General features: G+C 62.6%; 60 protein-coding genes and 1 pseudogene (2 of these 61 running past the window's edge). 35 read left to right on the plus strand and 26 right to left on the minus strand.

Annotation, left to right across the window (positions count from 1 at the left end; all coding sequences use genetic code 11):
• The 7 genes from PO860_RS02995 to PO860_RS03025 all read left to right on the plus strand — a co-directional run.
• A protein-coding gene (locus tag PO860_RS02995; protein ID WP_143540721.1) for a hypothetical protein crosses the window boundary here: on the plus strand, positions 1-73 show its 3' portion. Its footprint begins 233 nt before the window's first position; the window shows 73 of its 306 coding nt (coding positions 234-306); its start codon lies beyond the left edge, outside the window; it ends in the stop codon at positions 71-73.
• On the plus strand, positions 73-957 hold the full coding sequence (coxB, locus tag PO860_RS03000) for a cytochrome c oxidase subunit II (protein WP_032983170.1): 885 nt from the start codon (positions 73-75) through the stop codon (positions 955-957). Before PO860_RS02995 ends, coxB begins: the two co-directional genes overlap by 1 nt.
• An 18-nt stretch (positions 958-975) precedes the next feature.
• A complete protein-coding gene (gene ctaD / locus PO860_RS03005; protein ID WP_183605936.1) occupies positions 976-2,682 on the plus strand; it encodes a cytochrome c oxidase subunit I in 1,707 nt (568 codons plus the stop codon).
• Positions 2,683-2,749: 67 nt separating this feature from the next.
• Complete coding sequence (locus tag PO860_RS03010) at positions 2,750-3,700, plus strand: heme o synthase (RefSeq protein WP_097619438.1); 951 nt, start codon at positions 2,750-2,752, stop codon at positions 3,698-3,700.
• Positions 3,700-3,840, plus strand: coding sequence for a hypothetical protein (locus PO860_RS03015; protein WP_028755765.1), 141 nt, complete (start codon positions 3,700-3,702; stop codon positions 3,838-3,840). Before PO860_RS03010 ends, PO860_RS03015 begins: the two co-directional genes overlap by 1 nt.
• The gene (locus PO860_RS03020) at positions 3,837-4,445 is read left to right on the plus strand and encodes a cytochrome c oxidase assembly protein (protein ID WP_097619367.1); all 609 of its coding nucleotides are present in this window, start codon (positions 3,837-3,839) and stop codon (positions 4,443-4,445) included. The genes PO860_RS03015 and PO860_RS03020 overlap by 4 nt, the downstream gene beginning before the upstream one ends.
• Before the next feature lie 60 nt (positions 4,446-4,505).
• Positions 4,506-5,384: a cytochrome c oxidase subunit 3 gene (locus PO860_RS03025; RefSeq protein ID WP_183605938.1), complete on the plus strand. Its 879-nt coding sequence runs from the start codon at positions 4,506-4,508 to the stop codon at positions 5,382-5,384.
• Positions 5,385-5,596: 212 nt separating this feature from the next.
• Here the strand turns inward: PO860_RS03025 and PO860_RS03030 are convergent, their stop codons facing one another.
• Positions 5,597-6,238 (minus strand): chloramphenicol phosphotransferase CPT family protein, encoded by a 642-nt coding sequence (locus PO860_RS03030; protein ID WP_275038114.1) that lies wholly within the window; start codon positions 6,236-6,238, stop codon positions 5,597-5,599.
• Between the two features lie 236 nt (positions 6,239-6,474).
• Here PO860_RS03030 and PO860_RS03035 point away from each other — a divergent pair, with 236 nt between their 5' ends.
• The 5 genes from PO860_RS03035 (at position 6,475) to rnhA (ending at position 10,143) form a co-directional block, all read left to right on the plus strand.
• The gene (locus PO860_RS03035) at positions 6,475-6,855 is read left to right on the plus strand and encodes a DUF983 domain-containing protein (RefSeq protein WP_183605940.1); all 381 of its coding nucleotides are present in this window, start codon (positions 6,475-6,477) and stop codon (positions 6,853-6,855) included.
• On the plus strand, positions 6,848-7,603 hold the full coding sequence (locus PO860_RS03040) for an SURF1 family protein (protein ID WP_272783072.1): 756 nt from the start codon (positions 6,848-6,850) through the stop codon (positions 7,601-7,603). The genes PO860_RS03035 and PO860_RS03040 overlap by 8 nt, the downstream gene beginning before the upstream one ends.
• A gap of 63 nt (positions 7,604-7,666) precedes the next feature.
• A complete protein-coding gene (gene ispH, locus PO860_RS03045) occupies positions 7,667-8,668 on the plus strand; it encodes a 4-hydroxy-3-methylbut-2-enyl diphosphate reductase (protein ID WP_183605942.1) in 1,002 nt (333 codons plus the stop codon).
• A gap of 57 nt (positions 8,669-8,725) precedes the next feature.
• Positions 8,726-9,691, plus strand: a complete 966-nt coding sequence (locus PO860_RS03050) for a homoserine kinase (protein ID WP_272783073.1) — start codon at positions 8,726-8,728, stop codon at positions 9,689-9,691.
• Positions 9,688-10,143, plus strand: coding sequence for a ribonuclease HI (rnhA, locus tag PO860_RS03055; RefSeq protein ID WP_003584727.1), 456 nt, complete (start codon positions 9,688-9,690; stop codon positions 10,141-10,143). The genes PO860_RS03050 and rnhA overlap by 4 nt, the downstream gene beginning before the upstream one ends.
• Positions 10,144-10,446: 303 nt before the next feature.
• On the opposite strand, the gene PO860_RS03060 is transcribed toward rnhA, so the two are convergent.
• From PO860_RS03060 to PO860_RS03070, 3 genes are all read right to left on the minus strand, one after another.
• Positions 10,447-11,520, minus strand: a complete 1,074-nt coding sequence (locus PO860_RS03060) for a zinc-binding metallopeptidase family protein (protein WP_183605944.1) — start codon at positions 11,518-11,520, stop codon at positions 10,447-10,449.
• A 91-nt stretch (positions 11,521-11,611) separates the two neighbouring features.
• Entirely contained in the window at positions 11,612-11,803 is a 192-nt protein-coding gene (locus PO860_RS03065; protein WP_003546001.1) for a CsbD family protein, read from the minus strand.
• A 135-nt stretch (positions 11,804-11,938) separates the two neighbouring features.
• Positions 11,939-12,544 carry a YqgE/AlgH family protein gene (locus PO860_RS03070; protein ID WP_183605945.1) on the minus strand — a complete coding sequence of 202 codons (606 nt, stop codon included), beginning with the start codon at positions 12,542-12,544 and terminating at the stop codon, positions 11,939-11,941.
• A gap of 140 nt (positions 12,545-12,684) precedes the next feature.
• Here PO860_RS03070 and PO860_RS03075 point away from each other — a divergent pair, with 140 nt between their 5' ends.
• The 6 genes from PO860_RS03075 to PO860_RS03100 all read left to right on the plus strand — a co-directional run bounded on the left by PO860_RS03075 (position 12,685) and on the right by PO860_RS03100 (position 17,152).
• Positions 12,685-13,536, plus strand: coding sequence for a protein-disulfide reductase DsbD domain-containing protein (locus PO860_RS03075; protein ID WP_275038115.1), 852 nt, complete (start codon positions 12,685-12,687; stop codon positions 13,534-13,536).
• Between the two features lie 92 nt (positions 13,537-13,628).
• A complete protein-coding gene (locus tag PO860_RS03080; protein ID WP_275038116.1) occupies positions 13,629-14,114 on the plus strand; it encodes a peroxiredoxin in 486 nt (161 codons plus the stop codon).
• Between the two features lie 378 nt (positions 14,115-14,492).
• The gene (locus tag PO860_RS03085) at positions 14,493-14,621 is read left to right on the plus strand and encodes a hypothetical protein (RefSeq protein ID WP_273880373.1); all 129 of its coding nucleotides are present in this window, start codon (positions 14,493-14,495) and stop codon (positions 14,619-14,621) included.
• Positions 14,618-15,367, plus strand: a complete 750-nt coding sequence (locus PO860_RS03090) for a metal ABC transporter ATP-binding protein (RefSeq protein ID WP_273883408.1) — start codon at positions 14,618-14,620, stop codon at positions 15,365-15,367. Before PO860_RS03085 ends, PO860_RS03090 begins: the two co-directional genes overlap by 4 nt.
• The gene (locus PO860_RS03095) at positions 15,364-16,236 is read left to right on the plus strand and encodes a metal ABC transporter permease (RefSeq protein WP_275038117.1); all 873 of its coding nucleotides are present in this window, start codon (positions 15,364-15,366) and stop codon (positions 16,234-16,236) included. The genes PO860_RS03090 and PO860_RS03095 overlap by 4 nt, the downstream gene beginning before the upstream one ends.
• A 16-nt stretch (positions 16,237-16,252) precedes the next feature.
• Positions 16,253-17,152 (plus strand): metal ABC transporter solute-binding protein, Zn/Mn family, encoded by a 900-nt coding sequence (locus PO860_RS03100; protein WP_275038118.1) that lies wholly within the window; start codon positions 16,253-16,255, stop codon positions 17,150-17,152.
• A gap of 38 nt (positions 17,153-17,190) precedes the next feature.
• Here PO860_RS03100 and PO860_RS03105 read toward each other — a convergent pair whose 3' ends face one another.
• From PO860_RS03105 to PO860_RS03130, 6 genes and pseudogenes are all read right to left on the minus strand, one after another.
• Positions 17,191-17,895: a substrate-binding domain-containing protein gene (locus PO860_RS03105; protein ID WP_275038354.1), complete on the minus strand. Its 705-nt coding sequence runs from the start codon at positions 17,893-17,895 to the stop codon at positions 17,191-17,193.
• A gap of 381 nt (positions 17,896-18,276) precedes the next feature.
• Positions 18,277-18,585 carry a Dabb family protein gene (locus PO860_RS03110; protein WP_183605951.1) on the minus strand — a complete coding sequence of 103 codons (309 nt, stop codon included), beginning with the start codon at positions 18,583-18,585 and terminating at the stop codon, positions 18,277-18,279.
• A 123-nt stretch (positions 18,586-18,708) separates the two neighbouring features.
• Positions 18,709-19,134: a hypothetical protein gene (locus tag PO860_RS03115; protein ID WP_273883405.1), complete on the minus strand. Its 426-nt coding sequence runs from the start codon at positions 19,132-19,134 to the stop codon at positions 18,709-18,711.
• A 119-nt stretch (positions 19,135-19,253) separates the two neighbouring features.
• Entirely contained in the window at positions 19,254-20,414 is a 1,161-nt protein-coding gene (locus PO860_RS03120; protein WP_275038119.1) for a M20 aminoacylase family protein, read from the minus strand.
• Positions 20,411-20,593, minus strand: a pseudogene (locus tag PO860_RS03125) (M20/M25/M40 family metallo-hydrolase); the annotation flags it as partial. The gene PO860_RS03120 and the pseudogene PO860_RS03125, both read right to left, overlap by 4 nt.
• Positions 20,594-20,685: 92 nt before the next feature.
• Positions 20,686-21,897 carry a diaminopropionate ammonia-lyase gene (locus PO860_RS03130; protein WP_273880378.1) on the minus strand — a complete coding sequence of 404 codons (1,212 nt, stop codon included), beginning with the start codon at positions 21,895-21,897 and terminating at the stop codon, positions 20,686-20,688.
• 105 nt (positions 21,898-22,002) lie between these two features.
• Between PO860_RS03130 and PO860_RS03135 the strand changes: the two genes are divergently transcribed.
• Positions 22,003-22,488: an Lrp/AsnC family transcriptional regulator gene (locus PO860_RS03135; protein WP_097619337.1), complete on the plus strand. Its 486-nt coding sequence runs from the start codon at positions 22,003-22,005 to the stop codon at positions 22,486-22,488.
• Positions 22,489-22,502: 14 nt separating this feature from the next.
• On the opposite strand, the gene PO860_RS03140 is transcribed toward PO860_RS03135, so the two are convergent.
• From PO860_RS03140 to thrC, 4 genes are read right to left on the minus strand one after another with little or no spacing between them, the layout of a single operon-like run.
• Positions 22,503-25,415 (minus strand): sensor domain-containing phosphodiesterase, encoded by a 2,913-nt coding sequence (locus PO860_RS03140; protein ID WP_183605955.1) that lies wholly within the window; start codon positions 25,413-25,415, stop codon positions 22,503-22,505.
• On the minus strand, positions 25,412-26,026 hold the full coding sequence (locus tag PO860_RS03145) for a GNAT family N-acetyltransferase (protein ID WP_273880380.1): 615 nt from the start codon (positions 26,024-26,026) through the stop codon (positions 25,412-25,414). The genes PO860_RS03140 and PO860_RS03145 overlap by 4 nt, the downstream gene beginning before the upstream one ends.
• A 30-nt stretch (positions 26,027-26,056) precedes the next feature.
• Positions 26,057-27,355, minus strand: a complete 1,299-nt coding sequence (locus PO860_RS03150) for a M16 family metallopeptidase (protein WP_275038120.1) — start codon at positions 27,353-27,355, stop codon at positions 26,057-26,059.
• A gap of 3 nt (positions 27,356-27,358) precedes the next feature.
• Positions 27,359-28,783 carry a threonine synthase gene (thrC, locus tag PO860_RS03155; RefSeq protein WP_183605958.1) on the minus strand — a complete coding sequence of 475 codons (1,425 nt, stop codon included), beginning with the start codon at positions 28,781-28,783 and terminating at the stop codon, positions 27,359-27,361.
• A gap of 263 nt (positions 28,784-29,046) precedes the next feature.
• Between thrC and PO860_RS03160 the strand changes: the two genes are divergently transcribed.
• On the plus strand, positions 29,047-29,694 hold the full coding sequence (locus PO860_RS03160; RefSeq protein ID WP_272783085.1) for a hypothetical protein: 648 nt from the start codon (positions 29,047-29,049) through the stop codon (positions 29,692-29,694).
• 182 nt (positions 29,695-29,876) lie between these two features.
• On the opposite strand, the gene PO860_RS03165 is transcribed toward PO860_RS03160, so the two are convergent.
• On the minus strand, positions 29,877-30,053 hold the full coding sequence (locus PO860_RS03165) for a hypothetical protein (protein ID WP_183605960.1): 177 nt from the start codon (positions 30,051-30,053) through the stop codon (positions 29,877-29,879).
• Positions 30,054-30,131: 78 nt separating this feature from the next.
• Here PO860_RS03165 and PO860_RS03170 point away from each other — a divergent pair, with 78 nt between their 5' ends.
• Both PO860_RS03170 and PO860_RS03175 read left to right on the plus strand, forming a co-directional pair.
• Positions 30,132-30,968: an enoyl-CoA hydratase/isomerase family protein gene (locus PO860_RS03170; RefSeq protein WP_275038121.1), complete on the plus strand. Its 837-nt coding sequence runs from the start codon at positions 30,132-30,134 to the stop codon at positions 30,966-30,968.
• Positions 30,969-31,084: 116 nt separating this feature from the next.
• Positions 31,085-31,654, plus strand: coding sequence for a TetR/AcrR family transcriptional regulator (locus tag PO860_RS03175; protein ID WP_275038122.1), 570 nt, complete (start codon positions 31,085-31,087; stop codon positions 31,652-31,654).
• 50 nt (positions 31,655-31,704) lie between these two features.
• Here PO860_RS03175 and PO860_RS03180 read toward each other — a convergent pair whose 3' ends face one another.
• Together PO860_RS03180 and PO860_RS03185 are read right to left on the minus strand one after the other, a co-directional pair.
• Positions 31,705-32,394 (minus strand): HAD family hydrolase, encoded by a 690-nt coding sequence (locus PO860_RS03180; RefSeq protein WP_272783088.1) that lies wholly within the window; start codon positions 32,392-32,394, stop codon positions 31,705-31,707.
• A gap of 169 nt (positions 32,395-32,563) precedes the next feature.
• Positions 32,564-33,952 carry an MFS transporter gene (locus PO860_RS03185; RefSeq protein WP_273883400.1) on the minus strand — a complete coding sequence of 463 codons (1,389 nt, stop codon included), beginning with the start codon at positions 33,950-33,952 and terminating at the stop codon, positions 32,564-32,566.
• A 119-nt stretch (positions 33,953-34,071) separates the two neighbouring features.
• Between PO860_RS03185 and PO860_RS03190 the strand changes: the two genes are divergently transcribed.
• Positions 34,072-34,971 carry a LysR family transcriptional regulator gene (locus tag PO860_RS03190; protein WP_272783090.1) on the plus strand — a complete coding sequence of 300 codons (900 nt, stop codon included), beginning with the start codon at positions 34,072-34,074 and terminating at the stop codon, positions 34,969-34,971.
• Between the two features lie 92 nt (positions 34,972-35,063).
• On the opposite strand, the gene PO860_RS03195 is transcribed toward PO860_RS03190, so the two are convergent.
• Together PO860_RS03195 and PO860_RS03200 are read right to left on the minus strand one after the other, a co-directional pair.
• Complete coding sequence (locus PO860_RS03195; protein ID WP_272783091.1) at positions 35,064-36,896, minus strand: HAMP domain-containing methyl-accepting chemotaxis protein; 1,833 nt, start codon at positions 36,894-36,896, stop codon at positions 35,064-35,066.
• A 268-nt stretch (positions 36,897-37,164) separates the two neighbouring features.
• Complete coding sequence (locus PO860_RS03200) at positions 37,165-37,851, minus strand: ArsR/SmtB family transcription factor (protein WP_275038123.1); 687 nt, start codon at positions 37,849-37,851, stop codon at positions 37,165-37,167.
• Between the two features lie 72 nt (positions 37,852-37,923).
• On the opposite strand from PO860_RS03200, the gene PO860_RS03205 reads away from it, so the two are divergent.
• From PO860_RS03205 to PO860_RS03215, 3 genes are all read left to right on the plus strand, one after another.
• Positions 37,924-38,253, plus strand: coding sequence for an NIPSNAP family protein (locus PO860_RS03205; protein WP_017993201.1), 330 nt, complete (start codon positions 37,924-37,926; stop codon positions 38,251-38,253).
• Positions 38,250-38,600 (plus strand): antibiotic biosynthesis monooxygenase family protein, encoded by a 351-nt coding sequence (locus PO860_RS03210; RefSeq protein ID WP_273883396.1) that lies wholly within the window; start codon positions 38,250-38,252, stop codon positions 38,598-38,600. Before PO860_RS03205 ends, PO860_RS03210 begins: the two co-directional genes overlap by 4 nt.
• Before the next feature lie 122 nt (positions 38,601-38,722).
• A complete protein-coding gene (locus PO860_RS03215) occupies positions 38,723-39,877 on the plus strand; it encodes a site-specific DNA-methyltransferase (RefSeq protein ID WP_273880386.1) in 1,155 nt (384 codons plus the stop codon).
• Between the two features lie 111 nt (positions 39,878-39,988).
• Here the strand turns inward: PO860_RS03215 and PO860_RS03220 are convergent, their stop codons facing one another.
• Genes PO860_RS03220 through mutY form a run of 3 tightly spaced genes read right to left on the minus strand, consistent with a single transcriptional unit; the run spans position 39,989 to position 42,065 of the window.
• Positions 39,989-40,354 (minus strand): nuclear transport factor 2 family protein, encoded by a 366-nt coding sequence (locus PO860_RS03220; RefSeq protein ID WP_275038124.1) that lies wholly within the window; start codon positions 40,352-40,354, stop codon positions 39,989-39,991.
• 5 nt (positions 40,355-40,359) lie between these two features.
• Positions 40,360-40,974 carry an HAD family hydrolase gene (locus PO860_RS03225; RefSeq protein WP_275038125.1) on the minus strand — a complete coding sequence of 205 codons (615 nt, stop codon included), beginning with the start codon at positions 40,972-40,974 and terminating at the stop codon, positions 40,360-40,362.
• Between the two features lie 2 nt (positions 40,975-40,976).
• A complete protein-coding gene (gene mutY / locus PO860_RS03230) occupies positions 40,977-42,065 on the minus strand; it encodes an A/G-specific adenine glycosylase (RefSeq protein WP_273880389.1) in 1,089 nt (362 codons plus the stop codon).
• 107 nt (positions 42,066-42,172) lie between these two features.
• On the opposite strand from mutY, the gene PO860_RS03235 reads away from it, so the two are divergent.
• Positions 42,173-42,670 carry a DUF721 domain-containing protein gene (locus tag PO860_RS03235; RefSeq protein WP_275038126.1) on the plus strand — a complete coding sequence of 166 codons (498 nt, stop codon included), beginning with the start codon at positions 42,173-42,175 and terminating at the stop codon, positions 42,668-42,670.
• A 65-nt stretch (positions 42,671-42,735) separates the two neighbouring features.
• Here PO860_RS03235 and PO860_RS03240 read toward each other — a convergent pair whose 3' ends face one another.
• Positions 42,736-43,101 carry a hypothetical protein gene (locus PO860_RS03240; RefSeq protein ID WP_275038127.1) on the minus strand — a complete coding sequence of 122 codons (366 nt, stop codon included), beginning with the start codon at positions 43,099-43,101 and terminating at the stop codon, positions 42,736-42,738.
• Positions 43,102-43,160: 59 nt separating this feature from the next.
• Here PO860_RS03240 and relB point away from each other — a divergent pair, with 59 nt between their 5' ends.
• From relB to ppdK, 6 genes are all read left to right on the plus strand, one after another.
• The gene (gene relB, locus PO860_RS03245) at positions 43,161-43,385 is read left to right on the plus strand and encodes a type II toxin-antitoxin system RelB family antitoxin (protein WP_183605976.1); all 225 of its coding nucleotides are present in this window, start codon (positions 43,161-43,163) and stop codon (positions 43,383-43,385) included.
• A gap of 110 nt (positions 43,386-43,495) precedes the next feature.
• Entirely contained in the window at positions 43,496-43,771 is a 276-nt protein-coding gene (locus tag PO860_RS03250; protein ID WP_183605977.1) for a type II toxin-antitoxin system ParD family antitoxin, read from the plus strand.
• Positions 43,758-44,063, plus strand: a complete 306-nt coding sequence (locus tag PO860_RS03255) for a type II toxin-antitoxin system RelE/ParE family toxin (protein ID WP_272783100.1) — start codon at positions 43,758-43,760, stop codon at positions 44,061-44,063. The genes PO860_RS03250 and PO860_RS03255 overlap by 14 nt, the downstream gene beginning before the upstream one ends.
• A gap of 155 nt (positions 44,064-44,218) precedes the next feature.
• Entirely contained in the window at positions 44,219-44,989 is a 771-nt protein-coding gene (locus PO860_RS03260; protein ID WP_430523297.1) for a DsbA family protein, read from the plus strand.
• Positions 44,990-45,085: 96 nt separating this feature from the next.
• Positions 45,086-48,547 (plus strand): chromosome segregation SMC family protein, encoded by a 3,462-nt coding sequence (locus PO860_RS03265; protein ID WP_275038128.1) that lies wholly within the window; start codon positions 45,086-45,088, stop codon positions 48,545-48,547.
• An 826-nt stretch (positions 48,548-49,373) separates the two neighbouring features.
• Positions 49,374-52,058, plus strand: a complete 2,685-nt coding sequence (ppdK, locus tag PO860_RS03270) for a pyruvate, phosphate dikinase (protein WP_275038129.1) — start codon at positions 49,374-49,376, stop codon at positions 52,056-52,058.
• Positions 52,059-52,077: 19 nt separating this feature from the next.
• Here ppdK and PO860_RS03275 read toward each other — a convergent pair whose 3' ends face one another.
• Entirely contained in the window at positions 52,078-52,353 is a 276-nt protein-coding gene (locus PO860_RS03275; protein WP_272783104.1) for a hypothetical protein, read from the minus strand.
• A 165-nt stretch (positions 52,354-52,518) separates the two neighbouring features.
• Entirely contained in the window at positions 52,519-52,716 is a 198-nt protein-coding gene (locus PO860_RS03280) for a hypothetical protein (RefSeq protein ID WP_272783105.1), read from the minus strand.
• Positions 52,717-52,838: 122 nt separating this feature from the next.
• Between PO860_RS03280 and PO860_RS03285 the strand changes: the two genes are divergently transcribed.
• Positions 52,839-53,084: a hypothetical protein gene (locus tag PO860_RS03285; protein ID WP_183605984.1), complete on the plus strand. Its 246-nt coding sequence runs from the start codon at positions 52,839-52,841 to the stop codon at positions 53,082-53,084.
• A gap of 15 nt (positions 53,085-53,099) precedes the next feature.
• On the opposite strand, the gene PO860_RS03290 is transcribed toward PO860_RS03285, so the two are convergent.
• Positions 53,100-53,489: a hypothetical protein gene (locus tag PO860_RS03290; RefSeq protein ID WP_183605985.1), complete on the minus strand. Its 390-nt coding sequence runs from the start codon at positions 53,487-53,489 to the stop codon at positions 53,100-53,102.
• Positions 53,490-53,765: 276 nt separating this feature from the next.
• Here PO860_RS03290 and PO860_RS03295 point away from each other — a divergent pair, with 276 nt between their 5' ends.
• Positions 53,766-54,022 carry the 5' portion of a DUF1499 domain-containing protein gene (locus tag PO860_RS03295; RefSeq protein WP_275038130.1) on the plus strand. 652 nt of this gene lie beyond the right edge of the window, so only the first 257 of its 909 coding nucleotides appear in the window; it begins with the start codon at positions 53,766-53,768; its stop codon lies off the right edge, out of view.

Genomic DNA, 54,022 nt, shown 5'->3' on the forward strand with positions numbered 1-54,022 from the left:
TGAAGCGCTGAAGATGGCAAGGATTCTGCGTTCTATTTTGCAGGTCAAGCGCTCGAGGGAGATAATAAGGTGATGAAGAAGGCTTATGCAGCCCTGACCACGCTGGTCTGTCTGCTTTTTGCTTCCGGCACATATGCCGACCAGCCCATGCCGTGGCAGGCGACGCTGCAGCCGGCGGCAACGCCGATCATGCGGGAAATTCATTGGTTCGAACAATATACCCTGTGGTTTATCGTTCCGATCACGCTTTTCGTTCTGGTCCTGCTCATCGTCGTCTGTTTCAAGTTCCGCGCCAGCGCGAACCCGGTTCCCTCGAAGACGAGCCATAACACGCTGATCGAGATTGCCTGGACCGTGGGGCCGGTCCTCGTGCTGCTCCTTCTCGCGATTCCCTCGTTCAACCTGCTGACGGCGCAGCTGACGCTGCCCGAAAACCCCGACGTCACGATCAAGGCGACCGCCACCCAGTGGCAGTGGAACTACGAATATGAAGGTTCGGGCGAGAGCCCGCTGGCTTTCGATTCCTACTTGCTGAAGGATCAGGATCGCGCCGCTGCCGGCAAGGAGGACAAGTCGATCTATCCGAGGCTTCTCGCCGTCGACAACGAGCTGGTCCTGCCTGTCAACAAGACGGTCCGCGTTCTCGTGACCTCGGCGCCGACCGACGTCATCCACGCTTTCGCCATGCCGTCTTTCGGCGTCAAGATCGATGCCGTGCCGGGCCGTCTCAACGAGACCTGGTTCAGGGCCGAGCGCGAGGGCCTGTTCTATGGCCAGTGTTCCGAGCTCTGCGGCAAGGACCATGCGTTCATGCCGATCGCCATCCGCGTCGTCTCCGAGGACAAGTACAAGCAGTGGCTGACCGCAGCCGCCAGCGACCTGCCCGGCGCCTACAAGACACTCATGGCCGCAACCGATGGTCCCGCAAAGACCCTCGACGTTGCCGAAGCACAGTAATTAAAGGGGATCGGGACAATGGCTGGACCTTCCGCTCACGACGATCATTCTCATGATCACGCCCACCACGACCACGCGCATGACGATCACGATCACCACGATCACGGGCACAAGCCGAGCTTTGTCAATCGCTGGCTGTTCTCGACGAACCATAAGGACATCGGCACGCTCTATCTGATCTTCGCGATCATTGCCGGCATCATCGGCGGCGCGCTGTCGGTTGCCATGCGCATGGAGCTGCAGGAGCCGGGTATTCAGATCTTCCACGGCCTGGCCTCGATGGTCTACGGCTATGAAGGCGATGCCGCGATCGACGGCGCCAAGCAGATGTTCAACATGTTCACCACGGCGCACGCGCTGATCATGATCTTCTTCATGGTCATGCCGGCGATGATCGGCGGTTTTGCCAACTGGATGGTGCCGATCATGATCGGTGCGCCCGACATGGCTTTCCCGCGCCTGAACAACATCTCTTTCTGGCTGATCGTTCCCGCCTTCGCGCTGCTGCTGCTGTCGATGTTCGTCGAAGGCCCGGCAGGCGCCTATGGCACGGGCGGCGGCTGGACGATGTATCCGCCGCTGGCAACGAGCGGCACGCCGGGCCCGGCGGTCGACCTTGCGATCTTTGCGCTCCACATTGCCGGCGCCTCGTCGATCCTCGGTGCGATCAACTTCATCACCACCATCCTCAACATGCGCGCGCCGGGCATGACGCTGCACAAGATGCCGCTGTTTGCCTGGTCGGTGCTGATCACCGCCTTCCTGCTCTTGCTGTCGCTGCCGGTTCTGGCAGGCGGCATCACCATGCTGCTGACCGACCGCAACTTCGGCACCTCCTTCTTCTCTCCGGAAGGCGGCGGCGACCCGATCCTCTACCAGCACCTGTTCTGGTTCTTCGGTCACCCGGAAGTCTACATCCTCATCCTGCCGGGCTTCGGCATGATCAGCCACATCATCTCGACCTTCTCGAAGAAGCCGATCTTCGGCTACCTCGGCATGGCCTACGCCATGGTCGCGATCGGCGCCGTCGGCTTCGTCGTCTGGGCCCACCACATGTACACGGTCGGCCTGTCGCTCGACGCGCAGCGCTACTTCGTCTTCGCGACGATGGTCATCGCCGTTCCGACAGGTGTGAAGATCTTCTCCTGGATCGCGACGATGTGGGGCGGCTCGATCTCGTTCCGCACGCCGATGCTCTGGGCGATCGGCTTCATCTTCCTGTTCACGGTCGGCGGCGTCACCGGCGTCCAGCTCGCCAATGCCGGTCTCGACCGCTCGCTGCATGACACCTATTACGTCGTGGCCCACTTCCACTACGTTCTGTCGCTCGGCGCCGTCTTCGCGATCTTCGCCGGCTGGTACTACTGGTTCCCGAAGATGACCGGCTACATGTACAACGAGCTGGTCGGCAAGCTGCATTTCTGGATCATGTTCATCGGCGTCAACCTGGTGTTCTTCCCGCAGCACTTCCTCGGTCTGGCCGGCATGCCGCGCCGCTACATCGATTATCCGGATGCCTTTGCCGGCTGGAACTATGTGTCCTCCATCGGCTCCTACATCTCGGCCTTCGGTGTGCTGATCTTCCTCTACGGCGTCTTCGAAGCCTTCGCCAAGAAGCGCGTTGCCGGCGACAATCCGTGGGGTGAGGGTGCAACGACGCTCGAATGGCAGCTGCCTTCGCCGCCGCCCTACCACCAGTGGGAACAGCTTCCGCGCATCAAGTAATTGCGCGGATCATCAGGACGCCGCATTCGATACGGCGTCCTGATAGTTTGACATTCAGGACGGAATGATGACGGTCATCGACAATCACGAGGTGCTTGCAAAGGACGGCGAATTGTCGGAAGCGAGTGCGCGCGATTATTTCGAATTGCTGAAACCACGGGTGATGTCGCTCGTGGTCTTCACTGCCTTTGCCGGTCTCGTGCTGGCGCCGGGTCACATCCATCCCGTCCTCGGGCTGATCGCCATCCTCTGTATCGCCGTCGGCGCCGGCGCCTCCGGCGCGTTGAACATGTGGTATGACGCCGATATCGACGCGATCATGAGCCGCACCGCCAACCGTCCGATCCCGGCCGGCCGCATCGCGCCGTCGGAGGCGCTCGCCTTCGGCCTGGTGCTGTCAGGCTTCTCGGTCGTCATCCTCGGCCTGGCCGTCAACTGGCTCTCGGCCGGCATCCTCGCCTTCACCATCTTCTTCTACGCCGTTGTCTACACCATGTGGCTGAAGCGCTCGACGCCGCAGAACATCGTCATCGGCGGTGCCGCCGGCGCCTTCCCGCCGATGATCGGCTGGGCTTGCGTCACCAACAGCGTGACGATCGAGAGCACCGTTCTCTTCCTCATCATCTTCCTGTGGACGCCGGCGCATTTCTGGGCGCTGGCCCTCTTCAAGATGCGCGATTACGAGGCCGTCGGCGTGCCGATGCTGCCGAATGTCGCCGGCGAGCGGGTGACCAAACATCAGATCGTCGCCTATGCGGTGCTGACCGCCATCTGCGCGGTCTTGCCGTCCTTCCTCGGTTTCGCGAGCCTGGGTTATGGCCTCGTCACTGCGGCCCTCGGCGCGATCTTCATATACTGTTCCATCGCCGTCTGGCGCATGCCCGACGGCGATCTGAAGATGATCCCGGCCAAGAAGCTCTTCGCCTTTTCGATCTTCTATCTCTTCGCCGTGTTCTCCGCCTTGATGATCGACCGGCTGGCCTCGCTGCTGGTCTCGCATGCGGGAGGTTGGTTCTGATGGAAATGGTCAAGCTCACCGAAGCGCAGCGCAAGTCGCGCCGCAACCGCAACGTCGCTCTCGGGCTGGTGCTCGCCGGCCTCGTCATTCTCTTCTACGCGATCACCATCGTGAAGATCGGCGGGGGGATGGCCGGATGAGCGACAACGCCGCCGCACCGAAGAAACAGGGCCGCAACAACGGCGCCGTCGTCATGATGTGCCTGAGCTTCGTCTTCGGCATGGGCGCGATGAGCTATGCCGCCGTGCCGCTCTACCGCATCTTCTGCCAGGTGACCGGTTATAACGGCACGACCCAGCGCGTCGACCAGGTGTCGAGCGTGGTGCTCGACCGCACCATGCGCGTCACCTTCGACGCCAATGTCGCGCCGGGCCTGCAGTGGGATTTCAAGCCGGTCGAGCGCGAGGTCAATCCGAAGATCGGCGAAACGATCCAGGTGAATTTCACTGCCGAGAATCGCTCGAACGAGACCCAGCGCGGCCAGGCGGTGTTCAACGTCACGCCGGGCGAAGCGGGCGTCTATTTCAACAAGGTGCAATGTTTCTGCTTTACGGAAACGGACCTGAAGCCGGGCGAGAAGCTCGACATGCCGGTGGTGTTCTACATCGATCCTGACATCGTCAAGGCGGTGGAATCGAAGAACATCCACACGGTGACGCTGTCATATACGTTCTACCCGAAAGAGGGTCCGAAGCCTCTGGCTTCGAATGAGGGTGGAGCGGAGAAGATTGAAAAGAAACTTTGATCAAGGCTCGTTTCCGGCTATGCCGGGAGCGGAGTGAAGGAAGACACCGGGGATAGCTACATGGCCGATGCTCATCAGAAGAATCACGACTATCACATCATCGATCCGAGCCCGTGGCCGATTCTCGCCTCGCTCGGCGCCTTCATCATGGCGATCGGCGGCGTCTGCTATATGCGCTACCTGAACGGCGGTTCGTTCAAGGTCGCCGGCGCCGAGCTCGCCAATCCCTGGCTCTTCTATATCGGCTTCGCCCTGGTTCTCTACGTCATGTACGGCTGGTGGGCCGATACGGTGAAGGAAGCCCATGAGGGCGCCCACACCCGCGTCGTCTCGCTGCATCTGCGCTACGGCATGATCATGTTCATCGCTTCCGAAGTGATGTTCTTCGTCGCCTGGTTCTGGGCCTATTTCGACGCCAGCCTCTATCCGAACGAAGCGATCCAGGCCTCGCGCCTGCTCTACACCGGCGGCACCTGGCCGCCGAAGGGCATCGAGGTTCTCGATCCCTGGCATCTGCCGATCTACAACACCGTCATCCTGCTGCTGTCGGGCACGACGGTCACCTGGGCGCACCATGCGCTGCTGCACAACGACCGCAAGGGCCTGATCCAGGGCCTGACGCTGACGGTGCTGCTCGGCATCCTGTTCTCCTCCGTGCAGGCTTACGAATATGCCCACGCGCCCTTCGCCTTCAAGAATTCGATCTACGGCGCGACCTTCTTCATGGCGACCGGCTTCCACGGTTTCCACGTCCTGGTCGGCACGATCTTCCTGCTGGTCTGCCTGCTGCGCGCGCTGCGCGGCGACTTCACCCCGAAGCAGCATTTCGGCTTCGAGGCGGCCGCCTGGTACTGGCATTTCGTCGACGTCGTCTGGCTGTTCCTGTTCTTCTGCATCTACGTCTGGGGCGGCTGGGGCGCTCCGCTGGCCGCAGGCTGATCGGAGCCATAGTCAAGCAAAAGGCGGGCCTCGTGCCCGCCTTTTTTGTTCACAAATCTCGCTCTCTACTCGGCGTCATCCTCGGCCTTGTGCCGAGGATCTGCTACATATCAACCGGGCGCAGATGCCCGGGACAAGCCCGAGCATGACGAAAGAGGAGTTGGCCGACTTCGTCCTCAGTCTAAGGCTGGCCCGTGCCCGCTTTTTTCAGCTCAGCGCGCCCCGGCGATCCGTTCGAAGGCCGAAGGCTGGGGAATACCGAGATCCAGCTGATGGCGGATCGCTTCGGCGCATTCGAGCGGTGTCAGCACTGATGTATCGACCTCCATATCGTAGATGCCGGGCCGATGCACCTCGTCCTGCCAGCGTTGCACCGGTTCTGGAACGGGCACGTCCTGCGTGGCACTGAGATAAAGCGTCTCGCGCCCTTCTTGGGCAATCTCGCGCCGCTGCATGATCGTCTCGATCGGACAGCGCACGCCGACGAACAGCACGGGGAAGTCTTCCAGGCGCCGGGCGCAATCGGCAAGAATGCCAAGCGGCTGCGAATAGCCATCGTGATGGCCGAGATCGGCGACGACGTTGAGGCCGAACCCGGCATGGATAGCCATCGATTCGTAGAGTGCTGCATAAAAGAACGGCACCAGTTCCTCCAGATCCGGCCGTTCGCCGCCCGGCCGCAGTCCGATGCCCGGCAGGTAGCGCTCCGGCGTCATGGCATTGTAGCTGTCGACGCCGAGGTTGAGCCACGGCCCTTCGAAATGTTCCTGTACTGCGCGGGCGATGCTTGATTTGCCGCTCCGCGGCGCGCCGTTCAGGATAATGATCTGCACGGAATGGCTGTCGTTGGTCATCAGTTTTCTTCTTCTGTTTGGCGCGAATCAGACCAGCGCCGTGTGTCTTTTGGTGACGAGCAAAGGACGCCGTAACCCTTTGATTTTCCGCATAATCCCTTCAATGCATTCGGATTCGGGGAATTCTGCAGTGACGAAATCGCGCAGGCATTTCCCTTCGTCCTGCGAATAATTTATGGGAGAGTTAAGGCGGCATCGAATAAGCCGCGGCCGCCAAGGTTACGCAAAGGAATGGCATGAACGAGGACCGCGCCCATTTTCCCCCCGTCGATCCGGTCAAGACAGGCATCAAGGGCTGCTGCCCGCGCTGCGGCGAGGGTAAGTTGTTCGATGGCCTGCTCGGCGTAAAACCGCGCTGCGCCGCCTGCGGCCTCGATTATTCCTTCGCCGATTCCGGCGACGGCCCGGCCGTCTTCGTCATCCTCATCGTCGGTTTCATCGTCATCGGCATGGTGCTGTGGCTGCAGGTGAATTACGGACCGCCGATCTGGGTGCATATCCTGCTCTTTGCTCCATTGACGATCATCCTGTCGCTCACGACGCTGCGCTGGTTCAAGGGCATCCTGATCGCCATGCAATACCGCCACAATGCCCGCGAAGGACGCCTGAGTGACTGAAATAGAGCACGTAACGCCGCGCCGCCGGCTGCCTGTTGCAACCGGCATCCTGGTGCTGATCGCGCTCGCCATCCTGATTTCGCTTGGCACCTGGCAGGTGGAGCGCCTCCACTGGAAGGAAGGCCTGCTTGCCGATATCGCCGCGCGCCAGGCAGCAAGCCCGGTACCGCTCGCCGAGATCGAGGCGATGGCGGCCGCAGGCGGCGATATCGAATATCGCAAGGTCACCGCCACCGGCCGCTATATCAACAACAAGGAGCGGCACTTCTTCGCCACCTGGCGCGGCCAGACCGGCTATTACATCTATACCCCGCTGGAACTTGCCGACGGGCGGGCGCTCTTCGTCAATCGCGGCTTCGTTCCCTTTGACAATAAGGAGCCGGAGATGCGTATGCAGGGCCAGCTGACGGATCAGCAGACCGTCACCGGTCTCGCGCGCAGCAAACTGACCGGCAAGCCCTCCTGGGTGGTGCCCGACAACGACGTCGCCAAGAACATCTTCTACTGGAAGGACCTCGACGTCATGGCCTCCAGCGTCGGGCTGGAGAAAGCGCGCGTCATTCCCTTTTTCGTCGATGCCGATTCCACCCCCAATCCGGCCGGCCTGCCGATCGGCGGGGTGACCCAGGTGGATCTGCCGAACGACCATCTGCAATATGCCTTTACCTGGTACGGGCTTGCCGCCGTGCTCGTCGTCGTGGTGGTGATCTCCTGGTTCCGCAAGGGGACCAAGGCAGCCCCGCAATAGTATCGCTTCAATTCTTGGCCATATTGGGCTAGAGGTCCCTAAATCTCTCAACCCGGAACAGACATGAATATTGCGGCGAAACCTCCCTTGACGATCAGGCTCTGCGGTCCGCGCGGCTTCTGCGCCGGCGTCGACCGCGCCATCCAGATCGTCGTGCTGGCGCTGAAATCCTATGGCGCGCCGGTCTATGTGCGCCACGAGATCGTCCACAATCGTTATGTCGTCGAGGGGCTGGAGGCCAAGGGCGCCGTCTTCGTCGAGGAACTGGACGAGATCCCGGCCGAACATCGCGCCCAGCCGGTGGTCTTCTCCGCCCATGGCGTGCCGAAATCCGTGCCGGAGGATGCCGCGAGCCGCAACCTCTTCTATCTCGACGCCACCTGCCCGCTGGTCTCAAAGGTCCACAAGCAGGCGATGCGCCACAATCGCCTCGGGCGCCATGTCGTCCTCATCGGCCATGCCGGCCATCCGGAGGTGATCGGCACGATGGGGCAATTGCCGGAGGGCTCGGTTTCGCTGATCGAGACGATCGAGGATGCCGATGCCTATCTCCCTGCCGATCCCGACAATCTCGGCTATGTCACCCAGACGACGCTGTCGGTCGACGATACGGCCGGCGTCATCGCCCGCCTGCACGAGCGCTTCCCGAACCTGACGGCGCCGGCGGCGGACTCGATCTGTTATGCGACGACCAACCGCCAGGAAGTGGTGAAGCAGGCCGCCCCCGGCTGCGATCTCTTCATCATCGTCGGCGCGCCGAATTCGTCCAATTCCAAGCGCCTGGTCGAAGTGGCGCTCAGGGCAGGGGCGAAGAAATCGATCCTCGTGCAGCGCGCCGCCGAACTCGACTGGGACGAGATCGGGGCGATATCGACGCTCGGCCTTTCCGCCGGCGCCTCCGCCCCCGAGGTCATCGTCAACGAGATCATCGAGGCTTTCCGTGCCCGCTTCGACGCCCGCGTCGAGCTGGCCGAAACGGTGCAGGAGACCGAAAATTTCCTCGTCAACCGCGAACTGCGCAACATCGAGCTGACGGCGGCCGACATGGCTTTCGTCAACGGCTAGATCGGCCTTTCCTCCGGCAAATCCAATATCAACAGGGCATGAAGGGCGAGACCTCACTTGGCAGTCTATACCGATATCGCCGAAGACGATCTGAAATGGTTCCTGACGGAATATGACGCCGGCACGCTGCTCTCCTATAAGGGCATCGCCGAAGGCGTCGAAAACTCCAATTTTCTGCTGCACACCTCCAAGGACCCGCTGATCCTGACGCTCTATGAGAAGCGGGTGGAAAAGAGCGACCTGCCGTTCTTTCTCGGCCTGATGCAGCATCTCTCCGCCCGCGGCCTGTCCTGCCCGCTGCCGCTGCCGCGACGCGACGGCGCGCTGCTCGGCTCGCTCTCCGGCCGCCCGGCCGCGCTGATCTCCTTCCTCGAGGGCATGTGGCTGCGAAAGCCGGAGGCCAGGCATTGCCGCGAGGTCGGCCGGGCACTGGCCGAGATGCATGTGGCCGGCGACGGTTTCGAACTCAAGCGTCCCAACGCGCTGTCGATCGATGGCTGGCGAGGGCTCTGGGAGAAATCGGCAGAGCGCGCCGGCGAGGTCGAGCCCGGCCTGCAGACCGAGATCCGCGGCGAACTCGATTTCCTCGCCGCCGCCTGGCCGAAGAGCCTGCCTGCCGGCGTCATCCATGCCGACCTCTTCCCCGACAACGTCTTCTTCCTGGGCGACGAACTCTCCGGCCTGATCGATTTCTATTTCGCCTGCAACGACCTGCTCGCCTATGACGTGTCGATCTGCCTGAACGCCTGGTGCTTCGAAAAGGACGGCGCCTACAACATCACCAAGGGCACAGCGATGCTGGCGGGCTACCAGAGCGTCAGGCCCCTGAGCGGCGAAGAGATCGCCGCTTTGCCGGTGCTGTCGCGTGGCTCGGCGCTGCGCTTCTTCCTGACCCGGCTCTATGACTGGCTGATGACGCCGGAGGGCGCCATGGTCACCAAGAAGGACCCGCTCGAATATCTGCGCAAACTGCGCTTCCACCGCCAGATCGGCTCGGCCGCCGAATACGGATTGAGCCTATGAAACACGTCGATATCTTCACCGACGGCGCATGCTCCGGCAATCCCGGCCCCGGCGGCTGGGGCGCCGTGCTGCGTTATGGCGACGTCGAAAAGGAGCTTTGCGGCGGCGAGGCGGATACGACCAACAACCGCATGGAGCTGCTGGCGGCGATCTCGGCGCTGCAGGCCTTGAAGAGCCCTTGCGAGGTCGATCTCTATACCGACAGCGCCTATGTCAAGGACGGCATCTCCAAGTGGATTTTCGGCTGGAAGAAAAACGGCTGGAAGACAGCAGACAAGAAGCCGGTGAAGAATGCCGAGCTCTGGCAGGCGCTGGAGGAAGCCCGCAACCGCCACAAGGTGACGCTGCACTGGGTCAAGGGCCACGCCGGCCACCCGGAAAACGAACGCGCCGACGAACTCGCCCGCCGCGGCATGGAGCCGTTCAAGAAGGGCAAGGCGGTTTCGTTTTAGGAAGCTGCCTCACGCATTCGCCAGAAAGCTCTCCGCCAACCCCACCCTCCGTCATCCTCGGGCTTACCCCGGGGATCCACGCCGGTGTCCATCAGCACGAGACATGGATCCCAGGCTCAAGGCCTGGGATGACGGAGATTGGGGTGGCGTTCGCGCCAAACTCTCCGCTGGCTTACCACTCGCCACCAACCGACCGGGCTTCGGAGAGAGTCGATGATGGGCAGGATTGCCTCTCATCTTGCTCCCTCCTGTGACATCCCTCGGGCAAAGCCCGAGGAAGGGAATGAGGATCTCTCTCGTCGCCTATTGCTGCCGCGCCGCGGCAGCCTGGATCAGCCGGTGCAGATATTCGAGTTTTGCCACAACAGGTGAGGAGAGCACGAAAGGGTAGGAGTCCGGCTGGCCCATGCTGCGCTGGATGGCGTTGATGGCGATGCTGAGCGGCACCCAGGCGCTGACTAGCTGTTCGGCGCTTCTGGCCCGGTAAGGGAGGAAATCGACCTCGCCCGATATTTCCTCATGGCCGCGTGGATCGATCGCGATGCCGAAGGCGCGGGCTGTTTCCAGCGTGTCGACGATATGGAGGTAATGGGCGAAACATTCGGCGAAATCTTCCCAGGGGTGCGATGCCGCATAGGCGCTGATGAAATTGTCCTGCCATCCCAGGGGCGCGCCGCCGGCATAATGGCTCTGCAGGGCTGCGGCATAATCCTGCCGTTCGTCGCCGAAGACGGCGCGGAAATCCGTGAGGCGATTCTGGTCGCGCACCAGCTTGTTCCAGATGAAATGGCCGGTCTCGTGGCGGAAATGGCCAAGCAGCGTGCGATAGGGTTCGTTCATCGAACTGCGCGCCTGTTCGCGCGTCGCATCGTCGGCCTCGGCGGCGCGGATGGTGATCAGGCCTTCCTCGTGGCCGGTCATGGCGGGCACGACATAGCCGTTGCTTTGCAGGGAATCCTCGAGGAAATCGAAGACCAGGCCGCCCTGCGGGTCTTGCGCCCGATCGGGATGCGGCAGCCTCCAGCGCAAGAGCGAATAGAAGAGATGACGCTGCGCCTGGCTGATGCGCCGCCAGCGGTCGATGCCGTTCTGGGTGTCGGTGTTCGGAACCAGCCGGTTATGGCGGCAGGCGACGCAGAATTCGCTCCCGCTTTCGCCGTCCACCAGCCAATTGCAGATATCGAGGCCGGCATTGGCGCAGAAGCGTACCTCGCGGTCGGGATCGGAAACGAGTTGCCAGAGCGCGTCGTCGCGCGGCTCCAGCGCATGCATGGCGAGATCGCCGGGCAGGAAGCCGAGGCGATGGTTGCAGCGTACACAATGCCGGTTGTCGAAGTGGACGACCTGATCGCAATTGTCGCAGGCGAAAAGCTTCATCGTTATCTCTGCAAAGCGTTGGGAGCGGATTAAAAATGCCTGCCGCGCGAGAGGCGCAGCAGGCATGGTGCATGACGGATGAGCTTGTGGCTCAGAGCCGGTCGACGGCGCCCTTGAGCTTGTCCTTGACCTTGCCGGTCGCGACCTGTCCCTTGCCTTTGGCTTCCTGAACGGCGCCCTTGGCCTGCATTTCGCGATCATCCGTGGCCTTGCCGACGGCCTGCTTGGTCTTGCCGGCAATCTCGTTGGCCTTACCGGAAATCTTGTCGCTGGTGCTACCCATATGTGATGTCTCCTTGGTCAGCATGGGCCTCTTGCCCATGCTTGCCGAAATGAAACGTCACTTGCGGCTATTCGTTCCCGCTGGCTCGAGCCAGCTGTTTCTCGGGACAAAATTGCTGCTCGGGCCAACTGCGTCTCAAGCATGCCCGGCTTCGGCCGAAAGCATGGCGGCGGTCACGCCCATGCCGGCGAGCGCCCGCTCGTATTTGTCGTCGAGGCTGCGGTCGAAGATCAGTTCCTCATTGGCCGGGCAGGTGAGCCAGCCATTGTTGACGACCTCGTTTTCCAGCTGGCCGGCTGCCCAGGAGGAATAGCCGAGCAGCATCGTCGCCCGCGTCGGGCCATTGCCCTTGGAGATGGCGCGCACAATGTCGAGTGTTGCCGTCAGGCAGATGTCGTCGCTGACGGGGATCGAGGAGTCGCTGGAATAATCGTCCGAATGCAGCACGAAGCCGCGGCCGCTTTCCACCGGGCCGCCGGTCTGGATCGGGAAGTCGCGCGCCCTTTGCGGCAGCACGATCGAATCTTCCTGCTTGATCATATCGAGATGCAGCAGCACATCGGTGAAGGTCAGGCTCTGCGGCCGGTTGATGACGAAGCCCATGGCGCCGGCATCCGAATGCGCGCAGATATAGATCACCGTGCGGGCAAAGTTGCGGTCTTCGATGCCGGGCATGGCGATCAGGAACTGGCCATCGAAGAAGCCACGTTCCCGTCTGTTCTTCAGCGTCGATAAGGACATCGTTCCTCCTGCTGCCAACCGCACCGAGGCATTGACAAGAGAAGCATGGGCCAATGTCACACATCAATCAACTGAAAATGAAGATTTAAATCGCCGCGGCTGCTGGCGGCCAAAGACCAGTTTCGGTAAACCGTTGTTCCATGATGATTATTTCCTCGGTCCCGCATCGGCTTTTCCTTGCGGTCATTTCGGTGGCCGCCGCCCTTGTCCCCCTTTGTTCCGCCCATGCGGAAATGAGCGGCTGGGCGGACAATGAGGGCGGCCGCATGCGCCTGGTGGCGCTCGCCCCCGATGCCGGGGGCAAAATCCGCGCCGCGCTGCAGATCGAGCCGAAACCCGGCTGGATCACCTATTGGAAGGAGCCCGGCGGCAATGGCATTCCGCCGCAGGTGACCATCGCGGCGGGCAGCGGTGTTTCGCTCGATGCCATCGCCTATCCCGTTCCCAAGCATTTTTTCAACGGCGCGATCGAGGATATCGCCTATGATGCGCCGGTGACGCTGCCGCTTTCGTTGACGGCGGCGGGCAAGGGTCCGGTCGAGATCGACGCTGCCGCCTTCATCGGCATCTGCAGGGATATCTGCATACCCTTCCAGGCGAATTTTCGGCTGAAGCTTGGCCCCGCCATCCAGTCGCACCCGCAGGAGGAGGCGATCCTCAAGGACGCCGATGCGACCCTGCCGAAGCCGCCATCGACCGATTTCGACGTGACGGCGCATGCGATGTCGCCTGATGGGAAGACGCTGTCGCTGACGCTGGTTTTGCCGGATGAGAGCCCAGGTCAAGGCAAGAGCGCGCCTGATATCATCGTCACCGGGCCGAGCGGCTATGCTTTCACCAAGCAGATCGGCGGCAAACGCGACGGCGCCACTTTCAAGGTCGATATCGCTATCGGCAAGCTGCCGGAGAATTACGACATATCAGGCAAACGCTGGGGTGTGCTTGTCATCGACGGCGCGCGGGCGATGGAGACGACGCTTGCCTTTGAATGACCGGATCTTATAGTCGCTGCAGATCCCCTGCGGCGCCCGCCGCCAGGCTGGAACCCGCAGAACCCCCAAAGCCCGAACCCAAGGAGAAGACCATGACCATCGCGATCGGCGACAAGCTTCCTGCCGCCACCTTCAAGGAAAAGACGGCTGACGGCCCTGTTGAAATTACCACCGAGCAGCTGTTTTCCGGCAAGCGCGTCGTGCTCTTTGCCGTGCCGGGCGCCTTTACGCCCACCTGCTCGCTGAACCATCTGCCGGGTTATCTCGAAAACCGCGACACCATCCTCGGCAAGGGCGTCGACGACATCGCCGTCGTCGCTGTCAACGACTGGCATGTGATGGGCGCCTGGGCACAGTCCTCAGGCGGCCTCGGCAAGATCCACTTCCTCGCCGATTGGGATGCCGGCTTCACCAAGGCCGTCGGCCTCGACGCCGACCTCTCCGCCGGCGGCCTCGGCCTCCGCTCCAAGCGTTACTCGATGCTGGTGGAAGACGGCGTCGTCAAGGCCCTCAACATCGAGGAAAGCCCCGGCCAGGCAACCGTCTCGGGCGCTGCCGCAATGCTGGAACAGCTCTAAGCGTTCGAACAGATCTGCCCTTTCCCACAAGGGGGAGGGGCTTTACGTGCAGCGCTCGTCACGCGTGCCATTGAACGACTGTGCGTTGGCCTCTTTGTTTGCGAGGCGGGTGCCATAGCTAGGCCTCCCCCTTGTGGGGAGGAGTTGTCCCAAGGTGGACGGGAACCCCGCAAGCGGGGAGAAGGTGCCGGAAGGTGGAGAGGGGCTGGCCGAGGGTTCCAGCCTCACATCGTCCAAAACCTCATAACAGACATCGCGACACCTGAAAGGCGGCCGTTCGGTCGCCTCTTTCAATTGTGTGGGAGCTTCAATCCTCGCCTCAATCTTGCCGCAATCGTTATAACATAACCGTAATGTTATTACATTGTAGGATCAGCCATGCTACCAAGCCACGACCGCCCCTCCGTCAGCCTGCTGGGACAGTCGGCTTTATCTAGGGTGATCGGCATCGCGCTGGTCATTGCGCTCCTGTGGCTGGCGATCTACTGGGCGGTTCTCTTGCCATGACGCCGCTGATCCGTCTTGAGAATTTGACCGTCGCCTATCACAGGCACCCCGCCGTCCATCATGTCTCCGGCGCCTTTGCCTCCGGTAGCCTGACGGCCATTGCCGGGCCGAACGGGGCGGGCAAGTCGACGCTGCTGAAGGCGATCATGGGTGAGCTTCGCCCGGCCGAAGGCAGGGTCGAGCATCGGTTGGGGCGGGCGGAATTCGGTTATCTCCCGCAGGCGGCCGAGATCGATCGGCGCTTTCCGATCTCGGTGATCGACACCGTCATGCTCGGCGCCTGGAAGAAGACGGGCGCTTTCGGCCGCATCGCGCCCGGTGAGGTGAAAAGGGCAGGCGAGGCGCTTGCCGCCGTCGGGCTCGAAGGCTTCGGCAAGCGCCATGTCGGGTCGCTCTCGGCCGGCCAGTTCCAGCGTGTGCTCTTTGCCAGGCTGCTGCTGCAGGATGCCGGCATCATCCTGCTCGACGAGCCGTTTACCGCGATCGATGCCCGCACCACCAAGGATCTCATCGATATCGTCGCCCGCTGGCATGGCGAGGGCCGCACTGTTATCACAGTGCTGCATGATTTCGACCTCGTCCGCACGCATTTCCCCGAGACCCTGCTGCTTGCCCGCGAGCTTGTGGGATGGGGCCCGACCGCAGAGGTCATGTCATCGGCCAATCTGATGAAGGCGCGCGCCATGGCCGAGCGCTGGGATGAGGATGCCGAGGCCTGCGAACCTGAACAGGCGCCGGCGGCATGACGGCCTATGATCTCTTCTTGGCACCCTTTGCCGATTTCGGTTTCATGCGCCGCGCGCTTGTCGCCTGCCTTTGCCTCGGGCTCGGCTCCGGACCGATCGGCGTTTTCCTGATGCTGCGGCGCATGAGCCTGATGGGCGACGCCATGAGCCATGCCGTACTGCCGGGGGCGGCGATCGGTTACCTGGTCGCCGGATCGCTGTCGCTGACGGCGATGGGCCTCGGCGGTCTGATCGCCGGCCTGTCGGTGGCGCTGCTATCCGGCGCCGTCAGCCGGATGACCGTGCTGCAGGAGGATGCGAGCTTTGCCAGCTTCTACCTCGCATCGCTGGCGCTCGGCGTGTTGATCGTCTCGCTGCGCGGCTCGAATATCGATCTCCTCCATGTACTCTTCGGCACCATCCTGGCGATCGATGCATCGGCGCTTTATCTGATCGGCGCGATCACCTCGCTGACCCTTGTCACCCTCGCCTTCATCTACCGCCCGCTGGTGGCGGAATGTTTCGATCCGGGCTTCCTGCGCGCCGTCGGCGGGCGCGGCCCTGTCTATCACGTGCTCTTCCTGCTGCTGGTGGTGCTGAACCTCGTCGCCTGCTTCCAGGCGCTCGGCACGCTGATGGCGGTCGGACTGATGATGCTGCCGGCCGCCATCGCCCAGCTCTGGTCGCGCAGCCTGGCGGTGATGATGGCGATTGCGGCTGCCAGTGCCGCCGCCTCCGGCTATCTCGGCCTGATCGCCTCCTACCATCTCGAACTCGCCTCCGGCCCGACGATCATCATGACGGCGGCGATCCTCTACGGCTTTTCTATTCTTTTCGCGCCCTCCGGCTTAGCCCGGCGCTTCTTTCCCCGCCCGCATTTGAAGGGCTGATCCCAAGGAGACTTCGATGAACCCGCACAGACTGCTTCTCTCCGCAGCCATCCCCGCCTTGATGGCGCTGTCGGCCATGCCCGCCTCGGCCGAAACGCTGAAGGTTGTTGCGTCCTTCACCGTGCTTGCCGATGTCGTCAAACAGGTCGGCGGCGAGCATGTGAAGGTGACGAGCCTCGTCGGGCCGAACGGCGATCCCCATGAATTCGAGCCGTCGCCGGCTGATGCGAAGAATTTGAACGCGGCGCAGCTTACCTTCGTCAGCGGCGAGGGGCTGGAAGGCTGGATGGACCGGCTGATCACCGCCTCGGGCTATAAGGGCAAGCCGGTCACCGTTTCCGAAGGCATCAACACCCGCACCATGGAAGAGGACGGCGAAAAAATCACCGATCCGCATGTCTGGAACAGCCCCGTCAACGTCAAGGTCTGGGTCGCCAATATCGAAAAGGCGCTGTCATCGGCCGATCCCGCGGACGCTGCCGCCTTCAGGGCCAATGCCGAGAACTACACGAAGACGCTGGACGCGCTGAACGCCTACGCCCATGCGAAATTCGACAAGGTGGCCGACGATCGTCGCAAGGTGCTGACCAGCCACGATGCCTTCGGTTATTTCGGCCGCGAATATAATGTCAGCTTCCTCGCCCCACTCGGTCTGTCCACGGAAAGCGAGGCATCGGCCGCCGACGTCGCCAAGCTGATCGAACAGATCAAGAGCGAGCATGTGAAGGCCTATTTCTTCGAGAATTCCAACGATCCGCGCCTGGTCAAGCAGGTCGCCAAGGCAACCGGTGCCGAGCCCGGCGGCGAGCTTTATGTCGAGTCCCTGTCCGACGCCAAGGGGCCGGCGCCGACCTACGAGAAGATGTTCAAATACAATGTCGACCAGCTCGCCGCCGCCATGGCGAAATCGAGCTGACAATCGAGGACTGTGGGTCGTGCGCCGATCGTCGCTTATCAAGCACTCTCTCGACGGCGCTCGACACCCTTGACCTTCAGGATATCGTCAACGGCAGGGGAAGCCAAAAACTCCGACAGCCGTTTCGCAGCTTCCGCGACCGTTGAATCGACGCTGATGCCCATGGCGAAGTCGATATAACTTTGGAGTTCTGCCGGAAACTGACCGACAAGCACGACCTCGGGAGCCGCGGCGAGAATCGAAGTCACGGGAACGACTGCCAACTCGGCTTCCCCACGGCCTACCGCCAGCGCCGTCTGCCCTCCCGCTATGGCCACGAGCTTGGGCTTCACCTCATCGGCTATTCCCAGGCGATCCAGCAAGCCCAAGAAGTAGCCACCGCTGGTTCCGTCACTGGCGTAGGCAATTGATGCCGCGCTCTTCAAGGCATCTGCGAATGCTTCTACCGACCCGATGTCGAGCGGTCGACTGCCCGCCTTGGCCGCCACGCCCATCCCTATTCTGCCGAACGCGACCTCACTCCCGCCCATGACCTTTCCCAAGGCGGTCAGATCCCGAACCATGGGCGGATTGATGATGACGAGGTCAAACGCTTCCCCGGCCTCAATCTGCTTCTTTACTGTCGGATTGACCTCCCACTTGACCGCAACCGTCAATCCCGTGGCGGTTTCGAACCGGGGAAGGAGGGCAAGGACGGCGGGTCGAACCGCGATCGCGCCAAAAAGCCGGATTTCCTGAGTCATGGCCCAACCCGAGGTCGGTGAAACGATGTCCGCTACGATACGGCTCCAGCCTGCATTCGGCAACTGCCGGCCATTCTCAGAGGTTGAGGTCGAAGACCAGCATGCCGGCAAGGCCGCATCCGTCGACGAGGCGATGCGCTCGCCCATGATCACATGCTCGGGATGGATGAGTCTGCTCAAGGCAGGATAAAGCCGAAGACCGCAATTGAAACGGCGCGTGAAGGTTCTGGCAATCTCTAACTTTTTGTTTTAACGCAACTCCGGACGGAAAACCGTTTCGCACTTTTCCTGGAATTGCTCTAATTTCGCCGCCCAAACGAAAGGGCAGGCCTTCAAACAAAAGCTTGGGAACGGTACTGCGCTTCCAGGAACTGGACTGCTCTAAAGATTGAGGTCGAAGACCAGGATGCCGGCGAGGCCTCCATCCGTCGACGAGGCGATGCGCTCGCCGACGATCACATGTTCGGGATGGATGAGATAGGCATCGCGTGCCGCGGCGCTTTCGAAGGTCACGGCAAAACCGTCGACGAAGCCGCCATCCAGGCCCTCGGGCGAAACATTCGGTCCGTATTTGATATCCAATATGCCGGGAATGACCTGTTTCAGGGCGACGATCGCCGCAAACAGCGACTCCTTGTCCTCGGTCGTCACCGCGGTCTTCAGCCGCAGGAATACGCAGTGCAGGATCATCCGTGGTCCTCCCGATTTTCTGTGGCCCGATTTTCTTTGGGTGGAGAATAGCGGCGAAAGCCGGGAGGGCAATGAGATTTATTTTCACGCAAGCGTTGCGCCGCAAGCCGAGGCCCGGGCAGATTACATCTGGTCGGTCTTGACCAGGGGCCGCTTGTAGATCTTCTGGACGAGATCGCTTGCCAGCGCGCGGGCTTCGTCCTTCTCGGCCGCTGTCATCGGTCTGCAGGTGTTCCTGGTGTTGGAACTGTCGAGCACGGTCGTCGAACCGGAATTGGCGATGACCAGATGCCAGCTGCAGGAGGCGACCTTGTCGATGGCGACAGCACCATGGCAACCGGTGGACAGGCAGAAGGCAACGGTCACCTGCGCCCCGTGGTCGCCTTTATAGGCCAGCTCGACGGCTTTCTTGATATCCGTGACCCATCGCTCGCATTGCGCCTGTTTTGCCCCCGGCTGGCAGCTCTTGGTAACGGGAGTGATATCGCCGGCCTGAAGCGGTGAGACGCAAAAAACACCCAACGAGAGGGTGAGCAGAAACTTGAGCATGGGATTTTCCTTGTGCAAGCAATGAGAGGCGCACATCGCAAGCCGTTGGTCAATGGCCATCCATGAAAGGGCAGGGCGCGCGCCGGACAGACGCTGGCGTACCGGTGAAAAATGCGATCTCAGCTTGCGTTCAGGCGTCTACGGACGATGCTTGCGTGGAATTTGGCGCCATGGAGGAGTCCGTCGTCGTTGAAATCGTAGTTCGGATTGTGAAGCGGCGCTGAGTCTTCGCCATTGCCCAGGAAGACGAAGCAGCCGGGGACATGTTCGAGGAAGCGCGCGAAGTCTTCCGATCCGGTCATCGGCTCGCGCCGGACCTTGATGTTCTCGGACGCAAAGACGCTTCGGGCTGCGGCAAATGCTTCCTCGACCAGGGCGGCATCATTGAGAAGGGGAACGAATTCTCTCGTATAGTTCACCTCGGCCGAGACATTATGGGCGAGTGCGGTGCCCTCCGCGATGCGGCGCATCTGCTTCTCGATCTCCGCGCTGACCTCGGGGCGGAAGCTGCGGGCATCGCCCAGAATGCGCGCCAGTCCGGGCAGAGCGTTGCGGGTGCCGTCGGTCAGCAGTTCCGTCACGGAGACGACGCCGATATCCGTCGGATCGAGCCTTCGGGAAACGATCGTCTGGAGGTTCGTCACCACTATGCAGGCGGCGACCAGGACTTCGTTGCCCCAGTGCGGACGCGCGGCGTGTCCGCCGACGCCCTTGAGCACTATCTCGAAATTGTCTTCCGCCGACATGATCGCGCCGACGCGGGTCTGGAAAACGCCGACCGGAAGACCTGGCATGTTGTGCAGGCCGTAGATTTCGTCGAATGGAAAGCGCGTCATCAGACCATCGGCGAGCATCGCCAACGCACCTTTGCCCCACTCCTCGGCAGGCTGAAAAATGAACCGGACAGTGCCGTCGAAATCGCCGTCTTCCGACAGGATCCTGGCGGCGCCAAGCAGCATCGCCGTATGGCCGTCATGGCCGCAGGCATGCATCACACCGGCGCTCTGCGACCGATAGGACTTCTCTCCCTGTTCGGTGATCCGAAGGGCATCCATGTCGGCGCGCAGCGCGATGGAGCGGTTGCCGCCGCCGCGCCTCAGGGTTCCGACAACCCCTGTGCCTCCAACACCTTCGACAACCTCGTCGAGCCCGAACTCCCGCAGCTTTTGCGCGACGAAAGCCGCCGTCCGCTGCTCCTCGAAGCCGAACTCGGGATGGCTGTGAAGGTCCCGCCTCCAGGTGGTCATTTCCTGTTCCAGCATCTGGTAGTCCACGCTCATTTCGGCAGTTCCCCTGTTGCAAGTCCGCAAACGACGTCGAGGAGGATATTCGCCCCCGCGACAAGCTCCGTGTCGGCCGTGAACTCCTTCGGATTGTGACTGATGCCGCCGCGGCTGGGCACGAAGATGATCGCGCTCGGCGCGATACCGGCGATCATCTGGGCGTCATGACCGTCCCCCAACCGGACGAGCCTGCCGTCCGCATCGCAGCCGATCTCGCCGAGTTCTGCGATCCGTCCGAGCAGCCGGGAAGAATCGCTCGAACGATGGCTCATTCTGAAGCTCCGGTCTTGTGTTTCGCGGCGACCGCGGCTGGTGACAGCCCGACGATCTCTTCATATTTGCCGGGGTCGGTCGCGCCTTCGGTGTTCACCAGGAAGATGCGGGAATGCCCGTCGAGAGACAGTGCTTGCCGGATCGCCGGATCGCCGATGGCGCCGATCAGCCCGGCAAGACCCACTCCGCCGCTTTCGCCGGCGACGATCGCGGGGTCGTTTCCAGCGGGATCGGCAAGCCGCTTCATCACTGCGATCGCGTCGTCTTCATCCACCGTCATGAATGCGTCGGCGACCCGGGAGAGAATACGCCAGGCGACGAGGGAAGGTTCGTAGCATTCGAGCATCGCCATGATAGTCGGCTCGCCGTGGGCAACGGTCACCAAATGTCCCGCCCGAGCCGTTTCGAACAGGCAGGCGGCGCGGGCGGGATCGACGACGATGAAGGTCGGGCGTTTGTCGCCGAAGGCGATGGCCATGTGGCCTGCGACAGCTGCGGCGATCCCGCCGACACCTGCCTGAATGAAGACATGGGTCGGCGGCTGCGGCATTGCCCTCAGGGCTTCCCGGACAAGGGCGGTGTAACCCTGCATCACCAGCCCGGGAATGCGCTCATAGCCGGGCCATGAGGTGTCCGACACGATCGTCCAGCCTTTTTCTTCGGCAATGCGCGCGGCCTCCCGAACGGAATCATCATAGGTCCCGTCGACACGGATCATATCCGCGCCGAAGCGAGCGATGGCGGCGACACGTTCGTCGCTGACACCGGAATGCACTGAGATCACCGCCCGTGCTCCCACCAGCTGCGCACCCTGCGCCACCGAGCGGCCGTGATTGCCGTCGGTGGCGCAGGCCACCGTCATCGTCTCGGCGATTTTGCGGACAGTCGAAGAATGCAATTCCGAGATATCGATTGCGCGGCCGAGCCTGTGCGCCGCTTCATCGAGGACGAGCCGGATCACGGCATAGGCGCCGCCAAGCGCCTTGAAGCTCCCGAGGCCGAGGCGGTGGCCTTCGTCCTTCATGTGGATCGAGGCGACACCGATTTCGGCGGCCAGCGCCGGCAGAGCGACGAGCGGCGTTTCCGCATGGTTTTCCCGGAAGGTCAGGTGGCGCTCGACGGCGTTTGCGGCATCCAGGCCGAGGATTTCGGCGTCGCGTGGGTCAAGCGGCTGACGATAGTCGGAAGAGCTGTTCAGCAGAAACATGGGCGCCTCACTTGCGTTGTCCTTTGAAACATATTGCAGCCGACGTGAAAAAGGCGCTGTATTTCGCGGGTATTTTTGCAAGTTTGTTTCGTTGGAGCCTTCATTTTGAGCCGACCGGGAAAATTTCCGCAGCTGGATGCTTTTGACCGCAAAATCCTGGCGATCCTGCAAAGGGACAATAGCACGCCGCAGCGGACCATCGGCGAAGCAGTCGGCCTGTCTGCGCCGGCCGTCCAACGCCGGATCAAACGGATGGCAGAGGAGGGGGTCATCCAGGCGAACGTCGCGGTTCTCGACCCCGCAGCGCTTGGGCAATCGATCACCATCTTCGTGGAGGTGGAGGTTATCAGCGAAACGTCAAAACAGATCGAAGAGGCCAAAAGCCAGTTCGCGGCCGCGCCTGAAATCCAGCAATGCTACTACGTCACCGGCGAGGCGGATTTCGTTTTGGTCATCGTCGTCCCGGCAATGGCCGACTACGAGGCTCTGACGCGGCGGCTGTTTTTCGGCAATAACAACGTCAAGCGCTTTCGGACATTCGTCGCGATGGATCGGGTGAAGGTCGGCTTGAGCGTTCCCGTCGAGCGCTGAGGCCGATCGCCCGGTCAGGCGCGCTTCGTCAGCGGAAAGCGCTCCCGAAGCAGCCGCAGCACCGATTCCGAAGGGATTGGCGGCCCGAAGAGATAGCTCTGTCCGTAGCTGCAGCCCATCTTGGCGAGTTCGATCGCATCTTCGTTGGATTCGATCCCCTCCGCCACCACCGTCATCTCAAGCTCGCGCGCCATCGATATCACCGAACGGAGCACGGTCGCCTTCTTGTCGCTGCCGTCGCGCACAAGCGCCTTGTCGAGCTTGATCATGTCGAAGGGGAAGCGGGTGAGATAGGCGAGCGACGAATAGCCGGTGCCGAAATCGTCGAGCGCCAGGCCGATGCCGGCTTCCTTCAGCTTCTGTAAGACGAGGCGGGCCTGTTCCGGATTTTCCATCACCATGGATTCCGTCAGTTCGAGCTTGAGGCGCGATGGCTGGCAATGCGTCTTGGCGAGAACCGAACGCACATCGTCATAGAGTTCGTTGTTGAGCAGTTGCACGCTCGACAGATTGATCGAGACGAAGATCGGCAGTTCGCCCGTCTGGTTCTGCCAGCTCATCAGATCGTTGGTCGCCTGTTCCAGCGCAAACATGCCGAGCGGACCAATGAGATCGGAGGCTTCGGCGATCGGAATGAATTCGGATGGCTGGATATTGCCGCGTTTGGGATGTTCCCAGCGCATCAACGCCTCGAAACCGGCGACCTCGACATCTTCAAGCCTTGCGATCGGCTGGTAGACCATCGACAATTCCTTGCGCTCGATGGCGCGGCGCAGATCGGTTTCCAGCTGCAGCCGGTCGGTGCCGAAGTCGCGGAAGGCCGGCTGGAACGGCTCGACGCGGTTGCCGCCGGCCCGTTTGGCCCGGTACATGGCAAGCTCGGCGTCGCTGAGCAGGCCGGTGGCGCTTTCCTGCCGGTCGACCCAGGAGGCAAGCCCGACCGAGGCCGTCAGGATGATCTCGCGATTGGCGAAGTTGATCGGCACCATGATCGCTTTGCTGATCGCATCGGCAAAATCGGCAACCTTGGCCGGATTGTGCTCGGACACCAGGATCAGGCCGAACTGGTCGCCCGCAAGCCGCGCCAGCGTGTCCTGCGGCTTCAACAGCCGGCGGAGCCGCCGCGTCAGCGCGATGAGAATATTGTCGCCGGCAGCGACCCCGAGCGCATCATTGACCAGCTTGTAGCGGTCAATGTCGATCACCATCACCGTCGGCCTGAGCGTGTCGCCGCCCGGCGCCAGCGCCAGCACCGACTGCAGCCGGTCGAGGAAGACCTGGCGGTTCGGCAGGCCGGTCAGATTGTCATGCAGCGCATCGTGCAGCAGCCGCTCGACGGAATTCTTCTGCTCGGTCACGTCGACGATCGTGCCGACGCAGCGGATGATCTCGCCGTTCGAGCCGAGCACCGGCCGGGCACGGATCAGCAGCCAATGGAAATGGCCGTCCTCGGCACGGATGCGGAACTCGTGGTTCAGCCGCCCGCGGCGATGTTCGAGCAGCACGTCGAGGGTGGCGCGGAAGCGGTCGCGATCATCAGGGTGCAGCCGCGGCAGCCAGTTGCGGGCCGCGCCGTGCATGGCGCCTGGCGATAGGCCGAGCTTGACAGAGACGTCGGGAATTGTGACGACGCGGTCGCGCGCCACATCCCAGTCCCACACCATGTCGCCGGATCCGGTCAGCGCTAGGGATTGCCGTTCGAGATCGGAAAACAGCCCCTGCTGGAAAGCGCCGCCGGCAAAGGCGTGCTGCATGACGGTGAAGCCGATCAGGAGCACGATCAGCACCAGGCCGCCGCCGAGGGCCGGCTGGATGATGTCGTTGTCGAGCCGGCCGGTGACCGTCAGCCACGCCCCGAACAGCCAGACCAGCGTCAGCGCCCAGGCCGGCACCAGCAGGATGGCGCGGTCATAGCGGTTGAAGCCGAGATAGATGATCAAAAGCAGGCCGGTCGCCGCCGTCAGCGCGAAGGACAGCCTGGCGATGCCGGCGGCAATCGACGGATCGTAGATCGCCACACCGAACAGCAGGGCAAGGCCGAGCACCCAGGCAAGCGTGGCGTAACCGAGATGCGCATGCCAGCGGTTGAGGTTGAGATAGGTGAAGAGAAAGATGACGAAACTGGAGGCCAGCGCCACTTCGGCGCAGGCGCGCCATATTCGCTGGTCGGCCGAGGCGACGCTGATCAGCTTGCCGAGGAAACCGAAATCGACGCAGATATAACCGAGTACCGCCCAGGCAAGGGCTGCGGTTGCCGGCAGCATCGACGTGCCCTTGACGACGAAGAGGATGGTCAGGAACACCGCCAGCAGGCCGGCAATGCCGAGCACGATGCCGCGATAGAGCGTGAAGGCGTTGATCGTGTCCTTGTAGGCGTTCGGTTCCCAGAGATAGATCTGCGGCAACTCCGGCGTCGACAGCTCGGCGACGAAGGTGATGACGGCGCCGGGGTTCAGCGTGATGCGGAAGACGTCGGCCTCGTCGCTCGGCTGCCGGTCGAGCGCGAAACCTTCGCTGGGCGTGATGGCGCTGATGCGCTGCGAGCCGAGATCCGGCCAGAACAGCTTGGAATTGACCAGACGGAAATGCGGCGCGACGATGACGCGCTCGAGCTGTTCCTCCGAAACATTGGCGAGCGCAAACACCGCCCAGTCGCCCTGGTGGTTCTCCGAGCTTGCCCTGACCTCGATGCGGCGGCGGATGCCGTCGGCGCCCGCGGCCGTCGAAACCTGGAAGGCCTCGCCCTGGTTGACGTAGATTTCGGTGGTCGCCGTCAGATCGAGCGCGGTATCGTCGCGGGAAATCTTCACCGGTTCGGCCGCCTGGGCAGCGCCCGCCATCAAGGCGAAGGCTGCCAGGAAAAGGGCTGCGATCACCGCGATCACTCGTCCGGACGGTGACTTGGGCAGCATGCGGTCTCTGGTCATCGGCTGTCGGTTTTCCTGCCTTTATCCGTATCGGTGGCGAGACGTGAAAACATCACATGGTCATGCCACTGACCGTTGATCTTCAAGTATCCGCGCAGATAGCCCTCCTGCTGAAACCCGGCCTTTTCAAGCAGACGGATGCTGCGCGCGTTATCTGGAATACAGGCTGCTTCGATACGGTGCAACTCAAGCCCGGTGAAGATGTAAGGAATAACCATTTGCAGAGCGGCGAACATATGCCCCTGGCCGGCATGGCGTTCGCCCATCCAGTAGCCGATCATGCAGCTTTGTGCCGCACCCCGCCTGATATAACCGATGGTGATGCCGCCGACGAGCGTCATATCGTCTTTGAGGAAAATGAACAGCGGGATCGCCTGGCCCGAAGCATATTCCTGCTTGCCGCGGATGACGCGGGCGCGGTAGGCGCCCTCCGTCAGCTCGTCGCGCCGCCAGGTCGGCTCCCAGGGTTCGAGGAACTTGCGGCTTTCGGCGCGCAGCCGGTGCCACTGGTTGAAATCCTGGTAGCGCGGCAGGCGCAAGAGATATCTGTCGTTCTCCAGCTCCACCGCTTCCGGCTGCCGCGACAGAAACCGAAACACCGATTTTGGCATCGATCACTCCCGGCAAGGACGAACGCCGGCTCAGCGGCCGGCCTGCATCGTCTTCGGTGCCGGGACCGAAAGCGAAGCGGTGATGTCTTCCATCGGTGCGAGCTGTTCCAGCGGCCCGATCGCCGAAAGCGTCGGCACCGTATCGTAGAACAGCCGGCCGGCCAGATCGGTCAGCCGCTCGATGGTGATGCCTTCCAGCCGTTCCATCATCTCCGGATTGGAGATCGGCCGGCCGTAAAGCATCATCTGCCTGGCGATCTGGCCGGCGCGCGACGCCGGGCTTTCCTGGCCCATCAGCAGCTGGGCGCGGATCTGGGCGCGGGCGCGCTCGATTTCCTTCTGGTGGATCTGATCGGCTGATTTGTGCAGCTCGTCGATGATGACGGGCACCAGTTCCGGCAGGTTTTCGCCGCCGGTCGCGGCATGAATGCCGAAGATGCCGGTGTCGGAAAAGCCCCAGTGGAAGGCATAGACGGAATAGCAGAGACCGCGGAACTCGCGCACCTCCTGGAACAGCCTGGAGGACATGCCGCCGCCGAGGATATTGGCGAGGATCTGCGAACAGTAGAAATCGCGGGCGTGGTAAGGTTTGCCCTCGAAGCCGAGCAGGATCTGCGCGTCCATCAGGTCGCGCGGTTCACGCACGCTGCCGCCGATATAACGCGCCGCTTCCATGACCGGCGGGGCGGAAGGCGACGTCGGCAGACTGGCGAAACGCTCCTCGACCATGCGGACGAATTCTTCGTGCTCGACGGCGCCGGTGGCGACCACGAACATGCGGTCGGTCGTGTAGTTGCGGCCGAGATAGCCGCGGATCTGCCGCGGCGTGAAGGAGACGACGGTCTCCGGCGTGCCGAGGATTGCCCGGCCGAGCGTCTGGTCGCGATAGGCGACCTCGGAGAACCGGTCGAACACCACGTCGTCGGGCGTGTCGTTGGCAGCGTTGATTTCCTGCAGGATCACCTGCTTCTCACGCTCCAGCTCCTCCTCCTCGAAGGCCGATTCCGTCAGGATGTCGGCGAGGATGTCGACGGCAAGCGGTACGTGGTCCTTGAGGACGCGGGCGTAATAGGAGGTCGTCTCGGTCGAGGTGGCGGCGTTGACTTCGCCGCCGACATCCTCGATTTCCTCGGCGATCTGGCGGGCCGAGCGGCGCGCCGTGCCCTTGAAGGCCATGTGCTCGAGCAGGTGGGCGACGCCGTGCTCGTCTTCCGTCTCGTTACGCGATCCCGATTTGATCCAGACTCCGAGCGCAACGCTTTCAAGGTGCGGCATGGTCTCTGTAACTACTGTCAGCCCGGATTTCAGCCGGGTGCACTCAACTGTCATTGGCTATCTTTCTGCGCCTGCCGTCGTCTCGCCGCGGGCATGTTTGCCGATAAAGGTTTCCACGGCTTTCAGCTCCGGTTCGATGATCTGGAAGCGCTCCTCCCTGTGCATCAGTTCAGCAAGCCACGTCGGAAGCGCCGGGTCAATACCGCTGGCCGATTTTACGGCAACCGGGAATTTCGCCGGATGCGCGGTCGAAAGCGTCACCATCGGCGTATTCGGCTTTTCTTTCTTGTTGGCGACGAAGACGCCGATCGCCGAATGCGGATCAAGCAGATAACCGGTCTCGGCATGGGTCTTGCGGATCGTCTCGGCCACCTGGCTCTCGCTGGCGCGGCCGGCGCGGAAATCGCGGCGGATCGCCTTCAGCGCTTGCGCGCCGATCTCGAAACCGTTGGATTGCTTGAGGCTTTCCATCGCGGCGCGCACCTTGGAGGCGTCGCGCCCATAGGCTTCGAACAGCAGCCGTTCGAAGTTCGACGAGATCTGGATGTCCATAGACGGCGAAGTCGTCGCCTTGACGGCCTTCATGTCGTAGCGGCCGGTCTTCAGCGTCCGCGCCAGAATGTCGTTTTCGTTGGTGGCGATGACAAGCCGGTCGATCGGCAGGCCCATGCGCTTGGCGCAGTAGCCGGCAAAGATATCGCCGAAATTGCCTGTCGGCACCGTGAACGAGATCTTCCGGTCCGGCCCGCCGAGCGCCACCGCTGCCGTGAAATAATAGACGATCTGGGCCATGATGCGCGCCCAGTTGATCGAGTTGACCCCCGACAGACGAACCTTGTCGCGGAAGGCCACGTCGTTGAACATCGCCTTCACCAGGTTCTGGCAATCGTCGAAATTGCCCTCGACCGCAAGCGCATGCACATTTGATGACGGCGAGGTCGTCATCTGCCGCTGCTGCACCGGCGAGACCTTGCCATGCGGGAACAGGATGAAGATGTCGGTGCGCTCGCGGCCGGCGAAGGCGTCGATCGCAGCCCCGCCGGTATCGCCCGAGGTGGCGCCGACGATCGTTGCCCGCTCGCCGCGCTTCTCCAGCGCATAATCCATCAGCCGGGCGAGCAGCTGCATCGCCACGTCCTTGAAGGCGAGCGTCGTGCCGTGGAACAGCTCCATGACGAAGCTGTTCGGACCGGTCTGGACGAGCGGCGCGATCGCCGGATGGCGGAAGGTGCCGTAGGCCTCGTCGATCATCGCCCGGAAGGTGTGGTCGGGGATCTCGCCATTGGTGAAGGGCGACAGGATGGTGAAGGCGACCTCCTGATAGCTCTTGCCGCGCAGCGCCCGGATTTGCTTCTTGGAAAAGCTCGGCCATTCCCGGGGAACGTAGAGCCCGCCATCGCGCGCCAGCCCGGTCAGCAGGGCGTCGCAAAAGCCGAGGGCAGGGGCCTCGCCGCGGGTCGAGATATAGTCCACGTTCGTCATCCTTGATCTATCGCTGGAAGAAACCCGGCCGGGCGCAGCCGTGGCTCGCTCTGCCGAAAGTTGGAGAGTGGCTGCCCTGCAGGCACGCCATCGCGGGTATCCTGTTGAAGTTGCCCGCATCCGGCGGCGAAAAGTGCATCAAAACGGTGCTTACCCAATCGATTTTTGTTTGCGCCGCTGATATAGACCATCGCAAACCGTCATGAAAGGCCTCGTGAAAAAGACATAGGGCCTCCAAGAAACGCTTGTACAAGGGATGGAATATGGTGCTCGGCAAGGTCTCGCGTCTCATCGTCTCCGCATCTGTTCTTGCCCTGCTCGCTAGTTGTAACTCGCTCGGCATAGGCGGCGACAGCAAGTCGTCTGCATCGCCGGCCCAGCCGAACGGCACCGCCCAGATCATGCCGCTGGCACCCGCCAACCCCTCCTCGAACAATCCGTCGATCGGCACCGCCACGACGGCGCAAGGCACCGTCGCCCCCGTCGTCCAGGGCGCCTGCCCGCAGATCTTCATGCGTGATCAGGATGCGATCTTCCGTACCTATGCCAAGGGCAAGAAGGACGATCCGCAGCAGATCGTCTTCCAGGCCTCCTTCGGCGATTACACCCGCCAGTGCACGCTGAACGACACGAACCTGACGATGACGGTCGTCGCCCAGCTGCGCCTGATCACCGGCCCGGCCGGTGCGCCAGGCCCGGTGACGCTGCCGATCCGCGTCACCATCCTCGACGGCGAAACCGTGCTCTATTCCGAGGTCACCAAATTCGCGACCGCGATCCCGGCAGGCGCGCCGGGCACGCAGGTGATCTTCCGCAAGGACGGCATCAAGATGCCGGCCGGCGCCGGCGCCCTGGTGCGCGTCAATGTCGGCTTCGACACCCAGCCGGCGAAGACCAAGAAGAGCAGCTAGGGCTGTCCCGGAAACTGCATCCGATAGCGGCCCCTTATCCGGCTGCCGCCACCTTCTCCCCGTAAACGGGGCGAAGGGACATGCCGCGCCCTCTCCGTTCCCCTCTCGCTCTCACAGGGCACGCCCCCTCTCCCCGTTTGCGGGGAGAGGGCTAGTCGGGATCGACATTCAGCGTAACCAGATCATGGCGGCGGCGATGTCCCCGCCGACGATTCGATCGACGCCATCGAGACGCCGATTTTTCTGAGCGGCTCCGCTTCCCCAGCCGCCTGTAGCGGTTGCCCGATGGTCTCGGCGGTCGCGTCGTTGACAATGAGGATGATGACTGTCATCTTGACGTTGAGGATGATGATTGTCATCCTCTTTGTTGTCAATCAGTTGGTCTGCGCACCCGACACTTCCGGTGCTCAGCGCCCTAGAACGAAGGAATTTTTCGGATGAGTGGTCCACTGACCCAGTTCACGATCAACGAGGCAGCGCCGGGATACTGGCGGGTGACCTTCAACAATCCGCCGCTGAACTTTTGCGATCCGGAGACCCTTATCCAGCTGCAGCAGATCGCCGGTCTCATCGAGTCCAATGACACGTTGCGGGTGGTCGTGTTCGATAGTGCTGACCCGGACTTCTTCGTCAATCACTACGACGTCTCCCGGGTTGCCGATTTTCCCCTGACGCCGGGGCCGACTGGTCTGCCGACGTTCATCGATGCCACGACACGGTTGACCACCTCCCCGGTCGTAACCATCGCGTCGATTCGGGGTCGTACGCGCGGCGGCGGTTCTGAAATTGCTCTGGCATGTGACATGCGTTTTGCCAGCCTGGAGCGAGCAATCTTCGCTCAGATCGAAGTCGGGGCAGGCGTGTTCCCAGGCGGTGGCGCGACCGAGCGCCTGCCACTCCTCGTCGGACGGGCCAGGGCGCTCGAAATCGTCCTCGGCAGCGACGATTTCGACGCAGCAACGGCAGCGCACTACGGGTGGGTGAACCGCGCACTCCCCGATGATGAACTCGACGCCCACGTCGACAACCTCGCCCGGCGCATCGCGTCGTTCGACAAGCCTGCGCTCGCCGAGGCCAAGCGGCTGATCAACCGCAAAACCCTGCCGTCCGCTGAGGACCTGATGGAGACGCAGGACGCTTTCCTCAACGCGTTCTCTTGGCCGACGGTCCCTGAGCGGGGAGCCCGGATAGCGCAAAAGCGCGATGAAGTGGGTTCTGACTTCGAGGCGCGCATGAGTTATCACCTCGGCAATCTCAGCACCGAAACCCAATGATACCAACAGCGGCCCCCTGGAGTGGGCCGCAGCCTTGGGATTCGTTCGCCTCGACTGGATTGTTACCAAACTCGTTAGGATATAACTGGTGTCGCATCGGGGCAGGAGGTCCATTCATGGGTAGTTCGAAAGCTGACAAGGCGGCAAGCCACGATCGAATCGTCGACATCGCTGCGGCTCGAATGCGCGGCAGTGGTATAAACGGTGTCGGAGTAGCGGAGCTGATGCGGGAAGCCGGCCTGACGCACGGCGGCTTCTACCGTCATTTCGAGTCCCGAGATGAACTGGTCGGCGCCGCGGTGGAACGCGCCTTGGCTCAGGGAAGTGCCCGGACAGTGGCTGCGTCCGGTCAGGGTGGCAGACGGGCGCTCGAAGCGATCGTCGACGACTACCTCAGCCCAGCCCACCGCGCCCGCCCTGAGGCCGGATGCGCAGTGGCCGGGTTGGCCGAGGACATTTCGCGCGCGGATGATCGAATCCGCTCGGCCTACGGACGCCAGGTCGAGCAGTATCTCGAGCTTCTGGCCGGGTTGACGCCGGGTACGGACGCCGCTGGTGATCGACGTCGCGCCTGCTTGGTACTCAGCGCACTGGTTGGTGCCCTTGCCATGGCACGAGCAATCGGCGAAGGGGGCCTGTCCGACGAAATCCTCTCCGAGACCGCGACGGCACTCAAGGAGCTCTAGATTAGCGTGCGGGCAGCCATACGCTCAAACCAGAGCGGGCTGGCGGCGCTTCAGAGAACGTTGTCCCAGGCGGCCAATGCCGCGACGACGCCCGGCAGGTCGTTCATGCGGGAGATCGCCGTTTCGGCGCCGGCATCGGTCAATTTGTCGGCATGGGCGGGATAGCTGTGCGAGGCGCCGGTGAAGCCGATGACGCGCATGCCGGCGGCGCGAGCCGCATGCACGCCGTGCACGGAATCCTCGACCACGACAACCCTATCGGGCGACACGCCCATCTGGCTTGCGCCGTGCAGGAAGATATCGGGCTTCGGCTTGGCGCGGTCGGGGCCGAGATCCTTGGCGGAGAAAATGTTCGGCGCAAACAGCGGCTTCAGCCCCACCTTGCTCAGCATCATGTCGAGCCGCTTGCTGCTCGAATTCGAGCAGATGCAGCGCTTCATCGGCAGCCTGGAGACGGCGAATTCGACGCCGGCAATGGGCTGGACGTCGTTGGCCAGCCTGAGGTCGAGCATCTTCTCCGACTTGTCGAGCAGCGAGGCCGAAAGCGGGATGCTCGCCTCACGCTCGATCTGCAACAGAATGTTGCGCCAGGTCATGCCGGCGAAGCGTTCGCCCATTTCTTCGACGCTGATCGGATATCCGGCCTCCGTCAGCAGCGCGGATTCGACTTCCGCGGCGATGATTTCCGAATCGACCAGAACGCCGTCGCAGTCGAAGATGATGAGGTCGAAGCCGTCCATATGTTCACGCCTTGCTGAAATCTGGGCCGAAAGCCTGGGTCTTGTCCGGGAATGCTGCGGCTTTACACGATGCCCGGCCAAAGCTCAACCTGATCCCAAGCATGGCTGCGATGCGGCAAGCGACCGGCTCCGGGTCCCCCGGCTTCACCCGGGCGGCGACGACGCTCGTTCAGGTCGCTCCGGGCGGCCCCGCCACCTCGTAGCGCGCCCGGCTCAGGCTGACCATGCTTGCCATGGCAGCGCAGCCGCCTGATATGACGACTGCAAAGTTGAGTGCTGTCGACAACGGCAATGTTGCGAAAATGATCGACATCGAGATCCCACCGAGCGTCTGGCCGAGCAGCCGCGCGGTGCCTTGCATAGCGCCCGCCGCACCGCTTCGGGCTTTCGGTGCCGAGAGCAGGAGAATGCGGTTGTTCGGCGTCTGGAACAGCCCGAAACCGAGGCCGGCGATCACCGTGCCGACGAGAAATGGAATACCGCTCGGATCGGGCGGGGTGAGGCCGGCCAGCAGAAGGCCAACCGCCATCAGCGCTCCGCCGATGGCGCAAAGCCATGCCGTCTTGACGCGGTTTGCCAGACGTCCCGAGACCGGCGCAATGATCGCGGTCGCAGCCGGCCAGGCCATCATATAGAGCCCGGCCAGAACCGGTGTCATGTGCAGGGTATGTTGCAGGTAGAAGGGGAGTGCGATGGTGCTCAGCATCTGGCCGCAGAAGCAGGAGATCGATGCGATCACCGCCACGCGAAATGCCGGCGTCGCCAGGAGGTCCGTCGGGACAAGCGGGACGTCACTCTTCCGTTCGAGGCGCAGCAGGCCGAAAAGGCAGGCGAGCGATGCCGCGATGAGGGCCGTACCGCTGACCGGCGCGGTCGCTATCCGGTCGGCGCCTGAGAAGAACAGGATGAACATCGCCGTATTGGCCAGCAGCGCCTTCGCATTCAGCTTCCGCTTCGCGCCCTCGACGTGCCCCAGCAGGCCGCCGCCGAAGAGAACGATGATGCCAAGCGGTATATTGACCGCAAACAGCCAGGGCCAGCTGGTGACGGAAAGGATGGCGCCGGCAATGCCCGGGCCGGCAGCCGAAGAAATGGCGATGATCATCGCGTTGATGCCGATGATCGGACCCAGCATGTGCTGCGGCAAGGCCTGGCGCAGGTTCATCATTGCCAGCGCCATGATCGCGCCGGCGCCGAGGCCCTGGGCGAAACGGGCCAGGATCAGCAAGGGCAGGTCACCCGCCAGAGCGCAGGCCGCGGAAGCTGCGGTGAACAGCGCGACGCCGATCAGGAAGACCCGCCGCGCGCCGTAGATTTCACCGAGCGCCCCACAGGGAAGAATGGCGACGAGCACGGCCAGCTGATAGGCCGAGACGACCCAGACGGTATTATCCGCTTGCGCGTGCAGCGAAAGCGCGATCGAGGGCAAGGCGACGTTGGCGATTGCGCCGTCGAGAACGACGAGAACAACGGCCAGAAGCAAGAGGGCAACGGCCAGATAGCGTCGAGGCGACGCCAGGCCGTCTTGAGCGATCGGTGCGGTGTAGGTGAGAGACATGGGAATTCCTCGGTGCTTGTGCGATGGCCCACTCATTACCCCTCGCCGAGATCATGCGCCAGACGCAACGAAATCAATAGACCGTTGCGTCTGGCGCCATGCCTGATTAGACTTGCGCCATGTCCGATCTCGATTTCAATCTCCTGGTGGCGCTGGACGCATTGCTGCGCGAGCAGAGCGTATCGGCTGCCGCTCGCCGTCTTGGCCTCAGCACATCGGCCATGAGCCGGACGCTGTCCCGCTTGAGGACGGCGCTCGGGGATCCGATCCTCGTGCCGGCCGGGCGCGGCATGGTCGCGACGCCCCATGCCCTGGCGATTGCCGAAGATGTGCATGTGTTGAAAGACGCTGTGAAAACGGTGCTGAGCCCGCCATCGACCGTGGAAATCCGGGAGGTGCGGCGCGACTTCACGATCCGCGCCAACGAGGCCTTCGTGCTTCTCTACGCCGCCGACCTCAGCGCCGCCGTGACCAAGGCTGCGCCGGGAATAAGGCTTCGTTTTGCGCCGAGAGCGGACAAGGACGTTCAGGCTTTGCGGGACGCGGCGATCGATCTCGATATCGGCGTCCTGCCGCGCGACAGCGGCGAGCTGCGTTGCCAGACGCTTTTCGAGGATCGGTTCGTCGGTGTCGCCAGGGCAGGGCATCCGATCTTCGATGTAGATCGGATAACGGTCGAGCACTATACCGCCTGGGGCCACGTGCTGTTTTCGACGCAGGCGGATTTCGCCGGTCCGATCGACAGGGCGCTCGCCGAACTCGGCCACGACCGGGATGTCAGGCTGATCGTGCCGAGCTTTCCGGCGGTGATCGCCGTTGCGGCGGCCTCCGATCTGATCGGCACGATTCCAAAATCCTATTGCAAATCCGCCGCGACAAGGGAGATCAGGACCTTTGACCTGCCCATCGCCGTACCGGGTTTCAACATCGTCCAGGCCTGGCACCCCCGCATGGATACAGATCTCGCGCATCGCTGGCTGAGGGCGCTGATGTTCGAGACGTTCCACGCGATGAGCTGAGTGAGCGCCCTGCCAAAACAAGCGCTTCGCCCAGTTTCACTGGAATGAGTGACCGATCGTCTTCAGGGCACGGTGGGTTTGCAACGAAGCCGTCAGGCCGCCCACTGCGCGCTCCGCCGGCCGGCTACGGATTGCGTTGAAGCCGTCGCACGAAGCTTGAACCGGGAAACGAGTTCACGCAGCTTGGCGGCTTCCTGCGCTAGCTGGCTGGATGCAGCAGTCGATTGCTCGACCATCGCGGCGTTCTGCTGGGTCACCTGATCCATGGAATTGACGGCGGTATTGACTTCGGCAAGGCCGGTCGACTGCTCCCGTGCCGAGACGGCGATGGCATCCATGTGCTGGTTGATGCGGGCAATCTGTTCGCTGATTGCGCTCAGAACCTGGCTGGTGTCGAGAACCAGCTTGACGCCGCTTTCCACTTCCTCCGACGATTTCTCGATGTGGCCCTTGATTTCCTTCGCCGCCTTCGCCGATCGCTGGGCGAGCTCGCGGACTTCCTGGGCCACCACCGCAAAGCCCTTGCCGGCCTCGCCGGCGCGCGCCGCTTCGACGCCGGCATTGAGCGCCAGCAGATTGGTCTGGAAGGCGATCTCGTCGATCACGCCGATAATGCTGGAGATCTGCTGCGACGACGCCTCGATGCGGCGCATGGCCTCTTCGGCATGCGATACGACCTCCGAAGACTTGGCGGCGTTGCGGTTTGCATCGGTGGCTTCCGCGCGCGCCTCGTCGGTGCGCTTGCTCGAATTCGAGACATTGGCGGTAATCTGATCGAGCGCTGCGGCAGTTTCTTCGAGCGAGGCTGCCTGCTGTTCGGTGCGTTTCGACAGATCGCCGGCCCCCGAGGCGATTTCCCTGGTGCCTTCATCGATCGCCGTAATGGCAGCCGCGATAGCGCCCAGCGTCTGGTCAAGCTGGCGGATCGACATGTTGAAATCATGCCGCAGGCTCTCGAAATCGGGGGCGAACGGCTCTTCGATCTGGAAGGCGAGATCGCCCGACGCCAGCCGCTTCAAGCCGGCGGCAAGACCTGAGGTCGCTGCCCGCAGCCGTTCGGCGGCATCCTCGTCAGCCTGTTTGCGGGCCGTGACACGCTCGGCTTCGCCCTGCAGGCGCGCTGCCTCGGCGTCTTGTTGGAGTTGCTTGTTGGCAATCGCCGCCTGGCGGAAGACTTCGACAGCCGATGCCATTACGCCGATTTCGTCGGTGCGGCCGATCGCGGTGCTTGATATGGCCGTGTCGCCGCCGGCAAGCCTTTGCATATCGTTGGAAAGGGCGAGGATGGGTTTGGTGACGCTCTTGCGGGTCAGGAAATAAAGGCCAATGGCGAAGATTGCAGCCAAGGCCAGAATTGCTTTCAGAGCCATGCCCACCAAGGCCTTTACCTCAGCGCTGCGCTTGGAAATCTCGTCGGATGTCGCAGTGATCTGGTCGCCGGTCTGTTCCATTCCCGTTTCCAGCGCAGAAAACTGCGCCATGAATTCGGGCAAGGCCTTCAATGCCGACGCCGGATCCCGGCCGGCAAGATCGATAATCTTGGTGGCGCTTTCGACATAGGCAATGAGGGGAGGTTCGATACCGGCAAGGATCGCTTTGGTCTTTTCGTCAGTGGCCAGCGCCCGGTTGGCGTCGATCATCTCCCGGAACGATGCCTTGTGCTCCGCCAGATCCGCCTTTACCGCGTCGGGGTCGATGCCGGCTGCCGGGTTGGACGCCAGCAGCGAGGCCAGCACGTCGGAGCGCAGTGCGTCATGCATCATGTCGGCCTGCATGTGGTTGCGCAGAATTTGCGCTGACTGGGCGACATCGGCGCTGTTTGCCGAGAGGGTGGAGGCAGACCAGATGCCGACGCCGGTGGCGCCGCCCGCCAAGGCGAAAATCGCAACGCTTGCAATGATAATCTTATGCTGGATCGACGCCATAGCGGGGCTCTCACGTTAATGTAGAACTTGAGAGTATCGAAACATGTTTAATGATTTCTCAGCGAGGCGTCGCTAAGCCGAATTAAAACAATAGGTTGTTGCGTTTGGCTCATGCAAACGGCGGTTTCATCCGGCTGTTCCCGTCCTGCATGCCAATATCGCCGGGTGAAGAAGCGTCGGTGGCCGGCCCCGTCCTTCGAGGCCCCTGTGGGCACCTCAGGAGAGGCCGGAGAGACGTCGTATTCCGGGGTGGCCGTCAAAGAGCAACCTACCCATCGACCGGGAAAAGCCCTAAAAACTGCCGGTCGCCTTCCGGAGAAAACATGATCGAGCGGCTCTCGGTGGTCCGCCGCGCCCAGCCCTTGTCAAGGAAATTGGAGAGCAGGGCCTTGCCGAGGCTGCCGGCGAGGTGGGCGCGTCTTTCGCTCCAATCGAGGCAGGAGCGGCAGAGCGGGCGGCGCGAGGTTCTGAGGCTGCCGACATCGATGCCGATGCATTCGAGGTCGCTTTCGCCCTTTTCGGTCAGCGACAGGCCGTCTCCGACCGCATCGATCGCGCCTGAGGCAATCAGGCTGTCGAGCATGCGCACGCCGTAATCGCCGGCAAGATGATCGTAGCAGATGCGTGCCTTGCGCAGCGCCGGCTCCTTCGGTCCCGGCTGATGGCGCAGATGGCCGCGTCCGGCGGCGAAACCCATCATGCTTTCGATCAGCCGGGCGACGGCCTCGTCGGCCAGGGTGAAATATCGATGACGCCCCTGCTTGCGCTGGGTTAGCAACCCGCCGGCTTCGAGCTTGGCGAGATGGGTGCTCGCCGTCTGCACGGTGATGCCGCCGACGCCGGCAAGCTCGGTCGCCGTCAGCGCCCGGCCGCCGGTGAGTGCTGCCAGCATGTTGGCGCGGGCGGGATCGCCGATCAGCGCGCCGATCTGGGCAATGTCAGGACCTTCCTTCATAGTTCGATCGTAACCGAAGCATCGCCGTCAGGCAATGTGCGAAAACGGGTGGGCAGCCAAAGGAGAAACGACATGATCACCTGCTTCATCCGCTATCAGATCGACCCCTTCAAGAAGGAGGCGTTTGCCGAATATGCCCGCAACTGGGGCCAGGCGATTCCAAAGAATGGCGCCGACCTGATCGGCTACTACGGCCCGCACGAGGGATCGGCAACGACGGCTTACGGCGTCTACAATATCGAGAGCCTCGCCGCCTACGAAGCCTATCGCGCTAGGCTGGCAGCCGACCCGCTCGGCCGCGAGAATTACGAATTTGCCAGACGCGAAGGCTTCATCCTCAAGGAGGATCGCATCTTCCTCAAAAATGTCTCCGCCCCTCACGCCAAGCTGGTGCTGCCATGATCGCCGTCATCTTCGAAGTCGTGCCCTATATGGGCGAACGCCACAAATATCTGGATCTCGCCGGCGAGTTGCGAACTGAGCTCGAAAAGATCGACGGGTTCATCTCGATCGAGCGGTTCGAAAGCCTGACGAACCGCGGCAAGCTTTTGTCGCTTTCCTTCTTCCGCGACGAGGCGGCCGTCAAGGAATGGCGCAACCGCGAGGCTCACCGGGCCGCCCAGCAGGCCGGACGCGGCGGCATCTTCGCCGATTATCGCCTGCGCATCGCCAGTGTGGTGCGCGATTACGGCATGTTCGAACGCGACGAGGCGCCGGATGACAGCCGTAGGGTTCACGACGCCGCCTGATCGCCGGCGGCAGCCGGCCGGCGGAATTAATTCCCGAAATCGGCCAGTGCTTCAGGCTTTGGTAACTAAGTTGCGTAACCATAACGGACAGTTAAGCGTAGAGCGTATGAGTGAGTATCAGAATGGCATCAGTTTTTCCGCTTGCCGACCTCAAGGCTTCCGTCAAGTCGGATTCCCGGCAGGATTCCAGGCCGGGCTCCTGGGTTGACACGATCATCAAGGGCGATTGCGTCAGCGCCCTTGAAGCTCTGCCCAGCCACTCCGTCGATGTCATCTTTGCCGATCCGCCGTATAATCTCCAGCTCGGCGGAACGCTGCATCGCCCCGACCAGTCGCTGGTCGATGCCGTCGACGACGAATGGGATCAGTTCGCCTCCTTCGAAGCCTATGACGCCTTCACCCGCGCCTGGCTGCTCGCCTGCCGGCGGGTGCTGAAACCGACGGGCTCGATCTGGGTGATCGGCTCCTACCACAATATCTTCCGCGTCGGCGCCACGCTGCAGGATCTGAATTTCTGGATCTTGAACGACATCATCTGGCGCAAGACCAATCCGATGCCGAATTTCAAGGGCCGCCGTTTCCAGAACGCCCATGAGACGATGATCTGGGCAAGCCCGAATGCCAAGGCCAAGGGCTATACCTTCAATTACGATGCGATGAAGGCGGCCAATGACGACGTGCAGATGCGCTCGGACTGGCTGTTCCCGATCTGCAACGGCAATGAGCGGCTGAAGGGCGAGGACGGCAAGAAGGTCCATCCGACCCAGAAGCCGGAAGCGCTGCTGGCCCGCGTCATCATGGCCTCGACCAAGCCTGGCGATATCGTCCTCGATCCCTTCTTCGGCTCGGGAACGACGGGTGCCGTCGCCAAGCGCCTCGGCCGCCACTTCGTCGGCATCGAGCGCGAACAGGATTATATCGATGCGGCCTCGGCCCGCATCGCCGCCGTCGAGCCGCTCGGCAAGGCGGAACTGACTGTTATGACCGGCAAGAAGGCCGAAGTCCGTGTCGCCTTCAACGTGCTTGTCGAAAGCGGCCTGATCAAGCCCGGCCAGGTTCTGACCGACGCCAGGCGCCGCTACAGCGCCATCGTGCGCGCCGACGGCACCGTCGCTTCCGGCGGCGAGGCCGGCTCTATTCATCGTCTCGGCGCCAAGGTGCAGGGTCTCGATGCATGCAACGGATGGACCTTCTGGCATTTCGAAGACGGGCAGTCCCTGCGCCCGATCGACGATCTCAGGTCCGTCATCCGCAGTGATCTGGCAAAGGTGGAGTGAGCACCACCTTCGGCGGATCGAAATACCTTCTTCCGGTTTCCTCCAGTTGCGGAAGAAGACCAAGACGCCCGGGGTCGAATCCCGGGCGTCCTCTATTTCTGAGGTGCTGCTTCAGAAATTCTTGTAATCGGTGACCTCGACCCGCGTGATGCGGCCTTCTTCGTTGAAGCTGATCGTCTCCTCGCCTTCGCGGACCAGCGGCTTGCCGGTCTGGCTGTGGGTGGCGCGAAGCGACCAGACCGCGCGGCCGGAAAGGGCCGTCAGCCGTTCCACCAGCGAATTTTCCGCCGTCTGGTCGGGATAGTCGTCGAAGTATTTCCGGAAGGCAGCCATGATCTCAGTCCGTCCGGCAAGACTGCCGACGCCGTTCGACACATAGGTGGCATTCTGGGCGAAATAAGCCTCGATCGCGGGAAAATCGAGGGCGTTGATGGCGGCGTGAAAACGTTCGATTTCTTCTGCGGGGTCGAATGCCATGGGTCTCAGACCTTCAATCCGTAACCGGCAAGATCGCTGCGCAGCTTATCCGCGCCCGAAAACAGCACCGCATTCCAGCCATAGGCCTTGGCGCCTTCGACATTGACCGGCGCGTCGTCGATGAAGATCGTCGCAGCGGGATCGAGGCCGAAACTTTTCGTATGCGTCTCGTAGATCGCGATATCCGGCTTGATCAGGCCGACATCGCCGGAAACGGTGACGCCGCGTGGTTTGGTCAGGAAGGGGAAGCGCGCCTGCGCCTCGCGGAAGGTGTCGGAGGCGAAGTTGGTGAGCATCGTCACATCGCGCCCCTCGGCGATCAGCCCTTCCATGATCGCAACGCTATCGTCATAGGCGTGCGGCACCATCTCGTGCCAGTATTTACGGAAGGCGCGGATATGCTCTTCGCGGGCGGGGTGCTGTTCGATCAACAGCGCTTCGGCCTCCGCCCAGCTGCGGCCGCGGTCCTGCTCGATGTTCCAGTCATGAGTGCAGATATTGGCGAAAAACCAGTTGCGCTCGGTCTCATCGGGGATGAGGCGGCTGAAGGGAAGATGCGGATCGTAATGAATAAGGACTTTGCCGATGTCGAAAACGATATGTTTTATGCCGGTGGTCATGGTCATCCCTTGGATGTTTTGAACGCGAGAGGAATAGCCGCTGCGATCGCTTTTTTCATGACGGTCGGCAAGGCCTGGGCTTCAAGATTTGTAACCGGCTCCCACCATCCGTCAGCGCCGATTTTCGCGGCGATCGCCGCGCGCCAGATCGAAAGCCGGAGCTCGAAATGGGTGAAGACATGGATGACGGTGCCAGCGGCCTGCCAGGCCGCCTCGAAGGGCGCCGCCGCAGCCGAGGTCTCGCCGTCGATACGCGCCGTCCACGCCGTCGTCGGCACTTCGGTCATGCCGCCGAGCAGGCCGCTTTCTGCGCGCCGCCGCAGCAGGATCTCGCCATCACCGGTCACCGCGATGAAGGCCGCGCCGTAGCGCACCGGCTTCTCCTTCTTCGCCGCCTTGACCGGAAAGAGCTCGGGATCGGAAAGCTTCAGCGCCTCACACGATCCGCGGAACGGACAGAGCGAACAGGCCGGCCGCTTCGGCGTGCAGATCGTCGCACCCAGATCCATCATCGCCTGGGCGAAATCGCCGGGCCGGGCCGCCGGCGTCAGCAGCGCCACCTTCTCCTTCATCAGCGGTTTGGCAGCCGGCAGCGGCGTCGTGATCGCATAGAGCCTGGAGATCACCCGCTCGACATTGCCGTCCATCACAGCCGCTTGCCGGTCAAAGGCGATGGCTGCGACGGCGGCGGCCGTATAGTCGCCGATGCCGGGCAGGGATCTGAGGCCTTCTTCGGTGTCGGGAAAGACGCCGCCATGCTCTGTCGCCACCGCCTCGGCGCATTTCTTCAGGTTGCGGGCCCGCGCATAATAGCCGAGCCCCGCCCAGGCGGCCATGACAGCGTCGTTTTCGGCCGCGGCAAGATCGGTCACCGCAGGCCAGCGCTGCAGAAACTTCTCGAAATAGGGTTTGACCGCCTGCACCGTCGTCTGCTGCAGCATCACTTCGGAAAGCCAGACGTGATAGGGATCGGGTTTGACGCCGCGCGCCGCCATGCCGGGCGAGATGCGCCAGGGCAGGTCGCGGTGGTGGCGGTCGTACCAGTCGAGCAGGGGCTTGGCGGATGGCGTGTCGAGTGTGATGAGCGTCATGATTTGCCGCGATGCGGGGAAGTGCCTATACTTGGCGAAGCCATGCCGCGCGATCAAGTCGGTCCCGTCAATTCCTGTGCGATTGTCCGGCGCCCCCAAGGTTTTCGATGAGTTATCCACGCAAAGGTGCAAAGCAGATTTCCGAGCTGGCGAACGGGCTGATCGATCCCGTGCTTGCGCGCCGCGCCGGCATCAACACGGCGCTGCTCGGCTCGTGGAGCGAAATCGCCGGCGAGGATTTCGCCGATTGCACCCGGCCGGAAAAGATCGCCTGGGCCCGCGGCGGCAACGAGGCAGGCGGCTTCCGCCCCGGTGTGCTGACGATCGCCTGCGAAGGCGCGCGTGCGCTGTTCCTCACCCATGCCCAGGGCGAACTCATCCAGCGCATCAACAGCTTCTTCGGCTTCGCCGCCGTCCACCAAATCCGCATCGTCCAGAAGCCGGTCTCTCAAGTCCCCCGCCGCTCCCGCACCCCGCCGCCGCTGAAGGGCGAGGCCGCCCGCAAGCTCGAAGGCATGATGGAGGGGATAGAGGGCGACAAGCTGCGCCAGGCGATCCAGCGCTTGGGGACGGCGGTGATGGGGAAGCAGGGGAAACAACGCTGATGAGCAAAAGGCCTAACTTGATCGGCAACGCGTTGGGGTGCCATGGCACCACCATCTCCGTATGCCTAGTTTTTTGATCCCGCTTCAACAAGCTCACGGGTGATAGAGAATTCCGTTCTGCCCGAAATCGAATTGTAAGGCTCACATTGTGTGATTGCGTCAGCGATCAATGGGGCTGCCGTTTTTTCCCATTCGGATGGCGGTGTGCGGAAGTTGATGGATAAAAAGTCGGCAGATCCGTCCTTGATGACCGCCACGACCATGAAGTTATAAGCGTTCGGCGCGTCTGCAGGCAGTTTTAAACATTTAAGCATCTGATTGAAAACAATATTCCCGCCGTCTTCAGAGGCGGCAGCGCTTGTGACCTTCATGGCCAATGCGACAGAGGCAATAAGCGCGCAATAGAGAAAAGTCTTCGTCAAAAAATGCATTCAAAATACCCCTCTGAATAGTCGTCTGCTATGCTTGTACAGCAGACGGGAGAAAAATCATGCTGGTCTTGCAATTGCCCCCTGATATCGAAGCACGGCTGATTGAGCTTTCCAAGCGTACCGGCCGCAGCAAGTGCTTCTATGCGCGGCAAGCCATGATCAAGCAGCTCGACGACCTCGAAGATATCTATCTTGCCGAAAAGCGCCTCGAAGAGCTTCGTCGGAGCGAGAGCGATACGGTGCCACTGGGCGAATTGATGGCGCGTTATAGCGCGGAAGATTGAGTTTCATCTCGAGCAGCCGAACGCCAGCCTGAAAAGCTTGGGCGTGAAGTCTGACTTGAACTCTGTCACGGGTGTATTACACTGTAATCACTTGATAGGAGTGAACAGGAATGCGCAGCAGCAAACCCATTACGGTTACGCTCGGCAGTCAGCAGAAAAGCCTGGAAGGACGGCTGCAATCGGGCGCTTATAGTTCGGCGAGCGAGGTCATTCGCGCCGCGTTGCGCGCGCTCGACCGGGAAGAGAATGCGATCGACGAAATCATGCGTCTGAAAATCCGCGAGGCGATCGATGATCCGGGTTCGGATATCGATGCCGATACGGTCTTCGAGCGGCTCGAACATCTGCATGCCGAGCGGATGAAGGCTGAGGATGGTCGCGCTTAAGGTCGTATTTCGTCCTAGAGCGGAGAAGGATCTGCTCGATATCTACGCATTCATAGCTGCGGAGAATTCTATGGCGGCGATGGACTTCATCCGCCGGCTGAGGCAGGTCTGTCATGGTCTGGAAGACATGCCGGAAAGGGGAGCGCCGCGCGAGGATTTTGCCCAGGGTGTTCGAATTCTGGTTTTCGAGCGGCGTGTGACGATCGCTTACCGGGTCGTGAAGGATCGGGTGCAGGTGTTGAGGCTGTTCTATGCCGGCCGAAATACGCCTTCGGCCTTCCGTGAAAACTGAGAATCGCTCATTTCGGAACGCAACGTCCGCTTTCGGTCCCATCAAGGTCACAATTCTTTGAAGGAAGTTGGTGAACCGTGGCTTGTGGGCGGCCGTCAGCCGTTATATCGCACAGTCACGCCGTCAATCTCATTAGTTATGGGGAACCCATGCAGATGTCCGAAATGCAACTGACGAAACGCCGCCTGCTCAGCGGTATCGCCATCGCCGCAGCTGCCCTGGCGCTTGTCGCCTGCAACGACAGCAAGGACGCTGCCGATGCTTCGTCTTCCGGCAAGACCATGGCCGACGGCACCAATGTCGACACCATGCAGACGGCGGCCACGGCGGCGACCGAAATGCCGGAGTCCGATGGTGATGTCGACATGGCCGAAGTGCTGAAGCCCGGCACGCTGCCGGAGATGGCGCTCGGAAAGGCCGATGCCCCGGTCAAGATCGTCGAATATATGTCGATGACCTGCCCGCATTGCGCCCATTTCCACAACACCACCTTCGACGCCATCAAGCAGAAATATGTCGACAGCGGCAAGGTGCAGTTCATCATCCGCGAATTCCCCTTCGACCCGCGCGCTGCCGCCGCCTTCATGCTTGCCCGCTGCAGCGCCTCCAATCCGGAGCAATTGAGCACGCCGGAACAGTATTTCCCGATGGTTTCGATGCTGTTCAAGCAGCAGCAGGTCTGGGCCGCCGCCGATGATGGCCGCGCCGCACTGCTGCAGATGTCGAAGCTTGCCGGATTTACTGAGGATAGCTTCACGAAATGCTTGACGAACCAGAAGCTTCTGGATGAAGTGAACGCCACGCGGGAAAGAGGTTCCAAGGATTTTGGCGTCAACGCCACCCCGACTTTCCTGATCAATGGCAAGCGCTACTCTGGAGACATGCCGGTTGACACTTTGTCGAAGCTCATCGACAGCCTGCTCTGAACCGGATCGTTTCGATAGAACGGGCGACGGCGAAAGCCGTGCGCCCGTTTTTTTGTGGCTGCGTGGCAAGCCCGTCCCGCGCTGCGGAGCTTCTGCATGAAGTTCAACAAGCTGCGCCTGGTCGGCTTCAAATCCTTCGTCGAGCCGACGGAATTCATCATCGAGCGGGGACTGACCGGCGTCGTCGGCCCGAACGGCTGCGGCAAGTCGAACCTCGTCGAGGCGCTGCGCTGGGTGATGGGCGAGAATTCCTACAAGAACATGCGCGCCTCCGGCATGGACGACGTGATCTTCTCCGGTTCGGGCAACCGCCCGGCGCGCAACACCGCCGAAGTGGCGCTCTATCTCGACAATGGCGAGCGCACCGCGCCTGCCGCCTTCAACGACAGCGACGAGATCCAGGTCACCCGCCGCATCGAGCGTGAGCAAGGCTCGCTCTATCGCATCAACGGCAAGGAAAGCCGCGCCAAGGATGTGCAGCTGCTGTTTGCCGATGCCTCCACCGGCGCCCGTTCGCCGTCGATGGTCGGGCAGGGGCGTATCGGCGAGCTGATCCAGGCCAAGCCGCAGGCCCGCCGCCAGCTGCTCGAAGAGGCGGCCGGCATTTCAGGCCTGCATTCCCGCCGCCACGAGGCGGAGCTGCGGCTGCGCGCCGCCGAAGGCAATCTCGAGCGCCTCGACGACGTCACCTCGCAGCTCGAAAGCCAGATCGAGAGCCTGAAGCGGCAGGCCCGCCAGGCGAACCGCTTCAAGACGCTGTCTGCCGATATCCGCGCCCGCGAAGCGATGCTGCTGCATATCCGCTGGGTGCAGGCGAAGGAGGCCGAGGCCGAGGCCGACAGCGCGCTGAACCAGGCGACCTCAGTCGTCGCCGAAAAGGCGCAGATGCAGATGGAGGCGGCGAAGAACCAGGGCATTGCCAGCCTGAAGCTGCCGGAACTGCGCGAGGGCGAGGCGCGCGCCGCCGCCGCCCTGCAGCGCCTGCAGATCGCCCGAAGCCAGCTGGAGGAAGATGCCGGCCGCATCCTGCGCCGCCGCGACGAGCTGACCCGCCGCCTCGCCCAGCTTGCCGAGGATATAAGCCGCGAAGAGCGGCTGGTGGCCGACAATGCCGTCATCCTTGCCAAGCTCGATGCCGAAGAGGCGGAAATTGCAGAAATCCTCGCCGATTCCGGCCGTTATGCCGAGGAAACCCGCGAGGCCTTCGAGGGCGCGGCGGCAAAACTGGCCGACAGCGAGCGCATCTTCACCCAGCTGACGGCCGAGCGTGCCGAGGCGGCTGCCGGCCGCAACCAGCTGGAGCGCGCCATCCGCGATCTCGCCGACCGCCGGATGCGCCTCGAACGCCAGATGGACGAGGCAAACCAGGAACTGTCAGCCGTCGGCGAGAAGATATCAGGCCTGCCCGATCCCGACGAAAAACGCGCGATCGTCGAAGCCGGCGAGATCGCCGTCGCCGACGCGGAAGCGGCGGTTCAGTTGGTCGAGCAGGCGCTTGCGGGCGCCCGCCAGACCGAGGCGCTGTCGCGCGCCCCGGTCGATCAGGCCCGCTCGAGCCTGAATGCGCTGGAAACCGAGGCCCGCACCATTTCCCGCATGCTCGCCGCCGGTGCTGCGGCTGGCAAATTTCCGCCGGTTGCCGACGAACTGAAGGTCGACCGCGGCTTCGAAACCGCACTCGGTGCTGCCCTCGGCGACGATCTGGAATCGCCGCTCGATGCCGAGGCGCCGGCCCATTGGTCGGACAATGGCGATGGCGCCGCCGATCCGGCATTGCCATCCGGTGTTGCGCCGCTGCTGACCCATGTCCGCGCGCCGGCGGCACTCACCCGCCGCCTGCGCCAGATCGGCCTGGTGGCGGAAGGCGATGCCGAGCTGCTGATGGCGGCGCTGAAGCCCGGCCAGCGGCTGGTGACGAAAGAGGGTGCGGTCTATCGCTGGGATGGCCATGTCACCGGTGCCGACGCCCCGAGTGCCGCGGCCCTGCGCCTGGCGCAGAAGAACCGCCTGGCCGAACTCGAAGGCGAAGCCGCCCTTGCCCGCGACGTGCTTGCCGAAGCCGAGGAGCGGCAGGCTGCGGCGGCCGAGGCGATCCGCGCTGAGGAGCGCCGGCTTGCCGAGGCCCGCGACATGAGCCGTCTTTCGGCACGTCATCTCGCCGAAGCACGCGATGCGCTTGCCGCCGCCGAGCGTGCCTCCGGCGACCTCATTCGCCGCCGCGATGTCGTCAGCGAGGCCGCCAGCCAGCTGCGGTCGCAGCTGGAGGAGATCGCCGTCCAGGAAGAAAATGCCCGCATCGAGCTGGAGGACGCGCCGGATCTGACTGCGATCGACGAGCGGCTGCGGTTTCAGCAGGCGGAAGTTGCGACCGATCGCGGCGCGCTGGCCGAGAGCCGCGCCCGCCACGAAAGCCTGGCGCGGGAAAACGAGGCCCGCCAGCGCCGCATCCTGGCGATCGGCCAGGAGCGCGAGACCTGGCGCCAGCGGGCGGCAAGCGGCGAAGACCATGTCGCCACGCTCCGCGAGCGCGAGGAAGAGGCGCGGGAAGAGGCAGCCGAGCTCGAACTGGCGCCGGATGAATTCGACGACAAGCGCCGCGCTCTGCTCAGCGAATTGCAGAAGGCCGAGGAAGCGCGCCGCCAGGCCGCAGATGTTCTGGCCGAGGCCGAACGCATCCAGCGCGAAGCCGATCACAAGGCGACGACGGCACTGTCGGAACTTGCCGAATGCCGTGAACGCCGCGGCCGCGCCGAGGAGCGCCTGGTCTCCGCCCGCGAGAAGCGCCAGGAAAGCGAAGGCCGCATCCGCGAGGTCCTGAACGTCGCGCCGCACGAGGCGCTGCAGCTGACCGGGCGCCCGACCATGCAGGCGCTTCCCGATCCGCGCGAAGTCGAGCGCGAGCTGGAACGCCTGAGGATCGAGCGCGAGCGGCTGGGCGCCGTCAACCTGCGCGCCGACGAGGAACAGAAGGAGCTGAGCGAGAAGCTCGAAGCGCTGATCAAGGAACGCGACGACGTCATCGATGCGATCCGCAAGCTGCGCGGCGCCATCCAGAGCCTCAACCGCGAGGGCCGCGAACGGCTGATCGCCGCCTTCGACATCGTCAACGCCCAGTTCCAGCGGCTGTTCACCCATCTTTTCGGCGGCGGCACCGCCGAGCTGCAGCTGATCGAATCCGACGATCCGCTCGAAGCCGGCCTCGAAATCCTCGCCCGTCCGCCCGGCAAGAAGCCGCAGACCATGACGCTGCTGTCAGGCGGCGAGCAGGCGCTGACGGCAATGGCGCTAATCTTTGCCGTCTTCCTCACCAATCCGGCGCCGATCTGCGTGCTCGACGAGGTCGACGCGCCGCTCGACGACCACAATGTCGAGCGCTATTGCAACCTGATGGACGAAATGGCGGCCTCGACCGAAACCCGCTTCGTCATCATCACCCACAATCCCATCACCATGGCCCGCATGAACCGCCTCTTCGGCGTCACCATGGCCGAACAGGGCGTCTCCCAACTCGTCTCCGTCGACCTGCAGACCGCCGAGCGCCTGCGCGAGATTGCCTGAGTTTTGGCGACAAGAGCTTTTGCGGTGTCTCTTGGCGTTAGGGAAGGGCGATATTTCTTATTGTCGCGCCCCGGCAGTGTGGATCCTCGGGTTAAGCCCGAGGATAACGGAGGATGGGGAACCTGCTGACCAAGACAATGCTCCGGGCGTCTCCCCTTTTGCCATCGCGCCCTCTCGTCTCCGTCATGCTCGGACGGACCCGCCGCCCAAGCCCAGACGCAATTTCCGCAAATGTCCGAGCGGTTTTGCGCCCGGAAATTGCGTAAAATCAAACGCCAAGCAATAAACACCAAAAAAGGTCGGCTCTCTTGCCGTTCGTACCCCATTTGGGTGATGCTCTTTTCGCTGACTTGCATTAGAAGTTGTTTCAACGCAACCTGAATGCCTTGCTGAAAAGCGGGTGATCAAGGCGCGGGATTTTCGAATTTGCGTGCGGTTTTCCGGGCAGAGGGCAAGAGCCGGAAAGCTTAAGGCAGTTCCAGCAGGGCGCGAGCGATTTTCCTCAGAAAAGCGTGTGGCAACTTTGGCCGGAATTGCATGAAAACAAAGCGATAGCGCGTTTCCCCAAAAGATGAAGGTGGGAGATGCGCTGGGTTGAGGGACCCCCCGTCCGGTTTTCCTGGCCGGACGGAAACAAGGCTTTGCGGGACATGTTGCAGTCCCGCAAAGCTTTTTTTATGCCGTCTTCGCTGCCGGGGACTGTTTCAATCGTTTCATCCACCGCGCCGCCAAAGATTTATTGTGCAATGCAACATTCCGCCGCATTTGTCGATTTTCATTTCAACACCAACGGATTAAGCTAATTCCGGTTTGGTGTGGGGGGAAGATGACCAAGTGGGTCTATAAGTTCGGCGACGGGCAGGCTGAGGGCCGGGCGCGCGATCAGGAGATTCTGGGCGGCAAGGGCGCCAATCTCGCGGAAATGTGCGCCCTCGGGCTCCCCGTTCCGCCGGGACTGACGATCGTCAGCGATGCCTGCAACACCTATTACAAGAACGGCCGCCATATCGACGACGGGCTGAAGCAGCAGGTGCGCGCCGGCATATCGGATATCGAGGCCGTCACCGGCCGCCACTTCGGCTCCGTCAGCCAGCCGCTGCTCCTATCGGTGCGCTCCGGCGCCCGCGTTTCCATGCCTGGCATGATGGACACGGTGCTCAATCTCGGCCTCAACGACGAGACCGTGCAGGCGCTCGGCCATGATGCCGGCGATGCGCGTTTTGCCTGGGACAGCTACCGCCGCTTCATCCAGATGTATGCCGATGTCGTCATGGGCCTCGGCAACGACGCCTTCGAGGAAATCCTGGAAGACGAGAAGGCGAGGCTGGGCCATGAATTCGATACCGAACTCAGCGCCACCGAATGGCAGCATATCGTTTCGCTCTACAAGAAGCTGATCGAGGAGGAGCTCGCGCAGGAATTCCCGCAGGATCCCGAAGTCCAGCTCTGGGGCGCGGTGGGTGCGGTCTTTTCCAGCTGGATGAGTGCGCGTGCCGTCAGCTATCGCCAGCTCCACAATATTCCGGAAGGCTGGGGCACGGCGGTCAATATCCAGGCGATGGTCTTCGGCAATCTCGGCAATGCGTCCGCCACCGGCGTTGCCTTCACCCGCAATCCCTCGACCGGCGAAAAGGCGCTTTACGGCGAATTCCTGGTCAATGCCCAGGGCGAGGATGTGGTGGCCGGCATCCGCACGCCGCAAAGCATCACCGAGGAGGGGCGGATTTCCTCCGGCTCCGAAAAGCCCTCGATGGAAAAGCTGATGCCGGAGGCCTTCCGCGAACTTCTCCGCATCTGCACCGAGCTCGAGATCCATTACCGCGACATGCAGGATATCGAATTCACCATCGAGCGCGGCCGGCTGTGGATGCTGCAGACCCGCTCGGGCAAACGCTCGACCCGGGCGGCAATGAAGATCGCCGTCGACATGGTCGATGAGGGAGTGATCACCGAGGACGAAGCGGTGCTGCGCATCGAGCCTTCGAGCCTCGACCAGCTCTTGCACCCGACGATCGATCCGCGCGTCACCCGCCAGGTGATCGGCACCGGGCTGCCGGCCTCGCCGGGAGCGGCGACCGGCGCCATCGTCTTCACCGCTGAAGAGGCCGTCGAGGCGGAGGCCGAAGGCCGCAAGGTCATTCTGCTGAGGGTCGAGACCAGCCCCGAGGATATTCACGGCATGCATGCCGCCGAAGGCATCCTGACGACGCGCGGCGGCATGACCAGCCATGCGGCGGTCGTTGCCCGCGGCATGGGCATCCCCTGCGTCGTCGGCGCCGGCACCATGCGCATCGATCAGCGCAACGAGCGGCTGCTCGGCGTCGGCGTGACGCTCAAGAAGGGCGATATCATCACCATCGACGGCTCGGCCGGCCAGGTGCTGAAGGGCGAGGTGCCGATGACCCAGCCGGCGCTGTCGGGCGATTTCGGCCGCATCATGGGGTGGGCCGACCGCGCCCGGCGCATGACGGTGCGCACCAATGCCGATACCCCGGCCGATGCGCGCGCCGCCCGCTCCTTCGGCGCCGAAGGCATCGGCCTTTGCCGTACCGAGCATATGTTCTTCGAGGGCGAGCGCATCCATGTGATGCGCGAGATGATCCTGGCCGAGGATGAGAAGGGCAGGCGGGTGGCGCTCGACAAGCTGTTGCCGATGCAGCGGTTGGATTTCACCGGTCTCTTCACCGTCATGCACGGCCTGCCGGTGACGATCCGCCTGCTCGATCCGCCGCTGCACGAATTCCTGCCGAAGACCGATGACGAGGTCGCCGAGGTCGCCTTCGCCATGGGCATGGAACCATCCGCTCTTCGCCAGCGCGTCGATGCACTGCACGAGTTCAACCCGATGCTCGGCCATCGCGGCTGCCGGCTGGCGATCTCCTATCCCGAGATCGTCGAGATGCAGGCCCGCGCCATTTTCGAGGCGGCGGTCGCCGCGGCCCAGGAGACCGGGGCGGCCGTCGTACCGGAGATCATGGTGCCGCTGGTCGGCCTGCGCGCCGAGCTCGATTACGTCAAGGCGCGGATCGACGCGGTGGCCGGCAATGTCATGAGCGAGGCCGGCATGAAGATCGACTATCTCGTCGGCACGATGATCGAGCTGCCGCGCGCGGCCCTTCGCGCCCATGTGATCGCCGAAGCCGCCGAATTCTTCTCCTTCGGCACCAACGACCTGACGCAGACCACCTTCGGCATCTCGCGCGACGACGCCTCGGCCTTCATCCCCACCTATCAGCGCAAGGGCATCATCGAGCACGATCCCTTCATCTCGCTCGATTTCGACGGGGTCGGCGAATTGATCAGCATCGCCGCCGAACGCGGCCGGCGCACCCGCAACGACATGAAGCTCGGCATCTGCGGCGAACATGGCGGCGACCCCGCCTCGATCCACTTCTGCGAAACGATCGGCCTCGATTACGTCTCCTGCTCGCCGTTCCGCGTGCCGATCGCGAGACTCGCGGCGGCGCAGGCGGTGATTTCAGGCAATCTGAAAGACCGCGGGGGCAAGTAAAAGCCGGGCAGCCCCAGGGTTAGTGATGATGCCGCCAGTGATCGCGGTAGATATAAGGCCCGTTCAGATCCCAGGCCATGCTCTGCATCAACTCCGCACTCTGCGCCCGCGATTCGGCCCGCCGGTCGAGATCGATGCGCTGCAGGCAGGTGGCAAAACCATCCGTGCCGCGGCGGAAACCATAGCCGAGGCACCGCTGCTCATCCGCCGCCCGCCGCTCCTCCGGCGTCATCGTCTGGCAGGCGGAGAGGGTGGCCGTCACCGCGAGGAGAGTGATGAGAAGACGAGTACGCATCGGTGTATTCCTTGGCATGATCGCTCTGAGGAAAGTCCATTCGGGCGATGCCGTCAAGCGAGTGTATCTGGCGTCGCCGAGAAGGGGGCCGCACGCACCACCTCTCCTACGTCACATGTGACGAGCACAGGTGAGGGGGAGCGAGCTTGATGCTCTCATCAGACTTCACGCTGCCCCAGCCGGATCCCCGATCGGCAGCAGTGCCGGATCAAGCGGCGGATCCTGCGGATTCTTGGTATCGCCCGGGTCCTGCGCCGGCGTCAGCGGCGGTTTCTGCTGGATGGGGTCGGGAATGCCGGGGGTTGGTGTCGGCCCGCGCGGCGTGTCGGCGTTCGGGGTCGGTATCGGGTCTCTGCTGGGCATGGTCGCCTCCTTTTGAAAAAAGGAACGGCAGCCCCGGCAGATGGTTCCACTTTCGCCGCCCACCTTCCTATGCACAAGGGGGATTCCTCTGTATGAGGGGGCGCGCAAATATTGGAACGAGCATGGCTATCCGCGATCGATTTTCGAAGAAACTGAGCTGTCCGCAATGCGGCAATGAGGGCTTTGCCGAAGCCTCGGAAGTTGATGATCCCAAGCGCAAGCATCCGGATTTCAAGGTCGATCAGCTGCCGCGCGGCTTCGGCGTGCAGCGCCCGTCCAATCACCAGGAAAACTTCATGATCAAATGCGAGTGCGGGCGCAAGTTTCCCTTCCGCAGCCTGGCGGAAGCCGCGGCGGAACGGCGCTAAAATCCACCGCGACGCTCAGATCCGCTCCAGCACTTCGATGAAGGCATCGGCAAAATGCGCCAGATGCGCGGTCTCTTCATCCGGCGCCTGCATGCGGATTTCGGTGCCGTTATGATCGAGCAATGCCAGCACGACGCGCATCTCGTTGCCGCCATCGGGAATGCGCAGCACCGCGATGCGGCGGCAATCCTCGATTAGCCCCCCGGCCGGCAGGTCGAACAGCAGTTCGCCGCCCGAACGGTTCGCCGCCCGGCGCACCGCCTCGCAAAATCCGGCATCGCCGCCGGCATAACCTTCGAGCGAAAGTTCGAGCTCGAGCAGCTCCATCGGCAACATCGGCTCGGCGTGGTCGATCCCGCCAAGCGCAGACGCCTGCGGCCTTGCTGCCATCTCGGTTGAAATCATCCCGTCTCTCCTTGCTTTAAAATCGGAGATGAAACCGCGGCAGAATGACCCCTTTTTGACATATCAGCAAGGACTCATGAAGGAGGCGGCGCCTCCGCCCGTGAATTCATCGGATATTCCGAGACAACAGTTTCAATTCATCCGGATCGAAATCCAAGAATAGAGCATGATCTCGTCCGAAAACCGCTTCACACTTTTCGGCATCATGCTCTAAACAGGGTTATGGCGATTTGCGTGGTCGAACGCGCGGGCGCTGACGAGCAACCGGTAAGTTTGATGGCCATCCGCTTCGACCGCCCCGTTTCCAACGCCGCCCGCTTTTCGCGGCTGCTCGGGGCGTTTTCCCTGGTGCTGGCGCTGGCGGTGCTGATCGCCCATCGTTTCGGCGGCCTCGCCACCCCCTATCTCGTGCTGCTGCTGATTGCCGCCGCCGGCTGCGCGCTGCTGGCCGCCTTGCTTGCCGCGCTCGGGCTGCGCAGCCTCTGGGTGACGGGCGCCGAAGGCGGGCTGGCGGCGCTCGCCGCCCTGATCTA

The organism is Rhizobium binxianense, assembly GCF_028994275.1.
In the GTDB taxonomy this organism is placed as follows: Bacteria; Pseudomonadota; Alphaproteobacteria; order Rhizobiales; family Rhizobiaceae; genus Rhizobium; species Rhizobium binxianense.

What these genes read in the sequence shown, in the direction of transcription:
- ctaD (WP_183605936.1), top strand. Translation starts at nt 976, where the DNA reads ATGGCTGGACCTTCCGCTCACGACGATCATTCTCATGATCACGCCCAC.
- PO860_RS03095 (WP_275038117.1), top strand. Translation starts at nt 15,364, where the DNA reads ATGACGGCCTATGATCTCTTCTTGGCACCCTTTGCCGATTTCGGTTTC.
- PO860_RS03195 (WP_272783091.1), bottom strand. Translation starts at nt 36,896, where the DNA reads ATGGCGTCGATCCAGCATAAGATTATCATTGCAAGCGTTGCGATTTTC.
- relB (WP_183605976.1), top strand. Translation starts at nt 43,161, where the DNA reads ATGCTGGTCTTGCAATTGCCCCCTGATATCGAAGCACGGCTGATTGAG.
- PO860_RS03165 (WP_183605960.1), bottom strand. Translation starts at nt 30,053, where the DNA reads ATGACAATCATCATCCTCAACGTCAAGATGACAGTCATCATCCTCATT.
- PO860_RS03105 (WP_275038354.1), bottom strand. Translation starts at nt 17,895, where the DNA reads ATGACTCAGGAAATCCGGCTTTTTGGCGCGATCGCGGTTCGACCCGCC.
- PO860_RS03130 (WP_273880378.1), bottom strand. Translation starts at nt 21,897, where the DNA reads ATGTTTCTGCTGAACAGCTCTTCCGACTATCGTCAGCCGCTTGACCCA.
- coxB (WP_032983170.1), top strand. Translation starts at nt 73, where the DNA reads ATGAAGAAGGCTTATGCAGCCCTGACCACGCTGGTCTGTCTGCTTTTT.
- ppdK (WP_275038129.1), top strand. Translation starts at nt 49,374, where the DNA reads ATGACCAAGTGGGTCTATAAGTTCGGCGACGGGCAGGCTGAGGGCCGG.
- PO860_RS03150 (WP_275038120.1), bottom strand. Translation starts at nt 27,355, where the DNA reads ATGACAGTTGAGTGCACCCGGCTGAAATCCGGGCTGACAGTAGTTACA.
- PO860_RS03205 (WP_017993201.1), top strand. Translation starts at nt 37,924, where the DNA reads ATGATCACCTGCTTCATCCGCTATCAGATCGACCCCTTCAAGAAGGAG.
- PO860_RS03020 (WP_097619367.1), top strand. Translation starts at nt 3,837, where the DNA reads ATGAGCGACAACGCCGCCGCACCGAAGAAACAGGGCCGCAACAACGGC.
- PO860_RS03090 (WP_273883408.1), top strand. Translation starts at nt 14,618, where the DNA reads ATGACGCCGCTGATCCGTCTTGAGAATTTGACCGTCGCCTATCACAGG.
- PO860_RS03080 (WP_275038116.1), top strand. Translation starts at nt 13,629, where the DNA reads ATGACCATCGCGATCGGCGACAAGCTTCCTGCCGCCACCTTCAAGGAA.
- PO860_RS03185 (WP_273883400.1), bottom strand. Translation starts at nt 33,952, where the DNA reads ATGTCTCTCACCTACACCGCACCGATCGCTCAAGACGGCCTGGCGTCG.
- thrC (WP_183605958.1), bottom strand. Translation starts at nt 28,783, where the DNA reads ATGACGAACGTGGACTATATCTCGACCCGCGGCGAGGCCCCTGCCCTC.
- PO860_RS03060 (WP_183605944.1), bottom strand. Translation starts at nt 11,520, where the DNA reads ATGAAGCTTTTCGCCTGCGACAATTGCGATCAGGTCGTCCACTTCGAC.
- PO860_RS03190 (WP_272783090.1), top strand. Translation starts at nt 34,072, where the DNA reads ATGTCCGATCTCGATTTCAATCTCCTGGTGGCGCTGGACGCATTGCTG.
- PO860_RS03085 (WP_273880373.1), top strand. Translation starts at nt 14,493, where the DNA reads ATGCTACCAAGCCACGACCGCCCCTCCGTCAGCCTGCTGGGACAGTCG.
- PO860_RS03280 (WP_272783105.1), bottom strand. Translation starts at nt 52,716, where the DNA reads ATGCCCAGCAGAGACCCGATACCGACCCCGAACGCCGACACGCCGCGC.
- PO860_RS03015 (WP_028755765.1), top strand. Translation starts at nt 3,700, where the DNA reads ATGGAAATGGTCAAGCTCACCGAAGCGCAGCGCAAGTCGCGCCGCAAC.
- PO860_RS03255 (WP_272783100.1), top strand. Translation starts at nt 43,758, where the DNA reads ATGGTCGCGCTTAAGGTCGTATTTCGTCCTAGAGCGGAGAAGGATCTG.
- ispH (WP_183605942.1), top strand. Translation starts at nt 7,667, where the DNA reads ATGAATATTGCGGCGAAACCTCCCTTGACGATCAGGCTCTGCGGTCCG.
- PO860_RS03240 (WP_275038127.1), bottom strand. Translation starts at nt 43,101, where the DNA reads ATGCATTTTTTGACGAAGACTTTTCTCTATTGCGCGCTTATTGCCTCT.
- PO860_RS03210 (WP_273883396.1), top strand. Translation starts at nt 38,250, where the DNA reads ATGATCGCCGTCATCTTCGAAGTCGTGCCCTATATGGGCGAACGCCAC.
- PO860_RS03115 (WP_273883405.1), bottom strand. Translation starts at nt 19,134, where the DNA reads ATGCTCAAGTTTCTGCTCACCCTCTCGTTGGGTGTTTTTTGCGTCTCA.
- PO860_RS03290 (WP_183605985.1), bottom strand. Translation starts at nt 53,489, where the DNA reads ATGATTTCAACCGAGATGGCAGCAAGGCCGCAGGCGTCTGCGCTTGGC.
- PO860_RS03010 (WP_097619438.1), top strand. Translation starts at nt 2,750, where the DNA reads ATGACGGTCATCGACAATCACGAGGTGCTTGCAAAGGACGGCGAATTG.
- PO860_RS03145 (WP_273880380.1), bottom strand. Translation starts at nt 26,026, where the DNA reads ATGCCAAAATCGGTGTTTCGGTTTCTGTCGCGGCAGCCGGAAGCGGTG.
- PO860_RS03225 (WP_275038125.1), bottom strand. Translation starts at nt 40,974, where the DNA reads ATGACCACCGGCATAAAACATATCGTTTTCGACATCGGCAAAGTCCTT.
- rnhA (WP_003584727.1), top strand. Translation starts at nt 9,688, where the DNA reads ATGAAACACGTCGATATCTTCACCGACGGCGCATGCTCCGGCAATCCC.
- PO860_RS03025 (WP_183605938.1), top strand. Translation starts at nt 4,506, where the DNA reads ATGGCCGATGCTCATCAGAAGAATCACGACTATCACATCATCGATCCG.
- PO860_RS03120 (WP_275038119.1), bottom strand. Translation starts at nt 20,414, where the DNA reads ATGAGCGTGGACTACCAGATGCTGGAACAGGAAATGACCACCTGGAGG.
- PO860_RS03260 (WP_430523297.1), top strand. Translation starts at nt 44,219, where the DNA reads ATGTCCGAAATGCAACTGACGAAACGCCGCCTGCTCAGCGGTATCGCC.
- PO860_RS03170 (WP_275038121.1), top strand. Translation starts at nt 30,132, where the DNA reads ATGAGTGGTCCACTGACCCAGTTCACGATCAACGAGGCAGCGCCGGGA.
- PO860_RS03030 (WP_275038114.1), bottom strand. Translation starts at nt 6,238, where the DNA reads ATGACCAACGACAGCCATTCCGTGCAGATCATTATCCTGAACGGCGCG.
- PO860_RS03250 (WP_183605977.1), top strand. Translation starts at nt 43,496, where the DNA reads ATGCGCAGCAGCAAACCCATTACGGTTACGCTCGGCAGTCAGCAGAAA.
- PO860_RS03070 (WP_183605945.1), bottom strand. Translation starts at nt 12,544, where the DNA reads ATGTCCTTATCGACGCTGAAGAACAGACGGGAACGTGGCTTCTTCGAT.
- mutY (WP_273880389.1), bottom strand. Translation starts at nt 42,065, where the DNA reads ATGACGCTCATCACACTCGACACGCCATCCGCCAAGCCCCTGCTCGAC.
- PO860_RS03180 (WP_272783088.1), bottom strand. Translation starts at nt 32,394, where the DNA reads ATGGACGGCTTCGACCTCATCATCTTCGACTGCGACGGCGTTCTGGTC.
- PO860_RS03285 (WP_183605984.1), top strand. Translation starts at nt 52,839, where the DNA reads ATGGCTATCCGCGATCGATTTTCGAAGAAACTGAGCTGTCCGCAATGC.
- PO860_RS03100 (WP_275038118.1), top strand. Translation starts at nt 16,253, where the DNA reads ATGAACCCGCACAGACTGCTTCTCTCCGCAGCCATCCCCGCCTTGATG.
- PO860_RS03075 (WP_275038115.1), top strand. Translation starts at nt 12,685, where the DNA reads ATGATGATTATTTCCTCGGTCCCGCATCGGCTTTTCCTTGCGGTCATT.
- PO860_RS03235 (WP_275038126.1), top strand. Translation starts at nt 42,173, where the DNA reads ATGAGTTATCCACGCAAAGGTGCAAAGCAGATTTCCGAGCTGGCGAAC.
- PO860_RS03140 (WP_183605955.1), bottom strand. Translation starts at nt 25,415, where the DNA reads ATGACCAGAGACCGCATGCTGCCCAAGTCACCGTCCGGACGAGTGATC.
- PO860_RS03275 (WP_272783104.1), bottom strand. Translation starts at nt 52,353, where the DNA reads ATGCGTACTCGTCTTCTCATCACTCTCCTCGCGGTGACGGCCACCCTC.
- PO860_RS03160 (WP_272783085.1), top strand. Translation starts at nt 29,047, where the DNA reads ATGGTGCTCGGCAAGGTCTCGCGTCTCATCGTCTCCGCATCTGTTCTT.
- PO860_RS03065 (WP_003546001.1), bottom strand. Translation starts at nt 11,803, where the DNA reads ATGGGTAGCACCAGCGACAAGATTTCCGGTAAGGCCAACGAGATTGCC.
- PO860_RS03215 (WP_273880386.1), top strand. Translation starts at nt 38,723, where the DNA reads ATGGCATCAGTTTTTCCGCTTGCCGACCTCAAGGCTTCCGTCAAGTCG.
- PO860_RS03220 (WP_275038124.1), bottom strand. Translation starts at nt 40,354, where the DNA reads ATGGCATTCGACCCCGCAGAAGAAATCGAACGTTTTCACGCCGCCATC.
- PO860_RS03175 (WP_275038122.1), top strand. Translation starts at nt 31,085, where the DNA reads ATGGGTAGTTCGAAAGCTGACAAGGCGGCAAGCCACGATCGAATCGTC.
- PO860_RS03200 (WP_275038123.1), bottom strand. Translation starts at nt 37,851, where the DNA reads ATGAAGGAAGGTCCTGACATTGCCCAGATCGGCGCGCTGATCGGCGAT.
- PO860_RS03265 (WP_275038128.1), top strand. Translation starts at nt 45,086, where the DNA reads ATGAAGTTCAACAAGCTGCGCCTGGTCGGCTTCAAATCCTTCGTCGAG.
- PO860_RS03035 (WP_183605940.1), top strand. Translation starts at nt 6,475, where the DNA reads ATGAACGAGGACCGCGCCCATTTTCCCCCCGTCGATCCGGTCAAGACA.
- PO860_RS03110 (WP_183605951.1), bottom strand. Translation starts at nt 18,585, where the DNA reads ATGATCCTGCACTGCGTATTCCTGCGGCTGAAGACCGCGGTGACGACC.